The following is a 55897-nucleotide window of genomic DNA, read 5'->3' as shown; positions in this document are numbered from 1 at the left end:
TGCTGCTGTCCTACACCGACGTGCTGGTGCTGCAGCAGTTCCGCCCCTCCGACGAGGTCGGCGTCTATTTCGCCGTGGTGAAGACGCTGGCGCTGGTTTCCTTCATCCACTACGCGATGTCGGCGACGACGGCGCATCGCTTCGCCGAATACAACGCAAGCGGCGACAAGGCGCGGCTGTCGGCCTATGTGACACACGCCATCAGCTGGACGTTCTGGCCGTCGCTGGCGGCGACCATCGTGCTGCTTGCGTTCGGCAAGCCGCTGCTCTGGCTGTTCGGGCCGCAATTCACCGTTGGCTACGATATCATGTTCGTCGCCGCGATCGGGCTGGTGGTGCGCTCTGCAATCGGGCCGGTGGAGCGGCTGCTCAACATGCTTGGCCAGCAGAAGATCTGCGCGCTCGCTTATGCGCTGGCTTTCGTGATGAATGTCGTGCTCTGCATCGCGCTGGTACCGCGCTACGGCGGCCACGGCGCCGCGGCCGCGACCTCGATCTCGCTCACCTTCGAGACGGTGCTCCTGTTCTGGATCGTGCGGCAGCGCCTCGGCCTGCACGTGCTGGCGTTTGGCAAATAGGGACCCGCGACCCTGCCCCCGGGGAACGGCGCGTTCGCAGCATGCCTGGGAACGAAGCGAAATTCCTACCGATTTGCCGTCCGCAGCATGATTTTTCTTATTGGACCCAGGCAGTTGCATGCGGGAGGAATTTCATTCTACGTCGTGTTGCTCAACCGACGAGATCCACCTAAGATTCCCCGGACATGTTTGATCCACTCTACGTCGCCTCTGGATTCGGCGTCGGCTTGCTCGTCGGCATGACCGGCGTTGGCGGCGGTTCGTTGATGACGCCGCTGCTGATCCTGCTGTTCGGCATTCATCCCTCCACGGCGGTCGGGACCGACCTGCTCTATGCCGCCGCCACCAAGACCGGCGGCAGCGTGGTGCATGGCTGGTCGCGTAGCGTGCACTGGCCGGCGGTGCTGCGACTCGCCTGCGGCAGCATTCCTGCGAGCGCGGTGACGCTGCTGGTGCTGTGGAAGCTCGACCTCAGAAGCGATTCCGAGCGTAGCCTCGTCAATCTCGTGCTGTGCTTCGCGCTGATCCTGACTGCGACGTCGCTGATCTTCCGCAAGGCGATCATGGATCGCTACCGCAAACGCCTCGAGCAGGTCGACGAGCGCACCACCGCGATCGCGACCGTGATCACCGGAATCGTGCTCGGCGTGCTGGTCTCGATCTCGTCGGTCGGCGCCGGCGCGGTCGGCGTCACTGTGCTCCTGCTGCTCTATCCGCGCCTGCCGATGGCGAGCATCGTCGGCTCAGACATCGCCCATGCGGTGCCGCTGACGCTGGTTGCCGGCATCGGACACTGGGCGCTCGGTGACGTCGACTGGGCGCTGATGGGCGTGCTGCTGCTGGGCTCGCTGCCAGGCATCATCGTGGGCAGTTTTAGCGCAACGCGCGTGCCCGAGACGGTGCTGCGCCTGACGCTGGCGAGCGTGCTGTTCGTGGTCGCCGGCAAGATCATGTTCGCGGAATTGAATTTGTCATCGGCGATCGTGACGGCGCTAGCGTGGACGCATTAGCCAGAGACCGCGCCCCACTCTCACTGTCATCGCCCGGCTTGACCGGGCGATCCAGTATTCCGAGAAAGCTGTGATTGAATCGATAGGCCGCGGCGTACTGAATGCCCGGCCAAGCCGGGGCATGACAGCGAGCTAGCTGAACCGCGCGAACTACTCCGCGGTCCAGCCGCCGTCGATCGACAGATTGCTGCCGGTGATCTGCGCGGCATCGTCGCTGCACAGGAACAGGGCGAGCGCGGCAACCTGCTCGGAGGTGACGAACTCCTTGGTCGGCTGCGCGTCGAGCAGCACGTCGTTGATGACCTGCTCGCGCGTCAGATTGCGCGCCTTCATCGTGTCGGGGATCTGCTTCTCCACCAGCGGCGTCCAGACATAGCCCGGGCTGATGCAGTTGCAGGTGATCTTGTGGGTCGCGACCTCCAGCGCCACGGTTTTGGTGAGACCGGCGATGCCGTGCTTGGCCGACACGTAAGCCGATTTGAAGGGCGAGGCGACGAGTGAGTGTGCAGACGCCGTGTTGATGATGCGGCCCCAGCCCTTCTTCTTCATGCCGGGCACGGCGGCACGGATGGCATGGAAGGCCGACGACAGGTTGATGGCGATGATCTGGTCCCACTTCTCGAGCGGAAACTCCTCGATCGGCGAGACGAACTGGATGCCGGCATTGTTGACGAGAATGTCGACCGAGCCAAACGTCTTCTCGCCCAGCGCGATCATCCCGGTGATCTCGGCGGGCTTGGTCATGTCGGCGGGCGAGTAGATCACCTTGACCTTGAACTCGGATTCGATCTTGGTGCGCTCCTTCTCGATGTCCTCGGGCGAGCCGAAGCCGTTGATGACCACGTTGGCCCCGGCGGCGGCGAAGGCGCGTGCGTAAGCGAGCCCGATGCCGCTGGTCGACCCGGTCACGACGGCGTTCTTGCCTGACAGACTACCCATTCTATTCGCTCCTTTTTGCCGGGGGTGCGGTGACGTCCCCCGTGAGATCGTAGGTCACCATGGTCTCGCCGGACTGCGGCTTCTCGAGCCAATCCTTGTGGCGCATCGACAGATGCACGTCGCGCACCCCGGCTTCCCAATGCTCGACCATGGCGACATGCGAGAAGTCGTAATCCTTGGACGAGGATTCGTAGTTCTTGCTGCGATAGATCAGATGCACCACCGTGACGGTGCTTTCGCGCGAGGCTTTCGCGAGGAATTCGACGGACGGATCGTTCTTCAGGTAATCCGGCAACTTGCTGATGAGATCTCGCACGGCCCTGCGGGCATTGTGCAGCTGCTTGTTCTTGTCGGTGTTCATCCGCGTGCGGCTGGAATAGCGGATGTCTTTCTCGCGCTCGGCGGCCTCGAGCAGCGAGGTCGGCAGATCGCCGCGCGCGGAAAACAGGTCGACCTGGAAGATCAGCATGTCGCGGTCGACCTCGGCATCGAGCACGTAGTCGAGCGGTGTGTTGGAGGCGATGCCGCCGTCCCAGTAATGCTCGCCCTCGATCACGACGGACGGAAAGCCCGGCGGCAGCGCGCCGGAGGCCATGATGTGCTCGGGCCCGATGGTCTTGCCGAGCTTCTTGAACGCGTAATTGTCGAAATATTTGAAGTTGCCGGAGGTGACGCCGACCGCGCCGACGGACAAGCGCGTCTTCAGATCGTTGATGCGGTCGAAATCGACCAGACGCTCCAGCGTTTTCTTGAGCGGCGCGGTGTCGTAATAGCTTTCCGCCTCGGGGTGCCCCGGTGGCCAGAGCGGCGCCGGCGGAACGCGGGGTACGAAGAAGCCGGGCACACCGAAGGTCGCGATCAGCGCTGCGCTCGTCGAATTGAACAGCTCGCGGCTGCGATCGCTCTTGCCGATCGGCTTCCACGGCACCGGCGCCGACACCATCTCCCAGAATTCCTTCAACCGCTTGACGCGGGTGTGGCCCTCATTGCCGGCGATGATGGCTGCGTTGATAGCACCGATCGAGATGCCGGCGACCCATTCCGGCTCGAAGCCGTAGCCGCATAGCGCCTGGCAGGCGCCGGCCTGATACGAGCCGAGCGCGCCACCGCCCTGGAGGACCAGGACGCGTTGCGCATTCGCGGGGATGCTGGCGGTATCAGGACGATGATCTGTCATGAGGGAACAATAGCAAAAGGCAAGCCACCGTGGCGACACTCCGCCGCGGCGTCAATGCATCCGGGATCAAGTCTGGCTTATCGAGGGTCCGCCGAAGCCAAGATCATGGTCCAGAACACCTTGTATTTGGTGCCGGGAGCATAGCCCGCTGCGATGCCAAGTTTTGTGACACCGCTTTTGAGCATGTTAGCGCGGTGGGGTGGCGAGTCGCGCCAGCCGGAAAACGCTTCGGCCAGCGTATGATAGCCGGCCGAGACGTTCTCGACCGCCACGGTGGCGGGATAGCCGCCGGCGGCGAGCCGCTTGGCGAGCGGCGCGCGAACGTCGTGGTCCATCTTGTTGGCGGCCGCCATAGCCTGGGACTGGGATTCGGCGAGCCGCATCAGATCGGAGTCGATCACGACGGTGCCGAGCCCGTTGTTCTGGCGATATTGCGAGATCATCACGGCGGCGGCCTGCGCATCGAGCTTGGCGCCCGGGACCGCCATGTCGGTATACATGGACGGCTGCTGGACCGGCGCTTCGTTGCCGGCGCAGCCGGCTAGAAGCAAAGTGATGGATATTGCGGCCGCAGCGCGCATGAATCGGGTCCCCAAATGAGGGGCCGTTGTTGCATATCAACCGTGGCTGAAAGGTGAATTTTGGGGAAAATTTGACCCGACGAGGCGGCTCAAGCGCCCGCAAATATGCGGTAGCGGCGCGGCTCCAGCCCAATCGTGTCGCCGGCGCGCAGTTCCTTGTCGCGGGGGGCGTCGATCTCGATGGTCTCGCCACCTGATAGCGCGACCTCGGCGCGCTGCACGGGACCGAAATTGCGGACATGCCGAATCGCGCCCTCGAAGGCGCCGCTGCCGGGCGGGCCCACCAGCATGTCGTGTCGCCGCACGAACAGTTTTGACGCGCCAGGCGCAAGCCCGTCCGCGGCAAGCCGCAGCGGCCGGTCGCCGAGCCTGATCACGCCGCCCTCGACCTGGATCGGCAGCTCGATGGATTCGCCGATGAAGCCGTGGACGAAGGCGGTCGCCGGACTTTCGTAGACGTCGTCGGGCGAGCCGATCTGCTCGATTCTGCCCTTGTCCATCACAACGACGCGGTTGGCGACTTCCAGCGCCTCTTCCTGGTCATGGGTGACGAAGATCGAGGTGACGTTGATCTCATGATGCAGTGAGCGCAGCCATCGGCGCAGCTCTTTGCGCACCTTGGCATCGAGCGCGCCGAAGGGTTCGTCGAGCAGCAGGATGCGCGGCTCGATTGCGAGCGCGCGGGCGAGCGCGATGCGCTGGCGCTGACCGCCGGAGAGTTGGCTCGGATAGCGGTCGGCAAGCCAGTCGAGCTGCACGAGATCGAGCAGCTCCTTCACCCGCGTACGGATCGTGGCCTCGTCCTTGCGAACTGCGCGCGGCTGCACGCGCAGGCCGAAGGCGACGTTCTCGAACACCGTCATGTGGCGGAACAGCGCATAGTGCTGGAACACGAAGCCGACATGCCGTTCGCGCGCGCCCTGCGCCAGCGCGTCCTCGCCGTTGAAGGAGACGTCGCCAGCGTCGGGCCAGTCGAGGCCGGCGATGATCCGCAGCAGCGTGGTCTTGCCGGAGCCGGAGGGGCCGAGCAGCGCCAGCAGCTCGCCGTTGTCGACCTTAAGATCCACGCCGTCGAGGGCTTTAAAGCTGCCGAACTTCTTGACGAGATTCTTGACTTCAATGGTCACGGGGCTCGTGTCCTTCGTTCAGGTGACGTTCGAGAACAGCTTTTGCGATCAGCGTGATCAGCGCCAGCATCGCCAGCAGCGAGGCGATCGCAAACGCGGCGACGAACTGGTACTCGTTGTAGAGGATCTCGACCAAGAGCGGCATGGTGTTGGTCTCGCCGCGGATATGTCCGGAGACGACCGAGACAGCGCCGAACTCGCCCATCGCGCGGGCGTTGCAGAGCAGGACGCCGTAGAGCACGCCCCATTTGATGTTGGGCAGCGTGACCCGGAAGAAGGTTTGCAGACCCGAGGCGCCGAGCGAGATCGCGGCCTCCTCCTCCTGCGTGCCCTGCTCCTGCATCAGGGGGATCAGTGCGCGCGCCACGAATGGGAAGGTCACGAAGGTGGTGGCGAGCGCAATGCCGGGCACCGCGAACAGGATCTGGATGTCGTGCTCACGCAGCCAGCTGCCGAAATAGCCCTGCGCGCCGAACAGCAGCACGAAAACGAGGCCCGAGATCACCGGGCTGACGGAGAACGGCAGGTCAATCAGCGTAATCAGAAAGGTCTTGCCCTTGAAATCGAACTTGGCGATGGCCCAGGCGGCGACGAGGCCGAACACGAGATTGAGGCCCACTGAAATCGCGGCGACCAGCAGCGTCAGCCTGATCGCAGCCAGCGCTTCCGGTTCGGCGAGCGCAGTGAGATAGGCGATGCCCCCCTTCGAGAGCGCCTGTGCGAACACCACGACCAACGGCAGCACGACGAAGACGGTGAGGAAGGTCATCGCCAGCGCGATGATGGTGATGCGCACCGCCCTTGGCTCGGTGCGAAGGCTGTCGCGCGCGGCAGCCGCATGGGCACGTGCCTTGGCGTCGGGGGCCGGGAGAGAGACCGAATCTGCAATCTGCATCGTCATGGTCGGCCCTTAGCGCTCCGGAATCCGGCTCTGTGCCCAGCGCTGGAGCCGGTTCACAGCGAAGATGATGACGAAGGAGACGACGAGCATGACCACCGCGATCGCAGTCGCATCCGCGTAGCGGAATTCGGAGAGCCGGATCACGATCAAGAGCGGCGCGATCTCGGAGATGTTAGGCAGATTGCCGGCGATGAAGATCACCGAGCCGTATTCGCCCACCGCACGCGCGAAGGCGAGCGCAAGGCCCGTGAGCAGCGCCGGTGCGAGTGACGGCAGGATCACGCGGATGATGGTTTGCCAGCGGCTGGCGCCCAGACTGCCCGCGGCCTCCTCGATCTCGGGGTCGAGATCCTGGAGCACCGGCTGCACCGTGCGCACCACGAAGGGAATGCCGATGAAGATCATGGCGACGAAGATGCCGACCGGCGTGAATGCGACCTTGATGCCGAGCGCCGCGAGCGGGCCACCGAGCCAGCCCTTCTCGGCGAACAGCGCGGTCAACGCGACGCCGGCGACCGCAGTCGGCAGCGCGAAGGGCACGTCGACAATGGCATCGAACAGCCGCCGGCCGGGAAAGCGGTAGCGCACCAGCGCCCAGACGATGATGCTGCCCATCACGAGATTGACGCAGGCGGCCGCAAAGGCGAGGCCGAAGGAGACGCGGAGTGCGTTCAGCGTGCGGCGACTGGAAAGGATATTCCAGAACTGTTCCGGGCTCAGCTCGAGCGACCTCAGGAACAGACCGGCGAGCGGAATCAGGATGATGACGGACAGCCAGGAAAGCGTCAGCCCCATGGTGAGACCGAAGCCCGGCAATGTCCGGCGTCTTGCTGCGAGTGCGCTCACCAGGCCCCCTGCTAAAAGCCTCCTAAGACGGCGCTCGATCAGTTCTTGTAGATCTGATCAAAGACGCCGCCGTCGGCAAAATGTTCCCGCTGCGCCTTGGTCCAGCCGCCAAAGACGTCGTCGATCGTGAACAGCTCGACCTTGGCGAAGGCACTTTCGTACTTCTTGGCGACCTCGGCATCGCGCGGGCGGTAGAAATTGCGCGCGGCGATCTCCTGCCCCTCTTTGGTATACCAATACTGGAGATAGGCGTCGGCGGCGTTGCGCGTGCCTTTTTTATCGGCAACTTTGTCGACGATGGTGACCGGCGGCTCGGCGAGGATCGATTGCGGCGGCGCCACGATCTCGAACTTGTTCGCGCCGAACTCCTTCAGCGCGAGAAACGCCTCGTTCTCCCAGGCGAGCAGCACGTCGCCGACGCCACGCTCGACGAACGTCACGGTGGCGCCGCGTGCGCCGGTATCGAGCACCGGCACCTGCTGATAGAGCTTTCCGATGAAGTCCTTGGCCTTGTCGGCCGAGCCGAACTTTTTCTGCGCAAAGCCCCACGCTGCGAGGTAATTCCAGCGCGCGCCCCCTGATGTCTTCGGGTTCGGCGTGATCACGGCGACGCCCGGTTTGATCAAATCGTCCCAGTCCTTGATGCCCTTGGGATTGCCCTTACGCACCAGAAAAACGATGGTCGAGGTGTAGGGTGATGAATTTTGCGGCAGCCGCTTCTGCCAATCGGCTGTGGTGAGGCCTTTGGCGGCGATCGCGTCGATGTCATAGGCGAGCGCGAGCGTCACCACATCGGCCTGCAATCCGTCGATCACCGCGCGCGCCTGCGAACCGCTGCCGCCATGCGACTGCTTGATCTCGACGCTCTTGCCGGTTTCCTTCTGATAGGCGGTCGCGAACGCCTTGTTGAACTCGACATAGAGCTCACGCGTCGGATCGTATGACACGTTCAGCAGATTGATGTCAGCGGCGAGAGCCGAGCTTGCCCAGAGGAGTCCTGCAGCGAGCGGAACGATACGGCGCATCATGTCCATCTCCATTCACTTCGGCGACGTCGATGTCAGCGAAGGCGTGCAGGCATAACTCGGGTCGAAACGCTCTTAAGTCAACGGAACCGGATTTTCTTGTTCGTGGCGTGGCAGCGTAACCGTGCTACGAAGTCTTCATCGTGTGAATGCCGCATTCTGTCTTGGCTCGGCCGCGCCAGCGGCCGGCGCGTAAATCCTCGCCTTCGGCCGTTCTGCTGGTGCAAGGCATACACCCAACCGACAGGAAACCGGAGGCGACGAGAGGGTGACGCGGCAATTTGGCGCGGACGAACATCGCCTCGAGTTCCTCGCGCGAGACATTGGCAAAGGGATTGAACTTCAATCGGGCGCCATCGTTCTCGACGACCGGAATGTCGGCGCGGGCATTGCCCTGGAAACGCTTGCGGCCGTTGAGCCAGGCATCGAACGGCTTCAGCGCACGCGCCAGCGGCTCGACTTTACGGATGCGGCAGCACGCGTCGGGATCGGAGAACCAGAGGTCGCGGTCGGGATCCTCGCGCGACAGCGTCTCCTCGGCGGGCTGGACCGAACGGACGTCCTTCAGGCCCAGCGTCGCGATCAAGGTGTCGCGATAGGCGAGCGTCTCCTCGAACAACCAGCCGGTGTCGAGAAAGATCACCGGGATCGCCGAATCGACGTCCGCCATCACTTTCAGCAGCGTCGCCGATTCCGTACCGAAGGACGATACCAGGGCGAGCTTGTTGCGTCCGACCGCCTTCAGCGCCGCAGCGATGACCTCTGCGGGTGAGGCATCGCGCAAGCTCCGATCGAGCTCGTCCGCCGGGGGCAGCGCAGAGATGGATGAAACCTGGGGCGCGATCGCGTTCACGTGCCGACACCTTCGGAATGGCGCAACTGCATGCGCCGGTGCAGGGCCGTGATGCGGCCGTCGCCAGTCGGCTGGTAGAACACCGAATAGCGCTTGGCGGTCTGCATGAACGCTTCCGCGTCGGCCTGCTTCTTGACCTCGAAGGCATCGAAGCCGGCGCGCAGCATGAACACGAACTGATCGCGCAGCACCTGGCCGGTGGCGCGCAATTCGCCGCGGTAATTGTAGCGCTCGCGCAGCAACCGGGCCTGGCTGTAGGCGCGTCCGTCACGGAAAGTCGGAAACACCAGCGCGACCGTGGCGACCTTGCTGAGATAGGGCACGAGTTCGGCGATGTCGCGATTGTTCGGCCAGATCACGCCGACCTTGCCGGCGCGCTTGAGCAAGCCTTCCGCTTCACCGAGAAAACGTTCGGCCGGCACCAGGATGTCGCCGCTCTCGGGCAGCGGGGTATCGACGGCGAGCTTGGCGAAGCCGTCGTCGACGATCTTTCCGCCGTTAACGAGTGGCATAGACGCGCTCCTTGAAGGGTTCGACGCCGAGGCGTCTCACCGTGTCTATGAACAGCTCTTCAGGCCGTTCGCGCAGCGCCAGATAAGCTTCCACGATGTCCTCGACGACGTCGGCGACCTCGTCGAACTTCACGCCGGGGCCGATCAGGGTGCCGAGCGCTGCGTTCTCGTCGGCGCGGCCGCCGATGGTGATCTGGTAGACCTCCTCGCCATTCTTCTCGACGCCGAGAATGCCGATGTGGCCGACATGGTGATGGCCGCAGGCATTGATGCAGCCGGAGATGTTGATGTGGAGACGGCCGATCAGGTTGGCGAGCTCGTGATTGGCAAACCGGCGCGTCAGCTCCTGCGCGATCGGGATCGAGCGCGCATTCGCCAGCGAGCAATAGTCGAGGCCCGGGCAGGCGATGATGTCGGTGATCAGATTGACGTTGGGCGTCGCAAGCCCGAGCTTGTCGAGCGCCTTCCAGAGCGCCGGCAGGTCGCGCTTGGCAACGTGCGGCAGCGCAAGGTTCTGCTCGTGGCCGACACGGATCTCGCCGAAGGAATATTTGTCGGCGAGGTCGGCCAGCGCGTCCATCTGCTCGGCGGTGGCATCACCCGGAGGCCCACCGGTCGGCTTCAGCGAGATCGTGACGATGGAGTAACCCTGCACCTTGTGCGGGGCCACCGAGTTCTTGCGCCACGCCTCGAAATCTGGATCGGCCGCGGCCTGGCGCAGCTCGTCAGGCATGTGCGGCAGCTTCTCGTAAGCCGGGTAGGTGAAGCGCGAGCGGATGTCCTCGATCACCTCGTCATCGATCTGGAGGGAGGAATTGCGGATGTGCTGCCACTCGTCCTCGACCTCGCGAGAGAACTTTTCGATGCCGAGCTCGTGCACCAGGATCTTGATGCGCGCCTTGTAGATGTTGTCGCGGCGGCCGTACTGGTTGTAGACGCGTAGGATCGCCTCGATGTAGCTGAGGATGTCGCGGCCATGCACGAAGTGCTTGATGGTCTTGGCGATGAACGGCGTGCGGCCGAGGCCACCGCCGACCAGAACCTCGAAGCCGGTCTCGCCCTTCTCGTTCTTGATCAGCCTCAGGCCGATGTCGTGAATCTTGATCGCGGCGCGGTCGTGGTCGGACGCGGTGATCGCGATCTTGAACTTGCGTGGCAGGAACGAGAATTCCGGATGCAGCGTGGTGTGCTGGCGGATCAGCTCCGACCAGATACGAGGATCCTCGATCTCACCGGGCGCGACGCCGGCCCACTGGTCCGAGGTGACATTGCGCATGTTGTTGCCGGAAGTCTGCATCGCATGGATGCCGACCTTGGCGAGGTCGGCCAGCGCATCCGGCAGCTCGGCGAGCTTGATCCAGTTGAACTGGATGTTCTGCCGCGTGGTGAAATGGCCGTAGCCGCGATCGTATTTGCGCGCGACATGGGCGAGTGCCCGCAGCTGGTTCGTCGCCAGCGTGCCGTAGGGAATCGCGACCCGGAACATGTAGGCGTGCAGTTGCAGGTAGACGCCGTTCTGGAGCCGCAGGATCTTGAACTCGTCTTCGGTGAGCTCGCCGGACAGGCGCCGCTTCACCTGGTCGCGGAACTCCGAGACGCGCTCATTGACGAGCGTGCGATCGATTTCGTCGTAAGCATACATAAGAGAGCGCCTTAAACCTGGGCCGGCTGTCCGATGGTGACGCCGGTGCGGCGGATCTGTTCGCGCAGATTGCCGGGCTGGACCTTGCCGTCCGCACCGACCTGCACGGGCGCGATATAGGGACCGATCGCGCCGACGTCATCGGCAACGGACTCCGCAAGCAACGCCTTCGCCTCGTCGGAGTTGCGTACGATCGCGGCTTCCGAGAGGTCCGCGGACCAGCTCTTGGCGGCGGTGCGGTAAACCACGATGCCATCCCAGGTGCGGTTGGCGGTCACGACCGAGGGGCCAGCGATTTTGATCTTCTTCTGTTCAAGCGGGGAGGTCATTCGGCTGCATCCAGGAGGTCAGAGATGATTTGCTTTGGGGTTTTCTTGGGAGTTTGGCGGCCAAGCGAGCCGGCATGCCGGACCACCTCGCCGATGATGAGAATGGCAGGACCGCCATTGGTCCGCCGCACGAGCTCGGGCAGATCGCGCAGCGTGCCGATCACGCCTTGCGCATCGGGGCGCGTGACGCGGGCGAACACGCCGACCGGAGTTTCCGGCGAACGGCCGGCGGCGAAGAGGCCGGCGCGTATGGCGGGCGCGGCGGTCGCGCCCATGTAGACCACAACAGTCATCTTGGCGTCGGTCAGCGTCGACCAGTCCACGACTTCCGCGTCGCGCGCCTTGTGCGCGGTGAGAAAGGTGATGCGGGTTGCTTCATGACGGTAGGTGAGCGGCACCTCGAAATCGGCGGCACCGCCGAGACCTGCGGTGATACCGGGAATGATCGAATAGGCGACGCCGGCGGCGCGCAGGGCTTCGATCTCTTCGCCGCCACGGCCGAACACGAAGGGATCGCCGCCTTTCAGTCGCACCACGCGCTGACCGGATTGCGCGGCCTCGATCATGCGCTTGTTGATGGCGTCCTGGCCGATGCCGGGCTTGCCGACACGGCGGCCGACGGCAACACGCGTGGTATCGCGGCGGATGCGGTCGAGAATTTCAGGCGAGACCAGCTCGTCGTGGAAGACGATGTCGGCGTCCTGCAGCGCGCGCAGCGCCTTGATGGTGAGAAGATCGGGATCGCCGGGGCCTGCCCCGACCAGCGCGACTGAGCCTTCCGGCTTGTCGGCACGCGCGAAGGCGGAGGGATCAGCGATAGCCTTTAGCGCACCGTCGGCCTCGGCCTTGCGGCCGGCGAGCACGGCGGCGCCGATCGGCCCGTCAATGACACGCTCCCAGAAGCGGCGGCGCAGCGGAAATTCAGCGATGCGCTCGTTGATGGATTTGCGGAAGCCGCCGATGAATTCGGCGAGCTCGCCGATGCGGGCGGGCAGCAGCGCCTCGATCTTCTCGCGCAGGCGCCGCGCCACCACCGGCGAGGTACCGCCGGTGCCAACCGCGACCACGACATCCCCGCGATCGACGATCGCGGGGAAAATGAAGCTGGAATGTTCGAGATCGTCCATCACGTTGACAGGCAAACCCAGCGCCTTGGCGCGAACCGACATCGCCACGCCAACATCACCCGCGCCTGCGCAGACGACGGCGATGATGCCTGAGAGATCGGCAGTAAGCGGATCGCCGGACATGATTTCGACACGCGCTGCGTCATCGGAGCTGAGGCTCAGATCACGATCGCCGTCGATCGCATGCACGCGGATCCGCGCGCCGGCAGCGGCGAGCACGCGCAGCTTGGCGCGCAAAAGCTCGCCCGCGCCGATGAGGACCACCGGACCGGCCTTGAGATCGAGAAACACCGGCAAGAACCGCATGCGATACCCGCTTCCCCACAAACGGGGTTGACTGGAATTATTTTCTATATATGTCTCGTTTCGAGCGCGCAAAGAGAAAATTTTTTCTTCTCTTCCGCAGTGCGACTATAGAATTTTCGCCTCCAAACGCAAAGTGGCAGAGATGCATCTTCTCAAGGACGATTCCGCTGCTGATCGACTGAGCAATCCGGCGCTGGCCGAGCGCGTGCGCGCGCAAGAATTTTCTGCCGAGCTTGCCCCAAGCATGGATCATCTCGACCAACTCGAGGCGCAGAGCATCTACATCTTCCGCGAGGCCTTCGCCCGTCTGAAGAAGATTGCCCTGCTGTGGTCGCTCGGCAAGGATTCCAATGTCATGATCTGGCTGGCGCGGAAAGCGTTCTTCGGCAAGATGCCGTTCCCCGCCCTTCATGTCGACACCGGCAAGAAGTTTCCCGAGATGTATCGCTTCCGCGATCACTACGGGAAGGAGTGGGATCTCGATTTGCGCGTCGAGCCCTGCCCGCCGATCGACGCCGTCGACCCGACGCTGCCGCCGGCCGCACGCTCCGCCGCGCGCAAGACCGAAGGCCTCAAGATGGCGCTCGCAAAGTACGGCTTTGACGGCCTGATCGCCGGCATTCGCCGCGACGAGGAGGCGACGCGCGCCAAGGAGCGCGTGTTCTCGCCGCGCGGATTGGAAGGCAATTGGGACGTGCGCGACCAGCCACCGGAGTTCTGGGATCATTTCAATGCCTCGCCGCCGCAAGGCGCGCATTTGCGCATCCACCCGATCCTGCATTGGACCGAGGCCGACATCTGGGCCTACACCAAGCGCGAGAACATCCCGATCATCCCGCTGTATCTCGCCAAGGACGGCAAGCGCTATCGCTCGCTCGGCGATCAGGACATCACCAATCCGGTCGCTTCGACCGCCTCGAGCATCGACGAGATCCTGATCGAGCTCGAACAGACCAAGGTGCCGGAGCGCGCGGGACGCGCGCTCGACCACGAGACCGAGGACGCTTTCGAGCGCCTGCGCGTCGCCGGCTATCTCTGATCCAAGGACGCGAGCGTCGCATGAACATGATCGTCACCACGGCTTCGCCGGCCACTCCGAACGGCACCACGCGTCCGCAAGTGCGCATCGTCATCGTCGGCCATGTCGACCACGGCAAGTCGACGCTGGTCGGCCGCCTCCTGCACGAGACCGGCAGCCTGCCCGAGGGCAAGCTCGAAATGCTGAAAGCCGTCAGCGCGCGGCGCGGCATGCCGTTTGAATGGTCGTTCCTGCTCGATGCGCTCCAGACCGAGCGCGATCAGGGCATCACCATCGACACCACGCAGATCCGCTTCCGCACCAATTCGCGCGATATCGTGCTGATCGACGCGCCCGGCCACGCCGAATTCCTGCGCAACATGATTACCGGCGCCTCGCAGGCCGACGGCGCGGTGCTGATCATCGACGCGCTCGAAGGCGTGCGCGACCAGACCCGGCGCCACGGCTATCTGCTGCATCTCTTGGGCGTGAAGCAGGTCGCGATCGTCGTCAACAAGATGGACCGCGTCGACTTCTCCGCCGAGCGCTTCAAGGACATCAGCGACGAGATCTCGGCACATCTGAGCGGCCTCGGCGTGACGCCGACGGCGGTGATCCCGATTTCCGCCCGCGACGGCGACGGCGTTGCGATGCGCACCGACCGGATCGGCTGGTACAAGGGCCCGACCGTGGTCGAGGCGCTCGACGGGCTTGAACCGGCGCGGCCGCTGGAAGCGCTGGCGCTGCGCCTGCCGGTGCAGGCGATCTACAAGTTCGACGACCGCCGCATCGTCGCGGGCCGGATCGAATCCGGCAGCCTCATTGCGGGCGACGAGATCGTGATCATGCCGGCCGGCAAGATCGCAAAGATCAAGACGGTCGAGAGTTGGCCGGTGACGCCGGTCGCAGGCCGGCACGGCGCCGGCCGCTCGGTCGGCATCACGCTCGACCGCGAATTGTTCCTCGAGCGCGGCGACATCATCGCGCATGCAGGCAGCGCACCGCGCGAGACGCGGCGGCTGCGCGCGCGCATCTTCTGGCTGCACGACAAGCCGCTCGCCAAGGGCGACCAGCTCCTGGTCCGCTGCGGGCCGAAGGAAAGCCGCGCCACCGTGGTCGCGATCGAAAAGGCGGTCGATCCCGGCGAATTGTCGAGCGTCGAGAACAAGGCGATCGGCCGCAACCACGTCGGCGAGATCGACATTTCGCTTTCGAATCCGATCGCAACGGATCCCTATACCGAGAATCCGCGCACCGGCCGGCTCGTGATCGAGGTTTCCGGGCGCATCGCCGGCGGCGGCCTGGTGCTGTCGGTCGACGCCGGCCAGCGCGCCATGCCGGTCGACATCGTGCCGGTGGAATCGGCGCTGCGCTCGGACGAGCGCTCCGCGCGCTACCGCCACAACGGCGCGGTGGTCTGGCTCACCGGCCTGCCTGCCTCCGGCAAATCGACCCTGGCGAAAGCGCTGGAGCGGCGCCTGTTCAGCAATGGCGGCTCGCCGGTCCTGCTCGACGGCGACACGCTGCGCGCCGGGCTCAACAGCGATCTCGGCTTCTCCGCCGCTGATCGCAGCGAGAACATCCGCCGCCTTGCGGAAGTCGCCACCCACCTCGCCCGCAACGGCCATATCGCGATCGTCGCGGCGGTCTCACCGGCGCGCGAGGATCGCGCCACCGCGCGCCGGATCGCCGACACCGCGTTCCGCGAGATCCATGTCGCAACGCCGGCTGAAGTGTGCGAGGAGCGCGACCCCAAGGGTCACTACAAGAAGGCTCGCGCCGGCACGCTGGCCTCGTTCACCGGCATTGGCAACGACTACGAGGCGCCGCAGGGGGCCGAGCTTGTGATCGATACATCGACACGGACGGTCGCCGAAGCGGCAGATGCGATCGAAGAGATGCTGAAGACCACCGGCGTGCTGTTCGACGAAGTCGTGGACCTCGCCGCGAATATTTGAGTGCTGTCGTCGCCCGGCTCGACCGGGCGACCGAGCCTTCCAGAGACAGCGCTGGGATACGGAGAAGCCGCGGCGTACTGGATTCCCCGCTTTCGCGGGGAATGACAGCGGTGCGCTGAGCCCACCTCACCTTGACATTTTGACAAAGGCCCGGGGTCTTCTCACGGCCTTGATTTTGGGGCTAATAGGCCCCCGAGAGCTGCCCTATGGGCGCATTTTGCTGCTGACGGGTGAAAAGCAGCCAAAAACAGCCATTTCCAACAAGAAAGCCCATCATGAAACGCGTCGATGCCCACGGATTGAAGATCGCTCCCGTCCTGTTCGATTTCATCGCCAAGGAAGCGGCCCCGAAAACAGGGATCGCGCCGGATGCGTTCTGGGCCGGGCTTGCCGGCATCATCAAGGAGCTGGGGCCGAAAAACCGGTCGTTGCTCGCGTTCCGCGACACGTTGCAGGCCAAGATCGACGACTGGCACCGGGCCAACAAGGGCAAGGCGTTCGACCTCAACGCCTATACCGCCTTCCTGAAGGAGATCGGCTATCTCGTTCCGGAGCCGGCGACGCAGAAGGTCGAGACTGCCAATGTCGACGAGGAGATCGGCAAGATCTGCGGTCCGCAGCTCGTCGTGCCGCTCACCAATGCGCGCTATGCGCTGAACGCGGCGAATGCGCGCTGGGGCTCGCTCTATGATGCCTTCTATGGCACCGACGCGATTCCGCATGATCCGTCCGAGAGCGGCAAAGGCTACAACAAGGCGCGCGGCGACAAGGTGATCGCCAAGGCCAAGGCGTTCCTCGATACCGCCGTGCCGCTCGCGACCGGCAGCCACACCGACGTCACGGCCTATAGCGTCGTCGCGGGCCAGCTCGCGGTGAAACTGAAGAGCGGCAACGCCACCGCGCTGAAGAACGCGGCGCAGTTCGCAGGCTTCCAGGGTGATGCGGCCGCACCGTCCGCCGTGCTGCTCGTCAACAACGGCCTGCACGTCGAGGTCAAGATCGACCGCAGCAGCGCGATCGGGAAAGACGATCCGGCCGGCGTCGCCGACATGATCATGGAGGCCGCGGTCTCCACCATCCTCGACATGGAGGACTCCGTCGCCGCGGTCGACGCCGAGGACAAGGTGCTGGTCTACCGCAACACGCTCGGCCTGATGAACGGCACGCTGTCGGCCGATTTCGAGAAGGGCGGCAAGACGCTGACGCGCTCGCTCAACGCGGACCGCAGCTACAGGACGCCCGATGGCAAGGGCGAGCTCAAGCTGCACGGCCGCAGCCTGCTCCTGATGCGCAATTGCGGTCACCACATGTTCACCGACGCGGTGCTGGACGAGAAGGGCGAGGAGATTCCGGAGGGCCTGCTCGATGCCGCCGTATCGGGCCTGCTCGCCATTCACGACCTCAAGGGCAATTCCAAGGTCAGGAACAGCCGCACCGGCTCGGCCTATATCGTCAAGCCGAAGATGCACGGCCCCGACGAGGTGTCGCTGACCTGCGAGATTTTCGACCGTGTCGAGAAGATGCTGGGCCTGTCCGAGAACACGCTCAAGGTCGGCATCATGGACGAGGAGCGGCGCACCACCGTCAACCTCAAGGCCTGCATCCAGCGCGCGTCCAAGCGCATCATGTTCATCAACACCGGCTTCCTCGATCGTACCGGCGACGAGATCCACACCTCCATGGAAGCGGGCCCGATGATCCGCAAGAACGAGATGAAGGCGCAGGCCTGGATCAAGGCTTATGAGGACTGGAACGTCGACATGGGCCTGATCGACGGCCTGCCCGGACATGCCCAGATCGGCAAGGGCATGTGGGCCGCGCCCGACAAGATGGCGGACATGCTGGCGCAGAAGCTTAGCCACCCGCAGGCCGGCGCCACCACCGCCTGGGTGCCCTCGCCGACGGCGGCGACGCTGCACGCGCTGCACTATCACCAAGTCAACGTCATCGCGCGCCAAGAGGAACTGGCCAAGGGCGGCCCGCGCGCAAAACTGTCGGACATCCTCACCATCCCGGTGTCGAAGTCGAACTGGGCGCCTGACGACGTCAAGCAGGAGATCGACAACAATTGCCAAGGTATTTTGGGCTATGTGGTGCGCTGGATCGACCAGGGCGTCGGCTGCTCGAAGGTGCCCGACATCCACGATGTCGGCCTGATGGAAGACCGCGCCACTTTACGCATCTCCAGCCAGCATCTCGCCAATTGGCTGCACCAGGGCGTCATCACCGAAGCGCAGGTGATGGAATCCTTGAAGCGCATGGCCGTCGTCGTCGACAAGCAGAACGCAGGCGATTCGATCTACAAGCCGATGGCGCCCGCCTTCGACGGCGTCGCCTTCAAGGCAGCCTGCGACCTCATCTTCAAGGGCCGCGAGCAGCCGAACGGTTACACCGAGTACATCCTCACCGCGCGCCGCCGCGAGGCGAAGGCAGCGGGTTAAATAGCTCGGTTCGAAGGGCGAAACCGTCCCGGCGCGCAGCGGAACGGCTGCGCGCTGCTTGCGTTGTAGGGCCATCAACTCGATGGAGATGGTCATGGACTGGAATCGCATCGAAGGAAACTGGAAGCAGTTCAAGGGATCGGCCAAGGAGAAATGGGGCAAGCTCACTGACGACGACCTCAGCTCGATCGAGGGACGCCGCGAGCAGCTCGAGGGCCGGCTCCAGGAACGCTATGGCAAGGCCAAGGACCAAGTTCGTCAGGACGTCGACGACTGGCTCAAGTCGCTGCATTGAGGCAGCACGAAAAAAGCCCCGGCCCAAGCCGGGGCTTTTTTGTTGGAATATCCGGAGGCCCGCTAAAACACCGCAAGATATTTCAACAACGACACGATACCGATGATGATGACGATCACGCGCGCGATCTGTTTGGCGCGACCGTCCATCGGAAGCATGTTGATGAGATAAAGGACGAGAATAACGACGAGAAAAGTGACGAGTACGCCGACCAGCATCGTGAGGACCCCCCTTCAGGCAAATTTCCAATGAGGACTTAACGCCAGTCTCTCGCTCTGGTTCCATTGCCGCAACCCACTGCAAGTTCTAGGGATTACGTAGCTCTACAATCGGGTCGCGGCCCGAGGTTTCAGCTTTCGCTCTCAGATATCTGTGCGCTCGCGCCGAGCGACGTGCGATTGCCGATGCCACCGCTCGACGGCGGAGATTGAGGCGCCAGCGGCGCCGCTCACTCAACGGCTCCCCTACTCCTTCGCCACCACCGGCACCTGACGGAATCTGGCGCGCACCGATTCCGGCAGTGGCGAGAAATTCATCGCGACGCCGCGGCGGTCGTTGGCATTGCGGTTGGCAACCACGAGACCGTTGGCCCCGGCGACGATGTCGCCCTTGCGCAAGGTGGGATCGTCCTCGATCTTGACCTGGGCGAGGCCAGCCGGATCCTTGCCGTTGCAGGTGCAGCCCACGACGATCTCGTTGCGGTAACGGAAGGCGTTCGGCAGATCGGAATAGGACTTTCCGTTCTCCGTCGTAGCGTCGTCGATATTGCTGCCGTAGACCAGCGAGGTTTCGGACGCCGGGCAGAAGCTCTTGCAGGACTTCGCCTTGCTTTCGGCATCCGTTCCTTGCGCCGGAAAATAGCGGCCGTCGCATCCGCGCACGCAATAGGCGGTGCCGCCGCCATAGGCGGCTCGCTGGCGCGGCACGTCGTATCGCGGCATGTCATCGTTCGGGAACGGCGTCCGGATCTGCGGAGGCCGCGCGCCGAACGCACCGAACAACGCCGAGAAAAAGTCCTCCGCATGCGCCGGCGGCGTCAGTGCGAGGCGAGAGAGACGATTGTGAACACGGCCGCCGCACCGCCAGTCAGCTTGCCAATCGAGCGTTTACACATCTGACCTCGCTCAATCCTAATTCAGGGCCGACGTCGTGATGTTCAGCGCCTGTCGCCCCGAAGGCAACGCGGTCACCGCAGGACGCTTGCGCACGGAATCGCCGCCGCCTTTCGCCATCAGAGGCGCGTTCTTCGGCAGCACCACGACCTTGGCGCCGACACTGACGCGGTTAAAGAGATCGATGACGTCCTCGTTGGTCATGCGGATGCAGCCGGACGAGACGAACTTGCCGATGGTGCTGGGATCGTTGGTGCCGTGGATGCGGTATTCGCTCGAGCCGAGATACATCGCGCGGGCTCCGAGCGGGTTACCCGGACCGCCCGCGACGAAACGCGGGAGATAGGGCTGGCGCGCGATCATTTCGGCCGGCGGATGCCAGTCCGGCCACTCCGCCTTGCGGCTGACGCTCTGCACGCCCGACCAGGTAAAGCCTTCGCGGCCGACGCCAACACCATAACGAATGGCGCGGCCATTGCCGAGCACGTAGTAGAGATAGGTGCTGTTAGTATCGATGACGATGGTGCCGGCCGGCTCGCTCCTGTCGAAGCTGACGATCTGCCTGCGCAGCCGGTCGGGCAGCTGGGCATCTTCGTCGGCGGCTTGCGGCGCCTCGCTTCCATAGCCCTGTGAATAGCTCTGATCCTGCGGATACGACTGCGGCCGGATCGGCGCAAAGCCGAGGGTTTGCGCACTCGCGCTGCCAAAGGGCACGGTGAACAGAACGATCGCGAAGGCAAACGCAGTGACGGCACGCGGCGAGAAGCGGCGGACGAGAGAGAAGCTTGTCATGTGCTGCCCCATTGGATGTGTGCATCCGGGTGATGCGCCAGCAAGCAACGCCATCGGGCTGATCTAAGTTCCGGCGCAGAGCGCGGCCGCGACGTCACAGTCAAGCGAGCGTTTCTTCACGAAGGCGCGATGGAACTGCTACCGCGATCGCGCGTTCTCATCTCGTAAATGGGCGCGCGGATCGCGGTTTCCGTGCGGGAGAGATATTGTGCGCGTCCTTCCCAGCGAACGTCTGCCTCCCGGCAAAAGCGAAGGTGAACCGCTTCCCGACAGCCGTAGCGAGCTGCCGCCGGTCATCCGCCGCACCGAGTTCGTCGCTTTCGCACTCGCAGGCCTGCTGCTGATTGCGGTCGTCACCGTACTCTATGTCGGAAGAGCGTTCTTCCTGCCCGTGGTAATGGCCTTCGTGATCGGCACCATGCTGTCGCCGGCGGCGAGCTTCCTGGAGCGATGCAAGGTGCCACGCGCGCTCGCCGCCGTCCTGATCGTGGTCGCTGGGACCGCGGTGGTTGCCTTCGCCCTGGCGCTGATCGCCTCACCGATTATGGAGTGGAGCACGCGCCTGCCGGAGCTCGGCGCGCAATTGAGGGACAAGCTGCACGTGTTCGACCGGCCGCTGGCGCTGTGGCGCGAGCTGCAAGGCATGGTCGGCGGCTCGGAGGCGTTCCCGAGCTTCCAGATGCCGAAGGTCGAGTGGGTGCAACCGACGCTGGAATTCCTGTCACCGACCTTTACTGAATTTCTGCTGTTCTTCGTCACCCTCATTCTGTTCATCGCAAGCTGGCGCGACCTGCGCCGGGCCATGATCATGACCTTCAGCGATCACGACGCGCGGCTGCGCACGTTGCGTATTCTCAACGAGATCGAGGTCCATCTCGGCAACTACCTGCTGACCGTCACTCTTATCAATGTCGGCGTCGGCGTCGCCACCGGCCTGATCTGCGCGCTCACCGGCATGCCCAATCCAGCCGGGCTCGGCGCGCTGGCGGCAACGCTCAATTTCATCCCGATCATCGGGCCAGTCGCGATGTTCGCCGTGCTGGTCGTGGTTGGGCTGGTCGCCTTCCCGACGATCAGCGGTGCCCTCATGGCGGCGCTCGCCTTCGGCGGCCTCACCTTCCTGGAAGGGCACTTCATCACGCCGACCATCATCGGCCGGCGGCTGGCCCTGAACGCGCTTGCGGTCCTGCTCGCGCTCGCGTTCTGGACCTGGATGTGGGGCCCGATGGGCGCGTTCCTGTCGTCGCCGCTCCTGATCGTCGGCCTGATCCTCAAGGAGCATCTGTTGCCGGCGGATTCGCCGCAGCTGCCGCAGGCCTGAGGCGGTTTCCGCAAACGGAACTTCCCCGACGACGAAACGTTCTCCGGCTATCTCAGCCGTCAACAGTTTGGAGCTCCCGATGTCCACGACCAATGCCGAAGCCGGGATGAAAGACTGGACCGACAACGCCACCAGAGAACGCCTCGAGAAGGATGTAGCAGCCGTGAAAAGCGATATCGCCGCCCTCACTGAACAAATCACCGACGCGCTCAATACCTTCGCCAATTCCAGCAGCAAGCAGGCTCGCCGCGGCTATCGCCAGGCGCGCGAGAACGTGGATTCCGCGATGGACGACATGTCCGAGCGCGGCAGCGCGATGATGGAGGCTGCGCAAGACGCCTACGGCTCGATCGAGGAGACGCTGGAAGAGGCCATCACGCAGCGGCCGCTCGCGACCGTCGGGCTCGCCCTCGGCATCGGCTTCCTGATCGGCGTCGCCTCGCGCCGGTAGGTTTGCGGAATGGATCTTGAGACGGCGACGCTGCCGCGCCGCCGATGCCGGCGTGTGGCGGCTCGGCTTGTGGGGATTTGAGGAGCAAGGCCATGTTTCAGCGCATCATCGACGGGATCAGTGCATCCACCGGGACCACTGTGCGACTGACCTCCCTTGCCGCAGGCGCGGCATTCGCGCTCTTCATCACCACGTGCTTCCTCTGCGCCGCGGCCTTCATCTTGGTGCTGGAGAAATATGGTCCGGTGCAAGCCTGCCTCGCGGGTGCCGGCGTTTTCTTTCTGCTTACCTTGGCCGCAGCAGTGAGCTATTGGGCCTATAAGCGGCAGTTGCGCAAGCAAGCCCAGATCGCGGCCGAGCGTGCCGCGAAGTCGGCGGCGCAGAGCATGCTCGCGGACCCCATGCTGCTCGCCACGGGACTCCAGATCGTCCGCGCCATCGGAATCAAGCGGCTGTTGCCGATCTTGGCGATCGGTGGCGTCGCACTCGGAATCATGGCGAGCCGCGCTGGCGTTCCCGACGAGGCATCGGCCGAACCCGCCGAGTGACGACGAGCGTGGGTTAGAAAATTTCGCCGCAACTGCTGCCAGCTGATCTGGCGGAGTTCGGCAGGAAGGCGCAGCGCAATTTTGCGCCATCCGGCACGGATGTCCCCCGCCATCACGCAAACGCTACTCGGATGGGCAGGCGGTTGCCGCTAAAAGCGGCGCCCCTGATTCCAAAAGTCTTTTCGCAATGAAACCGTCCGTCAAGGCGAACCTCGCCGCATTCCAACCCGACGCCAGGCTGTATTTGACACTCGGCATCGCCAATTGGTCGGTTTTCGTCGACCACATCCCGAACAACGTCGTCAACCTGCTGACGCTGCGAAATTTCGGCTTCAGCGGCGCCGCGGATTTGTTCGTGTTCGTGGTGGGCTACGGCGTCGCCATCATCCACGGCCGGATGGCGCTGGAGCGCGGCTACGTCGTCGCGGCGACGCGCATCTTTCGACGTGTCTGGCGGCTCTACGCCGCCTACGTCGTCCTGTTCGTCATCTATATCGACACCATCGCCTATGTCGCCTCGCAATCGATGGCACCGGAAATCATCCACGAATACAACATCTCGGGGATTCTCGAGCACCCGCTGCGCATCCTGATCCGCGGCCTCGTGCTCCAGGAGGAGCCGCTGAACCTCGACCTCCTGCAATTGATGATCCCGCTGATGGCCTTCTTTCCGCTTGTGCTGTGGGGCCTGTTGCGGCGCCCGAATGTGACGCTCGCGGCATCGGTTGCGCTGTACCTTGCCGCACGCTGGTTCGATTGGAATTTCCGGGTGTACCCGGATCAGGAGTGGACCTTCAATCCGCTCTGCTGGCAGATGCTGATGGTGCTGGGCGGCTGGTTCGCCGTTACAGGCGCACCCGGACGGACGTTGCGCAGCATGCCCTGGCTGCGGATCCTCGCCGGGACCTATCTCGTTTTGGCGATGGCCATCACCTTGATGCGCCACTCACCGGCGCTCTCCGCTTATCTGCCGAACTTGCTCCTCGACGGCATCGCACCGACGGAAAAGGAAAACCTTGCGCCTTATCGCGTGCTTCACTTCCTCGCGTTCGCCTTCGTCGCGACCCATCTCATTCCGGCCGGTCATCCCGGCCTGCAATTGAAGCCGCTTCAGGCGGTCATCAGATGCGGCGAGGAATGGCTCGCCGTGTTCTGCGTCGGCGTCTTCCTGTCCTTTGCCGGTCATCTCGTCCTGATCACGGGGCCCAATCTGGTGGTGATGCAGGTCGTGGTGAGCCTCGCCGGCTTCGCCGCGATGACCGCGGTCGCCTATTACATCGCCTGGTCGAAGTGGCAGGACCTGCCCGCCGCCCTGCGGCAGCAGGCCTAGTGGGGGCCCATTTCGATTCTCCTAGGTTCGCCGCCGCGGCTGCGCTATGCGAATCGAGCGCAGGTTGCGCGAGGAGACCGGGCCAGATCATGGCGAGAAACGAGGGTGAAGGATCTGACGGCGCGCCGCCCCGGCGCGGCCGGCCGCGGTCGATCGAGACCGCCAACGCCATTCTCGAAAGCGCGTATGCGCTGATGGCTGCGACCGGCCTTGCCGCCACCACCATCGACGCAGTCGCGCGCAACTCCGACGTGTCCAAGATGACGATCTACAAATGGTGGCCATCCCGGGAGGCGCTTTTGATCGACGCCTTTCTCCACCACGCCGCACAGATGCTGCCGCTGCCCCCGGAAAGCTCCGGCACGCCTGCGGCGCGTGCACGCCGCCACGCCGCGGCCTATGCCGAGGCACTCCAGGGCGAGTTCGGCAAGGTGCAGCTTGCCGTGATCTCCGAATGCATTTCGAAGACCGGCTCCGCCGAGCTGTTCTACGCCCGCTATCTGCAATTCCGCCGCGACGCGCTGCTGGAGATGATCGCAGCAGGCCAGAAGGACGGCAGCATCCTGGCCCAGGGGCTGCCCGAGGATCTCTACGACGCGATCTACGGCGGCCTGTTCTACCGCTACGCCTTTGGCATCGCGCCGGTCACGCCGGCCTACGCGCGCAATCTGGTCGACCTGGTGTTGCGGCCGAAGGACTGAAGTGCCGCTCTACCGCACCGGCTGCGAAAACTTCTCGGTACGATCGCGCTCGGACATGTCGACCACCGTCTCCATCGGCGCCGTCAGCTCGTAGACGTAGGAGACGTCGGTGAAGTAGCGCTTGGCGGTGCCGCCGAGCGCCTCGGGCGCCACGCGGTCGAGCAGGATCAGGCCGAAATCGGAATCGGGGCGGCGCGTCGCCTCGCTGGTGTTGAACTCCTCCCAGCGGAAATTGAAAATCTCGTCGGGCTCCTCGCCGGTCACCGTCCAATTGGCGGTGATGTGCGGGTGCTTTCCGACCAGCGACAGGCCTTCGTCGGAATGCGAGGCGAGCTCGAAGAACAGCAGAGATAGGCTCTGCGCCGCGCGCGCGCTGACCGCGATATCGGGACCGGTAACGGCGATGCGTTCGGCATGCGGGATGGCGCGCGCTTCGAACAGGCCCTTCAGCTTGACACCCTGCCATTGGCTCTCGCTGAGCAGCGAGACCACGTTCGACATGGCGTGGATGCGGCCGATCAGGAGCTCGCGCGCGACGTCGATGTCCGAGCCGTGGCGCAGCGTGCGCGTCACGATCGACTGGATCACCGCCAGGATGTTCTTGACCCGGTGATTGAGCTCGTCGATGACAGCGGTCAGCCGGCGCTCGAAGCCAATCCGCACCTGGATTTCCCGGCTGAGCCGCAGGTTGTTGTAGGCGACATAGCCGAACAGGCCACATACCATCGCGGTGATCGCAAAGCCGATCGCCGCCACGATGATGGCAGTCTGCTCGGCGCGACGCGCCGAATTGGTCTTCGCGTAGTAGGCGAGCTGCCAGTCACGGCCACCGAAGCTCACCGTGCGCATGGCCGACGGCGCCAGCCCGTCCGCCGCCGTCGCGCGCGTGGAGACCACGCCTTGGTCGTTGGCGACGAGCTCGCCGCCGTCCTTGCGCGGATCCCTGAGCGCGACCGAGAACAACGACATATCGTCATTGGTCAGCATCAACGAGGCAAGCTCGTAGGAGAATGTGACGAACCCAGCCGGCTCCGTTGCTCCCTCGGGAATGACGGGCGCGGCCACGATGACGCCGATCGGCCCGTCGCCGCTGAGCAGCGGAATCGGATCCGAGGCAACCGACCGCTTCTCGGCGCGCGCACGCGTCAGCATGGCGCTGGAAACCGGATCCTGATCGTAGCTGCGGCCGGGCAGCGTCTTGGTCTCGTTGCTGCGCGGCTCGAGATCCATCAACACGTCGATCGGCTGAGTAACGTCGGCGGGATTGATCGGCTTGTCCTCAAACGTGCGGATCCGCGAATTGGGGAAGCCGGCGCCGGCAATGGCAGCCTGCGCTGCCGTAAGCTCGTTCGGCTTCAGGCGGGCGATCCAGCCGGCCACCACGAAATCGGTCTTGAAGGCGTAGATGGCCGAGCGCAGCGGCTCCAGCATGTTCGGCTTGATCACAGATGGCGCACGGAACAAGCCGGAGGCGACACGCGCGAGCAGCTCTCGCTCGGTGAGGCGGTCCTGGACCAGGCTTGCGTGAACGTCGATCGCACGCGCGAGCGCGATCCGGTCCAGCGCCAGCTCCTGATCGTGAACGCGATAGGCCGCAAGCCCGGAGAGCAGGGCTCCGAGCAGAGCGATGAAGCCAATGATGAAACCCAGCCGGACCACTTCGACTACTCAGGCGAAAGCAAGAGGTCGGCAATAATTGTGGACCATATGAACGCCGCTCGAACGGCCATCTGCCGAAACAGGGTGAACCCCAGTGGCGGAGATAATGGAGGAGGAGGCATCAGTACGCAACGTAGGTCGGCTGACAAGCTTAATCCGCCCGGCCGATGGTCAGGCCGGAATGGCTGCCCCGAGGCGGAGGTAGTTAATCTCCATGTCTGAAATTTGTTCCGCCGCTCTGGGCCTGCTTCACCCGTCAACGGCGAAAATCACCTGCGCCAAGTCGTCGCGTCGGTCAGCCTGCCCGCCTCAGGCCACCTTTGGCTTCGATGAACGCGACAATGCGGTCGAGCCCCTGGCTCTTCTTCAGGTTGGTCATGACGAAGGGACGCTGGCCGCGCATGCGCTTGGCGTCCATCTCCATCTTTTCCAGGGAAGCCCCGACATGGGGCGCCAGGTCGATCTTGTTGATGACAAGAAGGTCTGACCGGGTGATGCCCGGGCCGCCCTTGGACGGAATCTTGTCGCCGGCGGCAACGTCGATGACGTAGATGGTGAGGTCGGCCAGCTCTGGGGAAAAAGTGGCAGCGAGATTGTCGCCGCCGGACTCGATCAGCACGAGATCGAGGCCCGGAAATTTCGCGCGCATGTCCGCCACTGCCGCGAGATTCATCGAGGCGTCCTCGCGAATCGCGGTGTGCGGGCAGCCGCCGGTCTCGACCCCGGCGATCCGATCCGGCGTCAGCGAACCCGAACGCACGAGGTATTCGGCATCCCATTTGGTGTAGATGTCGTTGGTGATCGCGGCGATGTCATAGCGCTCGCGCATGGTCTTGCAGAGCAGGTCCATCAGTGCGGTCTTGCCCGATCCGACCGGGCCGCCGACGCCGACACGCAAGGGGCCGTGAGACGTAGCCATTGATTCTTTCCTATCATCGTGCTGGCGGAGTGTGACGCAACGTGCTCACGATCTGAACAGCCGCGTATATTGTGTCTCGTGCCGGAGGCTGGCGAGATCGGCGCGGAAAGTCGCGCTGCCGAGACCGTCCAATGTCGCCTTCAGCGCACGATTGGCGGTCGCGGCGACGGCGGCTTCCAGCCTCACCAGCACACGCTGGCTGTCGGTCTGGCCGAGCGGAATGAGACGGCTGGCCGCGGAAATCCAGTTCGAGACCAGCGCATGCACGAAAGCGTGCAGCGTCGGCGCCAGCGGGACACCATGCATCGCGGCGACCACGCCGACGGCGACGGGATAGACCAATGGCGTGCGGCATGCCGCGACCATCGCATCCAGCCCATCGGCATCCCACGCCGCGCGCGCGATGTCGATGAAGGCGCGGCCTTGGGAGATCGTTTCCAGCTGTCGTTCGCGCGACGGCACGAAGGCGGCCGCGAGCTCGGCGATATCGCTCAAAGTGGTGGTCTCGTCGGCTTCCGCGGCGCGATAGGCATGGACCAGGAACGTTGCATCGCAAAGGCCGGAGCCGTCGCCGAGCATAGCGTCGAGCCAGTCGGCCAGCGTCGCGGTATCCGTGATGTCGCCGGCCTCGACGGCCCATTCGATGCCGCTGGAATAGGAGAAACCACCGACAGGAAACGCCGGCGACAACCAGGTCATCAACCGGTACAGCGCCGCCGCCTCGCGCTCGGCGAGGTCAGCGGCGCCGAGCGGCTCATTTGTGGTCATGAGCATGCTTGTGGCCGTGGTGATGGTCGCGGTGGTCGCAATGCTCGTCGTGGTGATGGTGATCATCGTGACCATGATCATCATGGCCATGTTCGTGATGATGGTGGCCGTGATCGTGATGCGCATGGGCGTCGTGACCATGCGCGTGACCGGCGTCGGCATAGGCGCCGCCTTCGGGATCGAACGGCGCCTCGATCTCGATCACGCGGGCGCCGAGACCCTTCACCATGGCTTCGATGACGTGGTCGCGGCGGATACGCAAGGCCTTGGCCATGATCTGCGTCGGCAGGTGGCGGTTGCCGAGGTGCCAGCCGACGCGGATGAGATGGTGCGGATCGTGGCCGCGGATCTCCAGCAGCGGTTCGGGCGCCGCCACCACCTCCACCAGCCGGCCGTCCTCCAGCACCAGCGCATCGCCGCCGCGCAGCGCGACGGCATGCTCCAGGTCGAGCAGGAATTCGAGCCCCCGCGTCCCCGTCATGGCCATGCGGCGACGGTGCCGATCGTCGAAATCGAGCACCACCGTATCCACGGGTGCTTCCGTGAAGCGGTGCTGCCCCCTGACCTGCGTCGCCCGGATCATGCGTTTGCCCCGTTTACCGTGTCTCGACCTTCTCGGGCGTGATCACCTCGATCTTCGGCGGCGCCGTGAAGCACTTCACCGCGACGCGGCCGAACGTTTTCATATGCTCCATGGCACGATGCGGCACCAGCGCCTCGGCGTTCTCCCACTGCTCGACGAACACCATTTTGGCAGGGTCGGTGACGCTCTCGTGCAAATCATAAGCGATATTGCCGGGCTCCTTCCGCGTCTCCTTGATGCAGGCGGTGGCGGCTGCAATGAATTCGGCGCGCGTTTCGGGCTTGATGGTCAAGGTGGCAACGACATAGATCACGAGAAATCCTCCCGGCTTTTCTTCTGGGTTCAAGATACCGGCGGGACATTAGACCAGGCAGGGTCGAACTCAAGACCGGAAAACAACCCCGAGGCATGCAGCACAGGCTATTTCAGTACATGAAATATCGCTGCGCCATCGGCAGCACCTCGGCGGGGGCGCAGGTGAGCAGCTCGCCGTCGGCGCGCACCTCATAGGTCTCCGGATCGACCTCGATCTTGGGCATGGCGTCGTTGTGGATCATGCTCTTCTTGGAGATCTTGCCGCGGGTATTCTCGACGGCATAGAGCGTCTTGTCGATGCCGAGTTTTCGCGCAAGACCTCCGGTGACGGCGGCCTTCGAGGTAAAGACAACGGAGGACGCCGTGCGCGCCTTGCCGAAGGCACCGAACATCGGTTGGTAGTGCACCGGTTGCGGCGTCGGGATCGAGGCGTTGGGATCGCCCATGGGCGCTGCGACGATCATGCCGCCCTTGACGATGCAATCCGGCTTGACGCCGAAGAAGGCCGGCGACCACAGCACGAGATCGGCGAGCTTGCCCTTCTCGACCGAGCCGATCAGTTTCGACACGCCGTGCGCGATCGCGGGATTAATGGTGTATTTGGCGACGTAGCGCTTGACGCGGAAATTGTCGTTGCCCTTGCCCTTGTCCTGCGGCAGCGATCCGCGCTGTTTCTTCATCTTGTCGGCGGTCTGCCAGGTCCGGATGATGACCTCGCCGAGGCGGCCCATCGCCTGGGAGTCCGAGGACATCATCGAGAGCGCGCCGAGATCATGCAGGATGTCCTCGGCGGCGATGGTCTCCTTGCGGATGCGGCTCTCGGCGAAAGCCAGATCTTCCGCGATCGAGGGGTCGAGGTGGTGGCACACCATCAGCATATCGAGATGCTCGTCGATGGTGTTGCGCGTGAAGGGCCGCGTCGGATTGGTCGAGGACGGCAGCACGTTTTTCAGGCCCGCGACCTTGATGATGTCGGGGGCGTGACCACCGCCCGCCCCTTCGGTGTGGAAGGCATGGATGGTGCGGCCCTTGAACGCCTTGATCGTATCCTCGACGAAACCGGATTCGTTGAGCGTGTCGGTGTGGATCATGACCTGGATGTCGTGATCGTCGGCGACCGACAGGCAGTTGTCGATCGCTGCTGGCGTCGTGCCCCAATCCTCGTGCAGCTTCAGCGCACAGGCGCCGGCTCTGATCATCTCGACCAGCGCGGCGGGCCGCGAGGCGTTCCCTTTGCCGGAAATGCCGAGATTAACCGGAAAGGCGTCGAACGACTGGATCATCCGGGCGATATGCCAGGGCCCCGGCGTGCAGGTCGTGGCGAAGGTGCCGTGCGAGGGGCCGGTGCCGCCGCCCAGCATCGAGGTGACGCCGCTCATCAGCGCGTGCTCGATCTGTTGCGGGCAGATGAAATGGATGTGGCTGTCGAAACCGCCGGCCGTGAGAATCTTGCCTTCGCCCGCGATCACATCGGTGCCGGGACCGATGATGATGGTCACGCCCGGCTGGATGTCTGGGTTGCCGGCCTTGCCGATTGCGGAGATCATGCCATCCTTGATGGCGACGTCGGCTTTCACGATGCCCCAATGGTCGACGATCAGCGCATTGGTGATGACCGTGTCGGCGGCGCCCTGCTTGTTGGTGACCTGCGACTGGCCCATGCCGTCGCGGATCACCTTGCCGCCGCCGAACTTCACCTCTTCGCCGTAGGTTGTGAAATCCTTCTCGACTTCGATGATGAGGTCGGTATCAGCTAGACGCACCTTGTCGCCGGTGGTCGGGCCGAACATGTCGGAATAGACGGAACGCTTTATTTTGACGGACATCACAAGCCCCGTATGCGTTTGAATAACTGGTCGGTCACAGCACGGCCCTCGCTGCTTTCACGGCATCGTCGAACTTCTCGTCGAGCCACGCGTTGCCGCCGCGGCAGCCCGCAACGACTTGCGTGGCCCACTCAACGTAATCGACGAGTTCGTCGCGCTCCTCGACACTCAAATCGGTTTGAATGCGCGCCCCTGTATTGCTGATCTTGTCGGCAATCTTGATCAGCTTCGCGCCGACGGATTTTTTTGGCGCGTCCATCACCTGCCGACGCCGTCGCTCGGCTTTCGGCAGACTCCTGTCGTCGGTGCATTCCGCGACGAGGGCGGCGACACGCTCGGAGAATCTCTGCGCGAGCTCCTCGCGCGTGGTGTCGGTGTCCTCGATGGAATCATGCAACCATCCGGCCGCCACCAGCTCGGCATCGGCTCCATCGGTCGCGGTCGCAAGCAGGTTCGCGACCTCGGCAAGATGATTGATATAGGGCTCGTTGCCGCGCCCCTTGCGCGCCATGCCGTTGTGGCGGCGCGCGGCGAATTCGGCAGCTTCGGAGACGAGGCGGACGGGTGAGAGCATGGCTTAGGCCTCCTCGGCGCCATCAGATACACCGCTGTCTCCGTTCCCTCCCCCCTTGCGGGGGAGGGCTAGGGAGGGGGGTGCTCCGGGCTCCGCTGCCTGAAGGATGGCGAGAACCACTCCCTCCAGGTTCTTCATTACGTCGTTATTGGTGAAGCGCAACACGCGATATCCGCGCGACGCGAACCACTCGTCGCGCACCTCATCGTGACGTATGCGCGCCGCGAATTCGTGGCTTTCACCGTCGACCTCGACGACGAGCTTGCAGGAATGCGCAACGAAATCGGCAATGTAATCACCCATTGGAGCTTGACGGCGAAACCCGAGGCGAGCCAAACGGTGAGCTTTAAGATGGCGCCAGAGAAGCGTCTCCGCGCGCGTCATCGCCCGCCGCAATTGCTTGGCACGGGTTCTTTGCGACCGGGAGACCTCGTCGTGTGGCATACCCCCCTCCCCGACCCTCCCCCGCAAGGGGGGAGGGAGCGCGACAGTTGCGCTCACCTCACCGTGGATCACTGCACTCGCCTCAATCGCGTCGCGCTGCGCTCGCCGTTATTGCACTCACAGCTTCCCCATCACCTCGCCACGAAAACCGTAGATCGTCTTCTTGCCGGCCATGGCGACGAGCTGGACGTCGCGAGTCTGGCCCGGCTCGAAGCGGACGGCGGTGCCGGCCGCGATGTCGAGGCGCATGCCGCGGGCGCGTCTGCGGTCGAACTTCAACGCCGGGTTGGTTTCAAAAAAATGGTAGTGCGAGCCGACCTGGATCGGACGGTCGCCGGTGTTGGCGACTGTCAGCGTCACGGTCTTGCGGCCAGCATTAAGCTCGATCTCGCCGTCCTGGATGAAGAGTTCGCCGGGGATCATGTCTGCTCCTACCTGATCGGCTCGTGGACGGTGACGAGCTTGGTGCCGTCCGGAAAGGTCGCCTCGACCTGGATATCGTGGATCATCTCCGGAATTCCCGGCATCACCTGATCGCGGGTCAGCACCTGCGCGCCGGATTGCATCAGTTCGGCGACGGTGCGGCCGTCACGGGCGCCTTCGAGGATAAAATCGGAGATGATCGCGACCGCCTCGGGATGGTTGAGCTTGACGCCGCGGTCCAGCCGGCGGCGCGCCACGATGGCGGCCATCGAGATCAGAAGCTTGTCCTTTTCGCGGGGAGACAGGTTCATGCGAAATCTCTTCCGTTCAACACGTCAATTCAACCACAGCCGCGGCAGCACGGCGCCGGTGCGCGCCAGCACCGCCATCATGTCAGCGCGCAAACGCGCCGCATCTTGGGCACAGAACCGCGCCGTTGCAAAGCCATTCCAGGCGGATATCCCGACCTCGCCCGCGAACGAGTCCGATGCTTCGCGCAGGCGCTCAACCAGGGCCTCGTCTCCAGGCAGGATCAGGGCCGTGCCGATCGCGGCGCCATCTTTGGCAACGGCAGATCGGCCGAGTTTTGCGCCGATATTGCCGTCGAGCCTGATGGTTTCGGCGAACACCAGCTTGCCGCCGCGAGAGAGCCGCCAGCGATCGACAAACTCGCCCTGCTCCATCCGCTCGCCCATGGCGGTGCGACCGAACACCACGATCTCGCAGAGCAGAAGCGAAGCCGTCTCATCGAGCGCGATGTCGAAGCGGCGATGGACACGGGCGCGATCGAACAGGATGGTCTCCTGAGGCAGCCAGGACAGATGCGCGCCTGCGCCGACCTTCAGCGCGATATTGAGCTCGGCCGCCTGTCCCGGCGCACGATAGACCTTTTCTGCGGCCGCAGTAGTCAGCGTCAGCCGCGCAGCATCAGCGGCCGTGATCTCAATGTCGAAGCGATCGCCGCCAGCGACCCCGCCGGCCGTGTTGACGAACACGCCAGACAGCCCCTCGCCTTCTGGCGACGGAAAGCGCACGCGCAGCGAGCCGCTTTCATGCAACGTGCCACGCCGCGTCACGCCGTCGCGCGCCTGAACATCGAAGCGCACCGCGCCGCGGGCACGGTTCGCCTCGAAAACGGTTGATGTGACTGAAACGTCGCTGCGCATCCGCCTCCCCAGCCGGTCGCGGCAGAATGGCCTACAGCGCCATCTGGCGGCTGATTTCGCTCGCGTCGAGATTGGAGCGGTCGCAGGTGAACTTCACCGCGCCGCGATCCATCACCGCGAAACTGTCGCCGAGTTCGCAAGCAAAGTCGAGATATTGTTCGACCAGCACGATCGCAATGTTGCCGAGGTTGCGCAGGTAGGAGATGGCGCGGCCGATGTCCTTGATGATCGACGGCTGGATGCCCTCGGTCGGCTCGTCGAGCAGCAGCAGCTTTGGCCGCATCACCAGCGCGCGCCCGATCGCGAGCTGCTGCTGCTGACCGCCGGAGAGGTCGCCACCGCGCCGTCCGAGCATGGATTGCAGCACCGGGAATAGCGAGAACACGTCGTCCGGAATGTGCTTGTCCTCGCGCTTGAGCGGGCCGAAGCCGGTCTTGAGGTTCTCCTCGACGGTGAGCAACGGAAAGATCTCGCGGCCCTGCGGCACGAAGCCGATGCCCCTGCGCGCGCGCTCGTAGGGCTTCAGGCCAGTGATGTCTGTGCCGTCGAGCACGATCGCGCCCGAGGAGATCGGATATTGCCCGATCATGGCGCGCAAGAGTGAGGTCTTGCCGACGCCGTTGCGGCCGAGCACGCAAGTCACCTTGCCCGGCTCCGCCGAGATCGAGACGCCGCGCAGCGCCTGCGCCGCACCGTAGAACAGGTTGATGTCCTTGACCTCAAGCATCGCTCAGCGTCCCAGATAGACTTCGATGACCCGCTCGTTGGACGAGACCTGGTCGATGGTGCCTTCCGCCAGCACGGTGCCTTCATGCAGGCAGGTGACCTTGACCCCGAGCTCGCGCACGAAGGTCATGTCGTGCTCGACCACCATCACGGTGTGGGTCTTGTTGATCTCTTTCAGCAGCTCGGCGGTGAGATGCGTCTCGACGTCTGTCATCCCGGCGACCGGTTCGTCGACGAGGAGCAGCTTTGGGTCCTGCGCGAGCAGCATGCCGATCTCGAGCCACTGCTTCTGGCCATGGCTGAGGCTGCCGGCGAGACGGTTGCGGGCGTCGGTGAGCCGGATCGTCTCCAGCACCTTGTCGATGCGCTCGGACTCCGCTTTGCTGCCGCGCCAGAACAGCGTGCCGCGGACCGAGTGATCGACATTGAGCGCGAGCAGGAGATTGTCCTGCACGCTCTGGCTCTCGAACACGGTCGGCTTCTGGAATTTGCGGCCGATGCCGAGCTCGGCGATATGGGTCTCATCCAGCCGCGTCAGATCGGTGATCCCGTCGAACAGCACAGTGCCCTCGTCCGGCTTGGTCTTGCCCGTGATGATGTCCATCATCGTGGTCTTGCCGGCGCCGTTCGGGCCGATGATGGCGCGCATCTCGCCGGGCTCGAGCGTCAGCGACAGGTTGTTGATGGCGCGGAAGCCGTCGAACGAGACGTGCACGCCGTCGAGATAGAGCATCGCGGAGGTGGCGCGGGTATCCATGACGTTCATCGCGCTACTCCGCCATCTTGGGTTCGGTGACGCCGTCTTCGGCCGCAGCGCTCGCAATGGCCGCGGCGGTGCGCTTTTCCTTCGATGAGTCCCACCAGGCGTTGAAGGTGCCGACGATGCCCTTCGGCAGCAGCAGCGTCACCAGGATGAACAACGCACCCAGCATGAACAGCCAGTACGGCGCGAGCACGCCGGAGGTGAAGAAGGTCTTGGCGTAATTGACGACGACGGCGCCGAGCGCCGCGCCGACCAGTGTGCCGCGGCCGCCGACCGCAACCCAGATCACCGCCTCGATCGAATTGCCCGGCGCAAATTCGGATGGATTGATGATGCCGACCTGCGGCACGTAGAGCGCGCCGGCGACGCCGGCCATGCAGGCCGACACCGTGAACACGAACAGTTTGTAGGATTCGACGCGGTAGCCGAGGAAGCGCGTCCGCGATTCCGCGTCACGCACCGCAATCAGCACCTTGCCTAGCTTGGAGGAGACGATGGCCCGGCAGATCAGGAAGCCGACGATCAGCGCCAGGCAGCTCAGCGCGAACAATGCGGCGCGCGTGCCCTCCGCCTGCACGTTGAAGCCGAGGATGTCCTTGAAGTCGGTCAGGCCGTTGTTGCCGCCGAAGCCGAAATCGTTGCGGAAGAAGGCGAGCAGCAGCGCATAGGTCATCGCCTGCGTGATGATCGACAGATATACGCCTGTGACGCGGGAGCGGAAGGCGAGCCAGCCGAAGCAAAAGGCGAGAAGGCCCGGCACGACCAGCACCATCAGCGCCGCAAACCAGAACATGTCGAAGCCGTACCAGTACCAGGGCAGCTTCTGCCAGTTCAGGAACACCATGAAGTCGGGCAGGATCGGATTGCCGTAGACGCCGCGGGTGCCGATCTGTCGCATCAGATACATGCCCATGGCGTAGCCGCCGAGTGCGAAGAAGGCGCCGTGGCCGAGCGAGAGGATGCCGCAATAGCCCCAGATCAAGTCGATCGCGAGCGCGAGGATGGCGTAGCAGACATATTTGCCCCAGAGCGCGACGAGATAGGTCGGCACCTGAAGGAACGACCCCGCAGGCAGCAGCAGGTTGGAGAGCGGGATGAGGATGCCGCAGGCCGCGACGACGGCGAGGAAAATCGTCGCGCTGCGGTCCAGCGATCGCGTCAGCATGTGAGGGGTCATGCTTCCACCGCACGGCCCTTGAGCGCGAACAAGCCGCGCGGCCGTTTTTGGATGAACAGGATGATCAGAACCAGGATGGCGATTTTGCCGAGCACGGCGCCTGCGACCGGCTCCAGGAATTTGTTGGCGATGCCGAGCGTGAAGGCGCCGACCAGGGTGCCCCAGAGATTGCCCACGCCGCCGAACACCACGACCATGAAACTATCGATGATGTAGCTCTGGCCGAGATTGGGGCTGACATTGTCGATCTGCGACAATGCCACGCCTGCAATGCCGGCGATGCCCGAGCCGAGCCCGAAGGTGAGCGCATCGACGCGCGAGGTGGCGATGCCCATCGAGGCCGCCATGCGGCGGTTCTGCGTCACCGCGCGCATCTCCAGGCCAAGCGCGGTGTAGCGCAGCATCGCGAGCAGGATCGCGAACACGGCCAGCGTGAAGCAGAGGATCCAGAGCCGGTTATACGTGATAGTGATCTGGCCGAGTTCGAACGCGCCGCTCATCCAGGAGGGATTGCCGACCTCGCGGTTGGTCGGGCCGAACATGGTGCGCACCGCCTGCTGCAACACCAGCGACAGGCCCCAGGTCGCCAGCAGCGTCTCCAGCGGACGGCCGTAGAGAAAGCGGATGATGCTGCGCTCGATCAGGACGCCGATGGCGCCGGCGACGAGAAAGGCGAGCGGCACGGCAATCAGCAGCGAATAGTCGAACAGGGCGGGATAGCGGGTACGGATCACCTCCTGCACCACGAAGGTGGTGTAGGCCCCGATCATCACCATCTCGCCATGCGCCATGTTGATGACGCCCATCACGCCGAAGGTGATGGCGAGCCCGATCGCAGCGAGCAGCAGCACCGAGCCGAGTGAGAGGCCGTACCAGGCGTTCTGCACCATCGACCAGACCGCAAGCGAGCTTTGGATCGAGCCGATCGCGCTCGCGGCAGCCTTGGTCACCGAGGCCGGCTGGTCGCCCATGCCGGTGAGCAGCGCCAGCGCCTCCTGATCGCCGCGCGCCTTGAGCGTGGCGACGGCCTCCAGCTTCTCGACCTCGGTGGCGTCCGACTTGAACAGCAGGATGGCCGCCCGGGCTTCGCCTAGCGCAGCCTTGACGGATCGGTTGGTTTCCTTAGCGAGGGCGCCATCGACGGCTTCGAGTGCGGTCTCCTCATGCGACTTGAACACGGATTGCGCGGCCTGGAGGCGCGTTCCGACATCCGGCGACTGCAGCGTGAGGCCGCCGACCGCGGCATCGACGCTGCGGCGCAGACGGTTGTTGAGGCGAACCGCGCTCGCGCTGTCGGGAATGCTGGTCACCGCTTGGCCGGTCGCGGCATCGATCGACTTGCCGTCGGCGCCGGTAACATAGACCTTCTTGCTATCTGGATCGGCCATGAGGCGGCCGTCTTGAAGCGCGCTGATGATCGGCAATGCCAGCGGGTTGCCGCTGCTTGCGACCGCGCCGATCGCCTCTTCCGTATCGGAAAAATCGTCGTTGGCGAATTTTGCGACCGCATCCTCGAACGGACCGGCGAAGGCCGGCAGCGCGAACGAGATCAGGAACAACGAGAGCAGGAGCGAACGGAGACGGGCGGACAAATGGGCTGGCACTGTGAATGACCCCGGCGGAAATGGGTGGAGAAGGCGGCGGGATCGCCGCCCTCTCCAATCTTGCAATGGAGCGTCAGATCGGGATCAGGAGCCCGAACCGAGGCACTTGTTGGTCTTGGTATTGAAGTTGCCGCACTTCTTGCCGACCCAGTCGCCGATCAGGTCCTTGGAGCCGTCGAGCTCCTTCGACCAGGCATCGCCAGCAACGAGACCCGGGGTCTTCCAGACCACGTCGAACTGGCCGTTGCCCTTGATCTCGCCAATGAACACCGGCTTGGTGATGTGGTGGTTCGGCAGCATCTTCGACACGCCGCCGGTCAAGTTCGGCGCCTCGATGCCGGGAAGCGCATCGATCACCTTGTCCGGATCAGTCGACTTCACCTTCTCGACCGCCTTCACCCACATGTTGAAGCCGATCACGTGCGCTTCCATCGGGTCGTTGGTCACGCGCTTCGGGTTCTTGGTGTAGGCCTGCCAATCCTTGATGAACTTCTCGTTCGACCCGTCCTTGGTCTTGATCGACTGGAAGTAGTTCCAAGCGGCGAGATGGCCGACCAGCGGCTTGGTGTCGATGCCGGCAAGCTCTTCCTCACCCACCGAGAACGCGACCACCGGGATGTCCTTGGCCTTGATGCCCTGGTTGCCGAGTTCCTTGTAGAAGGGAACGTTGGCGTCGCCGTTGATGGTCGAGACCACCGCGGTCTTCTTGCCAGCCGAGCCGAACTTCTTGATGTCGGCAACGATCGTCTGCCAGTCGGAGTGACCGAACGGCGTGTAGTTGATCATGATGTCTTCCTGAGCCACACCCTTCGACTTCAGATAGGCTTCCAGGATCTTGTTGGTGGTGCGCGGATAGACGTAGTCGGTGCCCGCGAGCACCCAGCGCTTCACCTTCTCTTCCTTCATCAGATAGTCGACGGCGGGAATCGCCTGCTGGTTCGGCGCAGCGCCGGTGTAGAATACGTTGCGCTCGCTCTCCTCGCCCTCGTACTGCACGGGGTAGAACAGGATGTTGTTCAGCTCCTTGAAGACCGGCAGCACGGACTTGCGCGACACCGAGGTCCAGCAGCCGAACACGACCGCGACCTTGTCCTTCGTGATCAGCTCGCGCGCCTTCTCGGCGAACAGCGGCCAATTGGAAGCGGGGTCGACGACGACGGCCTCGAGCTTTTTGCCGAGCACGCCGCCCTTCTTGTTCTGCTCGTCGATCAGGAAGAGGATGGTGTCCTTCAGCGTGGTCTCGCTGATGGCCATGGTGCCGGAAAGGGAGTGAAGCACGCCAACCTTGATCGTGTCGTCCGCGGCCTTGGCGCCAGTCAATGAAGCCAGACCGAGCATCAGCCCGGCGGTCGCGGCGAGGACGCCGCGGCGGCTAAATGACGCCGCTATATCGTGAGTGGATTTGCTAAGCATGAGTGTATCATCTCCCTGACGCAGACGTGAAAAACGCTGCGAAACGGCCCCACGGCCGCCTGCGATTAACGGATTCGCAAGAACCATGCCATGGGCTAGACAGCCCTCAAGCCGTTGGTTTTACTCTGAAAACGGTTGGTTTTCTAAGTCTCGCCGCGATCTGTTCGCCCAAACCCTAGGCAGTGGGAATGTATGCGAAAGCGGCAGACGGCCTATTTTATATGCAAATTGTCTATCCTGGCTAAATTTCCGGCACAACTATTTCTGCGCCGCAACCATCGTTTGGGGCGAACCTGCCTTGAAAGCGCCCCCACGATGTTCCATATGAACGGTCGAGACTGCTTGCGAATCAAGCCGTCGTTGCGAGCTGCGTGTTCTTAAGCCCCTCCGGGCCTCTGGCTTGCCCCATATCTCCCAAGCCCATCCGACACCCCAAACACGCAGGTGTCTTCTCGACACCCTATGCGCGCGCCGCGCCGAATGCGCCGGGCGCCCGCCTTTGACATGGAAAGAACCCCTCTTTTGACTTCGTTTCAGGATTTCGGCCTCGCCGAACCCATCGCACGCGCTCTTCGTGAAGAGAACTACGTCACCCCCACCCCGATCCAGGCCCAGACCGTCCCGCTGGCACTGACCGGCCGCGACGTCGTCGGCATTGCCCAGACCGGCACCGGCAAGACCGCGTCCTTCGCGCTGCCGATCCTGCATCGCCTGCTTGATAACCGCATCAAGCCGCAGCCCAAGACCGCCCGCGTCCTGGTGCTGTCGCCCACCCGCGAGCTGTCCGGCCAGATCCTCGACAGCTTCAATGCCTATGGCCGCCACATCCGGCTGTCCTCAACACTCGCCATCGGCGGCGTGCCGATGGGCCGCCAGGTCCGCTCGCTGATGCAGGGCGTCGAGGTTCTGGTCGCCACTCCCGGCCGCCTGCTCGATCTTGTCCAGAGCAACGGGCTGAAGCTTTCAAGCGTCGAATTCCTCGTGCTCGACGAGGCCGACCGCATGCTCGACATGGGCTTCATCAACGACATCCGCAAAATCGTTGCCAAGCTGCCGATCAAGCGGCAGACGCTGTTCTTCTCGGCCACCATGCCGAAGGACATCGCCGAGCTCGCCGACGCTATGCTGCGTGATCCCGCCCGCGTCGCGGTGACCCCGGTCTCCTCGACCGCCGAACGGATCAACCAGCGCATCCTCCAGGTCGACTTCTCGGCCAAGCCGGCCTTCCTCGCCAAGCTGCTGAAGGAAGAACCGGTCAACCGGGCGCTGGTCTTCACCCGCACCAAGCACGGCGCCGACAAGGTCGTAAAGACACTGGAGAAGGCGGGCATCCCCGCCAGCGCCATTCATGGGAACAAGTCACAGAACCATCGCGAACGAACGCTGGGCCAGTTCCGCTCGGGCGAAATCCGTACCCTGGTCGCCACCGACATCGCCGCCCGCGGCATCGACGTCGACGGCATCACCCACGTCATCAATTTCGATCTGCCCAATGTGCCCGAGACTTACGTTCACCGCATCGGCCGCACTGCGCGCGCCGGCGCCGACGGCACCGCGATCTCGCTGGTTGCCGGCGGTGACGAGCTCGGCTATCTCCGCGACATCGAGCGCCTGATCCGCGTTGCGTTGACGCGTGAGGACCACCGCACCGATGCCGGTCGCCGGGATGCCGGTCCTCCCCCGCCGCAGCAACGACAAGGTCGGCCAGGCCGCCAGCGTCCGCAGGGCGCACGGCACGGGCAGGGTGACGGGCGGCGTGCCGACGAAAGGCATGGCGACGGGCGCCACCACAGCGCCGGCAAGCAGGGCGACGGACGCCCCGGCGAGGGACGGCATATTGACGGGCGGCCCGGCACTGGCCCGAAAGCTTCGAAGGCATCTCGTCGCCGCCGTTCCGGTGCTAAGATGCATTCGTCGCTAACCGACCGTCCGGAACAGCGTTCCGCGCATAGCGCCGGGACGCCCGATGGGATACAAGGCGTTGCCTTTTTGCGCCGCGAGAGTCGGCCGAACGGTCAACCGAATCGCAAACCCTTTTCGCACTAGCCGTCCACGACCTGGAGAAATTCATGGCTAAGGAAGAGCTGATCCAGTTCGAAGGACTGGTCACCGAAATCCTCCCCGACGCACGCTACCGCGTGCAGCTCGATGCCGGACACGAGATCGTTGCTTACACCGCCGGCAAGATGAAGAAGAACCGGATCAAGACGCTCGCGGGTGACCGCGTGACGGTGGAGATGTCGCCCTATGACCTCGAGAAGGGCCGACTGATTTTCCGCCACAAGGACGAGCGTCCCGCCACATCCGGCGGCCCGCCGCGGGGTGGAGCGCAGCGCGGCGGCCAGTTCCGCCGCCGTTAGTCCTTCGGGCGCGTCAGCGCGGAAGTAAAATTCTGGTCTGTATGCTGATCCGCCGCGCACCTCGCGGCGGATCAAAAAATCGTGCGCGTCCGGATTGTTTTGAAGCCCGAATTCCGATAAAATGAATTAATCGATTTTCGGCCGGACGACATTAGCATCCACCGGTACAGCCGGTTCAGACACGCTGACGACCCTTCCAAAAATTCGATCTAACCTGCCTGCGCGAGCGGGCTCTTACATGGTGCTATCTAGAAGGGACTACCCCAGTGAGCATGGGAACCGTGAAGTGGTTTAACGCGACCAAGGGTTATGGCTTCATTCAGCCCGATGACGGTGGCAAGGACGTGTTCGTTCACATCAGCGCCGTCGAGCGCGCCGGCCTCGGCTCGCTGCACGAAGGCCAGAAGGTCTCCTACGAGATCGTGGCCGACCGCCGCTCCGGAAAGTCGGCAGCGGACAACCTCCGCGCCGCAGGCTGAGCCCGCCAGGCCCATAGCCCGGATATTGCCCCGGACCAGCTCAGGCGAGCCAAGGAATCAAAAGGCCGTGCGCAACGCACGGCCTTTTTCATGTCAGAAGGAGGCGCTGCGATCAGTAGACCGTGCAGGCCGTAGCCGGGCTGTAATAGACGCAGGTGGACTGGCGCGGGCGGGTATAGGCAACATCGCTCAGCGTGACCGCGTTCTTGAGCACGTAACCGATCGTCGGCGTGTAGGTGTAGCTGACCTCACTGAAGATCAGGTAGGTGCCGCCGACCGCAAGCGTCGTGGGAATCGTGACCGGGGACTTCTCCGTGCGCGGCGCGGATCCCTTGCTCCACTGCACATGCGCCTGCAGGGTCGATGGGTCGACATAGAGTTCGCTGATCGTCGCCGACACCGTCGTGGTGGGATACGGCGTCATGACGCCGGTCGAGGCCGCGAAGAAATTGGTCATGTCGGTATCGCCGACCGAAATCGATTGCGAGGTGAGGTCGGACAGCGTCCGCGCCATCAGCGTCACCTTGCGATCGATCGCCACCGCCGACGAGAACTCGACCGTGCCGAAGAACATCACCAGCATCAGCGGCACGATCACCGCGAATTCGGTCGCCGCGAGCGCCCTGCTGTCCGCGACGAACTCGCCCACGGCGCAGCGGGCCGCCCACCAGATTCTCGACATCGTCTGCATCGTTCCGTCCAGATCCATTGGTCTTAGTAAGGCTCGTTCTTGAACGCGGCCGTGGCCACCAGCAGCCGCTTGCTGCCCGCAAGATTGGAGGTGTTGTAGCCGAGCCCGGTGACGAACAGCGGCCATTGATAGAACAGCCGCACCACCACGATGTCGCCCGCACCGCCCGGGCTGTAGCTCGTGTTCGTGTCGAAATTTCCGGAGCCGTCGATATGGGTCGGCAGCGTCACCGCAGCGAAGGACGAGAAGCTCGTGACTTCGACATAGAGCTTGCTGCAATCGAACAGCGCCGGAATCTGGCTACAGACATAGGACTTGAACGTTGCTTGCGTGCAGGGCTTGCTCACGCCGGAGACGGTGCAGGCCGTCACTGAACCGGATTGTGCCTGCCCGGTCAGAACCACGCGCGCGGAATTCTGCGTGATGGTCTCGAGCACCTGGCCCGCGAAGAACATCAGCGCCGTCTCGATGATGGCGAACAGCAACGCGAAGAACACCGGAGCGACCAGCGCAAACTCGACGACCGCGGAGCCGCGGCGGTTACCGCGAAACCGGCGCAGCGCGGCGAGCAGCGTGAACCTCGTTGGTGCAGGCGATGGCATCGCGTCAAAATCCCCGGCAACGGCAATCATCTGCCCGTTTCAATAGCGAAAACTGATTGTTTAAGTGTTTCAGGCGATCCGCTCCGGTCAGACCGCCTCATTAAGCATGCGTTAACCGCGAACGCCCAAGCACAGGGAGGCAGACAGGAAGGCCACGCGGAAACAAGGCGCGGAGAGAAGAACTCCTCGTGAGAGGCGCCAGTGTCCGGGCCGGTCAGGCGATCCTGCCCGAGCAACTTCGCCGGTTCTGCTAGTTGGTCTTGGCGCCGGCTCCGGCCGTGCCGCTGGCATTGCCGCTCAGTGTGCCCGCCTGGTTCATCGTGTTGTTGAAGTAGGCATCGCTGTCGCCGAGCGTGACGCGGCGCTGGCAAAGCGGCAGGCAGCTATATGACTCGCGCTCGATCCCGCGATAGACGGTGACGAGCCGGTCGCTCGGACCTTCGACCTGGATCTGGCGGTCGACCAGGATCTCGCCGCCCCGATCGAGCGCGATGAAATTGGTGGCACCATAGCCTTTCCCGGTCACGACGATCATGCCGCCAGGCTGGAGCGTGACGTCCGCGATCAGGGGATTGCCGACCACGATGGTCGCGACCTTGCCGGGGAGCCGTACCAGCTTGGCCTGGTCGACATTGACGGCGATGGTATCGGCGGTGGGCTCGGCAAGGCCGGCACCAGGCGACGCCAGCACCGCGGCCGCAACCAGAAGGCAGACGCGCGCCTGACGGCGCAGCAACTCTTTACGCATACTCTTACCCCCGGGACGTCACAAACCGGCAGAAACGATCAGACAGCGGAGCCGGTGCCCGACCCGACTAACCTGCCCTTAATTCGTGAACGTTCCGCAAACTCGCCGACTATTGTTTGAAGGGAGCTTCCGAATCGTCGGCGCCGCGCTAACGGCGGAACGGATAGGCGAGTTGCCCGCCGATTTCCTTCGGCATGGTCGCTTCGTCCTTGCCGTAATCCTGCGGCAGCCTGCCCTCCGGCATCCGGAAGGTGCCGAACAGCACGTCCCAGATCGGGAACGTCCCGGCAAAGTTGGTGTCGCCGCCCTCTTCGAGCGAGGTGTGGTGCCAGCGGTGGAATACCGGCGTCGCCAGCACGTATCTGAACGGTCCGAAGGTCCAGTTCAAATTGGCGTGCACGAAGGCCGAATGAAAGGTGGTGAACGGACCGACCCAGATCATCACGTTGGGGGAGATACCGGCCATCAGCAGCACGACGTCGACACTGATCGTCCCGAGCATGAGGTTGACGGGATGGAAGCGGGCCGCGGAAATCCAGCCGATCTCCTCCGACGAATGATGAATTGCATGGTACTTCCAGAAACCGCCGTCGTGGAAAAGCCGGTGCAGCCAGTACAGCATGAAATCGGACAGCACCAGGAACAGCACGGCCTGTAGCCATAGCGGCAGCTGTGAGAGCGGGCCATGGCCGTTGTCGTAGAAAGCGATGAGGTCGTCGGCATCGTGGATGCTGAAGACGACGCCGGCGCCCACGATCAGCAGTCCGATCCGCATGGTGCGGGCGAACACCGGCACGAAGAACCAGTAGCAGATGTCGGTGAGGATCTCCCGCTTGCGCCACCACGGCGCGCCGGGATTGCAGGCCCAGAAATGCTCGAGCACGGTGAAGATTGCTGCGAGCACCAGGGTGACGGGGACCATCTTCTGGATCGTCTCGCCGAGCATCAGGGCGACTTGCATGGGCAGGCTCGACATCGTCGCCTCACTTCCGAATTGCTGGTCCCGCCTAGGCCTACTCCGCTAGATTTAAGGGAGGGTGAAGCCGGCGGTGCATGCGCTGCATTTGGAACAGACCGAATTCAACTGCCGCGTTAAGACGAAATTCACTCTGGCCAAAAGCACCGCGCCACAAGCGGGTTTGCTCGAATGAATTAACGCTACCGAAAGAGCTCGACTCTCATGTTCGTCGCGTCAAAGACAGCGCCGAACGAGGCGATCCCATCCAGACGGAGTTTTGTTCATGAAGAACCTGATTGCGCGTTTCGCGAAGGACGAATCCGGTGCCACCGCCATCGAATACGGTCTGATCGCCGCCGGCATCGCGCTGGCCATCATCACCGTCGTCAACAATCTCGGCAGCACGCTGAACACCAAGTTCGGCTCGATCAGCACGTCGCTGAAGTAAGCGGCTTGACGAGCGACCGCAAAAGCCCCGGACCTCCGGGGCCTTTGTTTTTCTGAAGACGGCGAGTTCCAGTGGCGTTGCGCGAGTACAGAACCGATGCCGCCGTCGCGGCGAACGAGGCGGTGTCGCAGACCAGCTCGCCGGCCTATTGGGTCTGCCTTGCGCTGCTGCTGGCGACGCTCGTCCTCGCCGTGCGCATTGCCAGCCTCTGGTGAGCACGCTTGCGGCGGTGCCACCCCCGCCGCCTGGCTGCCGTTGTCGGTTTGTTTAGCACTGCCGGCTAGCATCCGCGCCGCCAGCTTCCGCGACACAACCAGGCCTCAAGACGCAGCCCATGATCCTCGACCTTGCGCGCCTTCTGCTCTTCCCGGCCCTCATGGCGTTCGCCGCCGCGAGCGATCTCTTCACGATGACGATCTCGAACCGCGTCTCGCTGGCGTTGGTCGCAGGCTTCTTCGCCCTCGCCCTCGCCGGCGGCATGGCACCTTACGAGGTGCTGAGCCATGTCGGTGCCGGCGCACTTCTCCTGGTCGTGGCCTTCACCTGCTTTGCGATGGGCTGGGTCGGCGGCGGCGATGCCAAAGTCGCGGCCTCAGTCGCACTCTGGTTCGGCTTTGCACATCTGATGAACTTCCTGCTCTACGCGTCGCTGTTCGGCGGGGCGCTGACGCTGCTCCTGCTCCAGTTCCGGCAATGGCCGCTGCCCTACGGACTGGCGGGCCAGGCCTGGCTCGCACGGCTGCACGCCAAGGAGAGCGGCATTCCCTACGGAATTGCGCTCGCACTGAGCGCGCTGATGGTCTACCCGGAGACCGAATGGGTGAAGGCGATCGACCTCGCTCACCTCGTACTGCGCTGAACGCACCGGGTAAACCGAGCGTTAAGCCGATTTAGATACGCCTCATTAACCATGCTTTGACGAATAGCTGGTCAACTGCCGATTACGGCGGCGGCAGCGTCGCGGCGTTTTGTTGGAAAGTGAAGCGTATGAATAGGGCACGCATAGTCGTCCTGACGGTCGCCATCGGGGCCGGCGGCGTCGCCGCGTACCTGGCGAGCGGCACGGACAGTTCTGCGCCGCCTCCGGCTCCGGTCGCGCAGCTTCCGACCGTCGACGTTCTGGTCGCCAAGAACGATATCGGTCTCGGCCAGACCGTGAAGCCGGACGACGTGCAATGGCAGACTTGGCCGGCCGCGACCGCCAGCGCCACCTTCATCCGCCGCAACGAGCGTCCCGAAGGCGCGACCCAGGTGACCGGCTCGATCGCGCGCGCTCCCTTCATCCAGGGTGAGCCGATCCGAGACCAGAAGCTGGTCAAGGCCGACGGCTCCGGCTTCATGGCGGCAATCCTGCCTTCCGGTATGCGGGCGATCTCGACCGAGATCTCGCCGGAGACCGGCGCAGGCGGCTTCATCCTGCCCAACGACCGCGTCGATGTGATCCTCACGCGCCGCCTCAAGAACCCGGACCAGAGCAGTGGCGCCCCGGACATTGTCACCTCCGAGATCATCCTCGCCAACATCCGCGTCCTGGCCATCGACCAAGCGCCGAAGGAGAAGGACGGCCAGAACACGGTGGTCGGCAAAACCGTGACCTTGGAGCTCAATGCGGCCCAGACCCAGGCGCTTTCGTCGGCCCGCCAGGCCGGAACGCTGTCGCTGGCATTGCGCAGCATAGCCGACGTCAAGCTCAGCGAGATCACGCTCGACGAATCCGCGCAGAAGCGCGACGGCGTTTCGATCATTCGCTACGGCATTCCAAGTCAGACGGCGAAAGCACGATGAAGACAGTCGATATGAAATGCAGGGCAAATCTGGCGACGATGCGAACCTCACTGGTTCGCGCCCTGTCGTTTTCGGCCGTCCTCGCGCTGACGCTGAACCCGGCCCTCAGCCCGGTGGTCGCCGCCGACTACCGTGCCGTGGTGCCGGCGGCGGCCGACGGCCAGATGAACGCGCGTTTCCTCTCGCTCGGCATCGGCAAATCTGTCGTCATCGATCTGCCGCGGGACATCAAGGATGTGCTGGTCGCCGACCCCAAGATCGCCAATGCGGTGGTCCGCTCGGCGCAGCGCGCCTACATCATCGGCGCCTCGGTCGGCCAGACCAATATCGTGTTCTTTGATTCCGCCGGCCAGCAGATTGCGGCCTATGACATCGCGGTCAAGCGCGACCTCAACGGCGTGCGGGCCGCACTGAAGCAGATCCTGCCCAACTCCGACATCCAGATCGACGGTCTCGGCGACGGCATCGTCCTGACCGGCACGGCGGCGAACCCGCTGGAAGCGCAGCAGGCCAATGATCTCGCCGCGCGACTCGCCGGCGGCGCCGACAAGGTGGTGAACTCGATCGTGGTCCGCGGCCGCGATCAGGTCATGCTGAAGGTGACGGTGGCCGAAGTTCAGCGCAACATCGTCAAGCAGCTCGGCATCGACCTCTCCGCGAACCTGAACTACGGCACCTCCGTGGTGAGCTTCTCCAACTCCAACCCGTTCACGGCCCTTGGCCGCAATCTCGTGGACGGCAACAACCTGACCACGAAATTCGGCGCAACGCCGTCCGTGCAGGCCACCCTGCGCGCGATGGAGACCGCGGGCGTGATCCGTACGCTGGCCGAGCCGAATCTCACCGCGATCTCCGGCGAGTCGGCGACCTTCATTGCCGGCGGTGAATTCCCGGTGCCGGCAGGCTATGCGTGCGATCCGACCACGCATGTCTGTACCACCCAGATCAGCTTCAAGAAGTTCGGCATCTCGCTCAACTTCACTCCTGTGGTTCTGAGCGAGGGCAAGATCAGCCTGCGCGTGATGACCGAAGTCTCGGAACTGTCGAACGAGAATGCGATCACGCTCTCCCAGGCGGTGACCTCGACGTCGGTGAACTCGCTGACGGTGCCCTCGATCAGGACCCGTCGCGCCGAGACTTCGCTGGAAATTCCCTCGGGCGGCGCGATGGCGATGGCTGGCCTGATCCAGCAGCAGACTAAGCAGGCGGTCAGCGGACTGCCGGGGCTGATGCAGCTCCCGATCCTCGGCACGCTGTTCCGCAGCCGCGACTTCGTCAACAACGCGACCGAACTGGTCGTGATCGTGACGCCTTATGTCGTTCGCGCGGTTGCGCAAAAGGATCTGTCGCGGCCGGATGACGGCTTCGCCGCGCCTTCCGATCCGCAGGCCGAGCTGATCGGCAACATCAACCGCATCTACGGCGTGCCCGGTCGGACCGAACCGGCCAGAAATTACCGCGGCACCTACGGCTTCATCACCGACTGAGGCGGAACGGGGACTTCAAGATGATCACAAGACCACCCCAGCTTCGCAAACGCGCCATCCGCCTCGGTGGCGCGCTCGTCGGCATGGCGCTCGCCCTCGGCGGCTGCCAGCACGACGAAGCGGTCACCGCCTCCATTCCCGACGATTACAAGCAGCGCCATCCGATCGCGATCGAAGAGCAGAACCGCTCGATCGTCGTCTTCGTCGGCCACGCCCGCGGCGGCTTGACCGCCGCCCAGCGCGCCGACGTGATGGGCGTCGCCTCGGCCTGGCTGCACGAGGGCACCGGCGCGATCCGGATCGACGTGCCATCCGGCACGCCCAACGCGCGTCCGGTCGCGGATACCATGCGTGAGATCCAGGCGATGCTGGCGGCGGCCGGCGTTCCGCCGCGCGGCGTCAACGTTCGCCCCTATCAGCCGGAAGACAAGCGCTTCCTGCCGCCGATCCGGCTCACTTACTCCAAGATCGCCGCGGTCGCGGGTCCCTGCGGCCTGTGGCCGGAGGACATCGGCCCCTCGATGAAGAACAAGAGCTGGTTCGAGAACAAGGACTATTACAATTACGGCTGCGCCTATCAGCGCAACCTCGCTGCGATGGTCAGCAATCCGTCGGACCTCGAGCAGCCGAGGGCTGAAACGCCGTCCTACATGGCGCGTCGCACCACGCTCCTCGAGAAGTATCGCAAAGGAACGTCGACGGCGGTCTCCTATCCTGAAGCCGACAAGGCCAAACTCAGCGACACCGGCAAATGATCAGCTACGCTCGCCAGCCTCAAGAAGAGCAGCCGGAGGCGCCGCCCCCGCCGGTTGATGAGCATATTGCGCCCTCGCCGCGTGTCTCGGTCCAGGCCTTCTGCGAGACCGTAGAAACCGCTGCCGCGGTGCAGTCGGCCGGTGAGGATCGCCGTCTCGGCAAAGCCCATCTGAAGATCCAGATGGGCGGCATGGCGGCGGCGATCGAAGCCTATCGCTCCGCCCCGACACCAAACGTGATCGTGCTCGAAAGCGACGGCCGCAACGATCTCCTGGGCGGGCTCGACCAGCTTGCCACCGTCTGCGACGCCGGCACCCGCGTGGTCGTGATCGGCCGCATCAACGACGTGATGCTCTACCGCGAGCTGGTGCGCCGCGGTGTCAGCGACTACGTGCTCGCGCCGGTCGGCGCGATCGACGTCGTGCGCTCGATCTGCAACCTGTTCTCGGCGCCCGAAGCCAAGGCAGTCGGCCGCATCATCGCCGTGGTCGGCGCCAAGGGCGGCGTCGGCGCTTCCACCATCTCCCACAACGTTGCCTGGGCGATCGCGCGCGATCTCGCGATGGATGCGGTGGTCGCCGATCTCGACCTCGCCTTCGGCACGGCCGGGCTGGACTACAACCAGGACCCGCCACAGGGCATCGCCGACGCCGTGTTCTCACCCGATCGCGTCGATACAGCCTTCATCGACCGTCTGCTGTCGAAATGCACCGACCATCTCAGCCTGCTGGCGGCGCCCGCGACGCTCGACCGCGTCTATGACTTCGGCTCCGACGCTTTCGATGCCGTATTCGACACGCTGCGCTCCACCATGCCCTGCATCGTGCTCGACGTGCCGCACCAATGGTCGGGCTGGACCAAGCGCGCCTTGATCGGAGCGGACGATATCCTGATCGTGGCCGCGCCAGATCTGGCGAATTTGCGCAACACGAAGAACCTGTTCGACCTTTTGAAGGCCTCGCGCCCCAACGACCGGCCGCCGCTCTACTGCCTGAACCAGGTCGGTGTTCCGAAACGTCCCGAAATCGCCGCCACGGAATTCGCCAAGGCGATCGAGAGCCAGCCGATCGCCTCGATTCCGTTCGAGCCGCAGATCTTCGGCTCGGCGGCCAATAACGGGCAGATGATTGCGGAGATCTCGGCCAATCACAAGTCGATCGAGATGTTCCTTCAGATCGCCCAGCGCCTGACCGGCCGGAGCGAGACCAAGAAACAAAAGTCGTCCTTGTTTTCACCCCTGATTGAGAAGTTGCGGGGAAAATAGCCGCCGCATGGAGTTGTTAAGTGTTCGGTAAGCGTAGCGGAACAGACACCGACCTTCGGGCTCCCAAGCCCGGCGCCGTGTTGCCCGAGCCTTCCCAGGCTCCGGCGGCAACGGTGTCGCGCGGCCCGCTCCCGCCGGCCGTCGCCTCGCCACCGCTTGCCCCTGCCAAGGCCCCGCCGCCTCCCGCCATGGAGAGCCGGCGCTCGGACAATTATTACGAGGTCAAGGCGACCATCTTCGGCGCGCTGATCGAGGCCATCGACCTCGCCCAGCTCGCCAAGCTCGATTCCGAGTCCGCCCGCGAGGAAATCCGCGACATCGTCAACGAGATCATCGCGATCAAGAACATCGTGATGTCGATCGCCGAGCAGGAGGAACTGCTCGACGATATCTGCAACGACGTGCTCGGCTATGGCCCCCTCGAGCCCCTCCTCGCGCGCGACGACATCGCCGATATCATGGTGAACGGCGCCGGCACCGTCTTCATCGAAGTCGGCGGCAAGATCCAGCGCACCGGAATCCGGTTTCGCGACAACCAGCAGCTCCTCAATATCTGTCAGCGCATCGTCAGCCAGGTCGGCCGGCGCGTCGACGAATCCTCACCGATCTGCGACGCGCGCCTCGCCGACGGCTCCCGCGTCAACGCTATCGTGCCGCCGCTCGCGATCGACGGCCCCGCCCTCACCATCCGCAAATTCAAGAAGGACAAGCTGACGCTCGATCAGCTCGTCAAGTTCGGCGCGATCTCGCCGGAAGGCGCAGAGATCCTCCAGATCATCGGACGGGTCCGCTGCAACGTGCTGATCTCCGGCGGTACCGGCTCGGGCAAGACGACGCTGCTCAATTGTCTGACCAACTACATCGAGCACGACGAGCGGGTCATCACCTGCGAGGACGCGGCCGAGCTCCAGCTCCAGCAACCTCACGTGGTCCGGCTCGAAACCCGCCCGCCCAACATCGAAGGCGAAGGCCAGGTCACCATGCGCGAGCTGGTGCGCAACTGCCTCCGTATGCGCCCCGAACGCATCATCGTCGGCGAAGTCCGCGGCCCCGAGGCGTTCGACCTGCTTCAGGCCATGAACACCGGCCATGACGGCTCGATGGGAACGCTGCACGCCAACAATCCGCGCGAGGCGCTGTCGCGCTGCGAATCCATGATCACTATGGGCGGCTTCTCTCTGCCCTCGCGCACCATTCGCGAGATGATCTGCGCATCCATCGATGTCATCATTCAGGCCGCACGCCTGCGTGACGGCTCGCGGCGGATCACCCACATCACCGAAGTGATGGGCATGGAAGGTGACACCATCATCACCCAGGATATCTTCCTCTACGACCTGATCGGCGAAGACGCCAACGGCAAGATCATCGGCCGGCACCGCTCGACCGGCATCGGCCGCCCGAAATTCTGGCAACGCGCCCGCTATTACGGCGAAGAGAAGCGCCTTGCCGCCGCGCTCGACGCCGCGGAAGTGGCGCCGACAACGTGAGGAGGTCAGCGTCGTGAACATGCAGGTCCTCGCGCTCGCGTTTCTCGCCACGGCCGCCGTAGGAGGCATTGCCTGGGTCTTCCTCTATCCACTCCTGTCAGGAGAGCGGAAAGCCGAAAACCGCCGCGCGGCGATCGCGCGTGCCGACGCGCCCGCGGCCAAGCAGACCGACAAGAGCCAACGATCGCGCCGTGAGCAGGTCGAGACTTCGCTCAAGGATCTCGAGGCGAGGCGCCAGCAGGAGAAGAGGGTTCCGCTCAGTGTCCGCCTCTCGCAGGCAGGGCTCGACTGGACGGCGCAGAAATTCTGGGTCGTGTCCGCCGTCGTGGCGGGCGTGCTGTTCGCGGCCGCTCTGTTCGTCGGGGGCGGCCTGCTCGGTGCCGCCGGCCTGGCTTTTGCTGGCGGCTTCGGCCTGCCGCGCTGGGCACTGGGTTTCCTCAAGAAGCGCCGCGAGTCCAAGTTCCTGGCGGCGCTGCCTGATGCGGTCGACGTGATCGTGCGCGGCATCAAGGCGGGTCTGCCGCTGTTCGAATCGATCAAGGTCGTCGCTGCCGATTCACCGGAGCCGCTGCGCACCGAGTTCCTCCAGATCATCGAGACGCAGGCGATCGGCATGCCGCTCGGTGAGGCCTGCTTGCGTCTCTATGAGCGCATGCCGCTCCCAGAGGCGAACTTCTTCGGCATCGTGATCTCGATCCAGCAGAAATCGGGCGGCAACCTCTCCGAAGCGCTCGGCAACCTTTCCAAGGTGCTGCGCGACCGCAAGAAGATGAAGGAAAAGATTCAGGCGATGTCGATGGAGGCGAAGGCCTCGGCCGGCATCATCGGCTCGCTGCCGCCGATCGTGATGTTCCTCGTCTATCTCACGACGCCACACTACATCTCGCTGCTTTGGACCCACCCGACCGGCCAGCTGATGCTGGTCGGCTGCGTCGTCTGGATGTCGATCGGCATCATGGTGATGAAGAAGATGATCAACTTCGATTTCTGACGGTGCCGTATGGTCGAGTTTCTCGTTTCGAAGCTACATGACGTCCGCTTCATGACCATGCTGCTGGCGGCCATTGCCGCCAGCGCCACCGTCTATACGCTGGTGATGCCGCTGTTTGCGGGCGAGGGACTCTCCAAGCGCATGAAGGCGGTGGCGAGCGAGCGTGAGCGCCTCCGGCAGCGCGAGCGCGAGCGCCTCAACAAGAACGAGAAGGTCTCGCTGCGCCAGTCGCCGAAGCAACTCGTCTCCAAGGTGGTCGAGGACTTCAACCTCACCAAATGGCTGGCGCAGGAGGCCGCCCGCGACAAGCTCATCATGGCGGGCTACCGCGGCCAGGCGCCCTACATCACCTTCCTGTTTGCCCGCATGGTCGCTCCGATCGCGCTCTTCATCGGTACCGCCATCTACGTCTTCTTGATCGCGCACTTGGAGCAGGCGCTGCCGGTCAAGATCGGCATCTGCGTCGGCGCGGCCTATCTCGGCCTTCAGGCGCCGATGCTGTTCCTCAAGAACGCGATCTCCAAGCGCCAGCTCTCGATCAAGCGCGCCTTTCCCGACGCGCTCGACCTGCTGCTGATCTGCATCGAATCCGGCATGTCGGTCGAAATGGCGTTCCGCAAAGTCGCCACCGAGATCGTCGGCCAGTCGATCGCGCTGTCGGAGGAGTTCGCGCTGACCACGGCCGAGCTGTCCTACTTGCAGGACCGGAAGATGGCCTATGAGAACCTGGCGCGGCGCACCGGGCTCGAAGGCGTCAAGTCGGTCTGTCTGGCGCTTCAGCAGGCGGAGCGCTACGGTACGCCGCTCGGGCATTCCCTGCGTGTCATGGCGCAGGAAAACCGCGACATGCGCATGAATGAGGCCGAGAAGAAGGCCGCTGCGCTACCGCCGAAACTGACGGTGCCGATGATCCTGTTCTTCCTTCCGGTCCTGTTCGTCGTCATTCTCGGACCGACGGGCATCAAGATCACCGAGCTGCACTGACGCGAGAGGCCCCCGCGCGCGGTCCAAGATCAGGCCGATCAATCGGGCTGGCCGAGGGAGGCGACCGGCGTCCGCTTCGGTCCCCCGCGCGGAGCGTCGTTGCGGTTCAGCATTTCCTTGAGATAGGCGACATTGGCCGCGGCCTGGTCTGGCGGCAGGTCCGCCTTCACGATGGCCTCGGCTTCGGCGAAATGCCCTTGCAGGCCGACGACTAGACCGAGATTCTGCCGCACCCGGGCGCTCGCGCGCGGCGAAGCGTAAGCCTGTCGCAGCGCCTCTTCGGCCTTGGGCAGGTTCCTCGTCAACATGTAGGACAGGCCGAGATTGGAGAGGACGCCGGGATCACCTGGTGCGATCTTCAGGGCGCTCGCATAATAGGAGCGCGCCTCGTCGTGCCGGCCCATCTGGTCGAGCGCAGTACCTTGCACCGAGAGCAGGCGCCAGTCCGGATTGTCGGGCGAATGCGCCTTCGACAGCACGTCGAAGGCCTGCTGGAAATTGCCGTTGTCGGCGAGCGCGCGGCCGTACTGGGCGAGCAGCGCCTTGTTGCCGGGATTGGCGATGGTCGCCTGCTCGAGTACGGCGGCGGCCTGGGCGCGCTGGCCATTGGCGCGCAAGGCCTGGCCATAGGCGAGCGCGGCGTCAGCATCCTTGGGATTGGCGCGATAGCGCTCGCCATAGACTTCGGCAGCGCGCGCGGGATCGGCCGGAGCGGCTTCCGCCCGCGGCCCGACCGAGCCCGTGACCTCGGAGAGCTTCGACATGCCCGTGCAGCCGCCGAGGCCCATGGCCAACGCCGCGGCCAGCGAGGTGGACGCAAGAAGCCGGGCAAGACTGAACCGTTGACGCATGACGCTTTGACTCTCGAGCCGATTGATCGAGCCGAACGCGCCAGCAATAGACTGTTAACCCTAACGGCCAGTTAACACCGACGAGTGGGAGATACGAGAGCTTCCCGACGGCGGTTTCGTCCCGCCGGTCAATATTCGATGGCAAGTCGCTTGCGGATTTCATCGACGCGCTTGTCCAGCGCATCGAACCGCGCATGGACGGAGCGGTCGTGCAGATAGAAGACGTAGCCGCCGGCAAGGAACGCGAAGATCCAATGATGATGCTCGACATAGCCGAAAATCGCCTCAACGGCCTGGCCGATGAATGTGACTACGCTCCACACAAATTCCATTGCATCCTCCCGGCAGGCGTCCTCGGCCGCCGGCGATTCCATATCTGGCGGCCGTGCTCGGAACCTAGCATGGCCCCCTCGCTGCGAGTAGCGGCTCGCTGAACGGTGACAGCAAAGCCGATTGCGGCGGCGCCGAAACTCTGCGAAGTCTCGTCCGTTCGCACGACCCCGCTTGATCTGACGATCCGGACCCGCCAATGCCTTCTGTCTTCGAGACGTCGCCCACTGCCATCCCGATCACCTTCGTCACCAAATCGAGCTGGGATCAGGTCGCCGAAGCGTTGCCCGCGGCGCAGCGCCAGTTCGCGACCGCCAGCGCCTTTGCCGCCAAGCCTAGCGGCTATCTCGCGCTGCCCGCGCCGGACGGCGCAATTGCACGGGTGCTGTTCGG

Annotated in this window: 61 protein-coding genes and 1 pseudogene (2 of these 62 only partly in view); 25 read left to right on the top strand and 37 right to left on the bottom strand. The window is 64.0% G+C overall.

Features of this window, described 5'->3' with window-relative positions:
- Both IVA78_RS22450 and IVA78_RS22445 read left to right on the top strand, forming a co-directional pair.
- Positions 1-578 carry the 3' portion of a flippase gene (locus tag IVA78_RS22450; RefSeq protein WP_247467978.1) on the top strand. 790 nt of this gene lie to the left of the window's left edge, so the window shows 578 of its 1368 coding nt (coding positions 791-1368); the start codon falls outside the window, past its left edge; the stop codon is at positions 576-578.
- A 185-nt stretch (positions 579-763) separates the two neighbouring features.
- Positions 764-1588, top strand: a complete 825-nt coding sequence (locus IVA78_RS22445) for a sulfite exporter TauE/SafE family protein (protein ID WP_247277794.1) — start codon at positions 764-766, stop codon at positions 1586-1588.
- A 150-nt stretch (positions 1589-1738) separates the two neighbouring features.
- On the opposite strand, the gene IVA78_RS22440 is transcribed toward IVA78_RS22445, so the two are convergent.
- From IVA78_RS22440 to cysG, 12 genes are all read right to left on the bottom strand, one after another.
- The gene (locus IVA78_RS22440; RefSeq protein ID WP_247467975.1) at positions 1739-2527 is read right to left on the bottom strand and encodes a 3-hydroxybutyrate dehydrogenase; all 789 of its coding nucleotides are present in this window, start codon (positions 2525-2527) and stop codon (positions 1739-1741) included.
- 1 nt (position 2528) lies between these two features.
- Positions 2529-3704, bottom strand: a complete 1176-nt coding sequence (locus tag IVA78_RS22435) for a DUF3734 domain-containing protein (protein ID WP_247467972.1) — start codon at positions 3702-3704, stop codon at positions 2529-2531.
- A 77-nt stretch (positions 3705-3781) separates the two neighbouring features.
- On the bottom strand, positions 3782-4285 hold the full coding sequence (locus tag IVA78_RS22430) for a CAP domain-containing protein (protein WP_247467969.1): 504 nt from the start codon (positions 4283-4285) through the stop codon (positions 3782-3784).
- An 89-nt stretch (positions 4286-4374) separates the two neighbouring features.
- Complete coding sequence (locus IVA78_RS22425; RefSeq protein ID WP_247277798.1) at positions 4375-5412, bottom strand: sulfate ABC transporter ATP-binding protein; 1038 nt, start codon at positions 5410-5412, stop codon at positions 4375-4377.
- Entirely contained in the window at positions 5402-6313 is a 912-nt protein-coding gene (gene cysW, locus IVA78_RS22420; RefSeq protein WP_247467965.1) for a sulfate ABC transporter permease subunit CysW, read from the bottom strand. Before cysW ends, IVA78_RS22425 begins: the two co-directional genes overlap by 11 nt.
- A 9-nt stretch (positions 6314-6322) precedes the next feature.
- On the bottom strand, positions 6323-7159 hold the full coding sequence (gene cysT / locus IVA78_RS22415; protein WP_346015508.1) for a sulfate ABC transporter permease subunit CysT: 837 nt from the start codon (positions 7157-7159) through the stop codon (positions 6323-6325).
- Positions 7160-7197: 38 nt separating this feature from the next.
- Entirely contained in the window at positions 7198-8187 is a 990-nt protein-coding gene (locus IVA78_RS22410) for a sulfate ABC transporter substrate-binding protein (RefSeq protein WP_247467962.1), read from the bottom strand.
- 124 nt (positions 8188-8311) lie between these two features.
- The gene (locus IVA78_RS22405) at positions 8312-9037 is read right to left on the bottom strand and encodes a phosphoadenylyl-sulfate reductase (RefSeq protein WP_247467959.1); all 726 of its coding nucleotides are present in this window, start codon (positions 9035-9037) and stop codon (positions 8312-8314) included.
- Complete coding sequence (locus IVA78_RS22400; protein ID WP_247304764.1) at positions 9034-9549, bottom strand: DUF934 domain-containing protein; 516 nt, start codon at positions 9547-9549, stop codon at positions 9034-9036. Before IVA78_RS22400 ends, IVA78_RS22405 begins: the two co-directional genes overlap by 4 nt.
- Positions 9536-11191 carry a nitrite/sulfite reductase gene (locus IVA78_RS22395; protein ID WP_247467956.1) on the bottom strand — a complete coding sequence of 552 codons (1656 nt, stop codon included), beginning with the start codon at positions 11189-11191 and terminating at the stop codon, positions 9536-9538. Before IVA78_RS22395 ends, IVA78_RS22400 begins: the two co-directional genes overlap by 14 nt.
- An 11-nt stretch (positions 11192-11202) precedes the next feature.
- Complete coding sequence (locus IVA78_RS22390) at positions 11203-11520, bottom strand: DUF2849 domain-containing protein (protein WP_247304770.1); 318 nt, start codon at positions 11518-11520, stop codon at positions 11203-11205.
- Complete coding sequence (gene cysG / locus IVA78_RS22385; RefSeq protein ID WP_247467952.1) at positions 11517-12953, bottom strand: siroheme synthase CysG; 1437 nt, start codon at positions 12951-12953, stop codon at positions 11517-11519. The genes IVA78_RS22390 and cysG overlap by 4 nt, the downstream gene beginning before the upstream one ends.
- A 244-nt stretch (positions 12954-13197) precedes the next feature.
- Between cysG and cysD the strand changes: the two genes are divergently transcribed.
- From cysD to IVA78_RS22365, 4 genes are all read left to right on the top strand, one after another.
- Positions 13198-13992 (top strand): sulfate adenylyltransferase subunit CysD, encoded by a 795-nt coding sequence (cysD, locus tag IVA78_RS22380; protein WP_131872081.1) that lies wholly within the window; start codon positions 13198-13200, stop codon positions 13990-13992.
- 20 nt (positions 13993-14012) lie between these two features.
- Positions 14013-15929: an adenylyl-sulfate kinase gene (gene cysC, locus IVA78_RS22375; protein ID WP_247467949.1), complete on the top strand. Its 1917-nt coding sequence runs from the start codon at positions 14013-14015 to the stop codon at positions 15927-15929.
- Between the two features lie 275 nt (positions 15930-16204).
- Positions 16205-18370, top strand: a complete 2166-nt coding sequence (locus tag IVA78_RS22370; RefSeq protein WP_247467947.1) for a malate synthase G — start codon at positions 16205-16207, stop codon at positions 18368-18370.
- Between the two features lie 94 nt (positions 18371-18464).
- Positions 18465-18665, top strand: a complete 201-nt coding sequence (locus IVA78_RS22365) for a CsbD family protein (protein ID WP_247277808.1) — start codon at positions 18465-18467, stop codon at positions 18663-18665.
- Between the two features lie 62 nt (positions 18666-18727).
- Here the strand turns inward: IVA78_RS22365 and IVA78_RS22360 are convergent, their stop codons facing one another.
- The 3 genes and pseudogenes from IVA78_RS22360 to IVA78_RS22350 all read right to left on the bottom strand — a co-directional run bounded on the left by IVA78_RS22360 (position 18728) and on the right by IVA78_RS22350 (position 20569).
- Positions 18728-18883 (bottom strand): Thivi_2564 family membrane protein, encoded by a 156-nt coding sequence (locus IVA78_RS22360; RefSeq protein WP_008546817.1) that lies wholly within the window; start codon positions 18881-18883, stop codon positions 18728-18730.
- 246 nt (positions 18884-19129) lie between these two features.
- Positions 19130-19779, bottom strand: a pseudogene (locus IVA78_RS22355) (DUF2865 domain-containing protein).
- A 16-nt stretch (positions 19780-19795) separates the two neighbouring features.
- Positions 19796-20569, bottom strand: coding sequence for a L,D-transpeptidase (locus IVA78_RS22350; protein WP_247467944.1), 774 nt, complete (start codon positions 20567-20569; stop codon positions 19796-19798).
- Between the two features lie 208 nt (positions 20570-20777).
- On the opposite strand from IVA78_RS22350, the gene IVA78_RS22345 reads away from it, so the two are divergent.
- From IVA78_RS22345 to IVA78_RS22325, 5 genes are all read left to right on the top strand, one after another.
- The gene (locus IVA78_RS22345) at positions 20778-21890 is read left to right on the top strand and encodes an AI-2E family transporter (protein WP_247467941.1); all 1113 of its coding nucleotides are present in this window, start codon (positions 20778-20780) and stop codon (positions 21888-21890) included.
- Positions 21891-21969: 79 nt separating this feature from the next.
- The gene (locus tag IVA78_RS22340) at positions 21970-22341 is read left to right on the top strand and encodes a DUF883 family protein (RefSeq protein ID WP_247467938.1); all 372 of its coding nucleotides are present in this window, start codon (positions 21970-21972) and stop codon (positions 22339-22341) included.
- A gap of 92 nt (positions 22342-22433) precedes the next feature.
- Positions 22434-22889 (top strand): hypothetical protein, encoded by a 456-nt coding sequence (locus IVA78_RS22335; RefSeq protein ID WP_247277813.1) that lies wholly within the window; start codon positions 22434-22436, stop codon positions 22887-22889.
- Between the two features lie 187 nt (positions 22890-23076).
- Positions 23077-24219, top strand: coding sequence for an OpgC domain-containing protein (locus tag IVA78_RS22330; RefSeq protein WP_247467935.1), 1143 nt, complete (start codon positions 23077-23079; stop codon positions 24217-24219).
- An 89-nt stretch (positions 24220-24308) separates the two neighbouring features.
- Positions 24309-24920: a TetR/AcrR family transcriptional regulator gene (locus IVA78_RS22325; RefSeq protein ID WP_247467933.1), complete on the top strand. Its 612-nt coding sequence runs from the start codon at positions 24309-24311 to the stop codon at positions 24918-24920.
- Positions 24921-24929: 9 nt separating this feature from the next.
- Here the strand turns inward: IVA78_RS22325 and IVA78_RS22320 are convergent, their stop codons facing one another.
- From IVA78_RS22320 to urtA, 16 genes are all read right to left on the bottom strand, one after another.
- Entirely contained in the window at positions 24930-26579 is a 1650-nt protein-coding gene (locus tag IVA78_RS22320; RefSeq protein WP_247467930.1) for an HWE histidine kinase domain-containing protein, read from the bottom strand.
- Between the two features lie 295 nt (positions 26580-26874).
- On the bottom strand, positions 26875-27498 hold the full coding sequence (gene ureG / locus IVA78_RS22315; RefSeq protein ID WP_247467927.1) for an urease accessory protein UreG: 624 nt from the start codon (positions 27496-27498) through the stop codon (positions 26875-26877).
- Between the two features lie 45 nt (positions 27499-27543).
- Positions 27544-28272 carry an urease accessory protein UreF gene (locus IVA78_RS22310; protein WP_247468070.1) on the bottom strand — a complete coding sequence of 243 codons (729 nt, stop codon included), beginning with the start codon at positions 28270-28272 and terminating at the stop codon, positions 27544-27546.
- On the bottom strand, positions 28253-28849 hold the full coding sequence (locus tag IVA78_RS22305) for an urease accessory protein UreE (RefSeq protein ID WP_247467925.1): 597 nt from the start codon (positions 28847-28849) through the stop codon (positions 28253-28255). The genes IVA78_RS22310 and IVA78_RS22305 overlap by 20 nt, the downstream gene beginning before the upstream one ends.
- Before the next feature lie 13 nt (positions 28850-28862).
- Positions 28863-29162 (bottom strand): putative quinol monooxygenase, encoded by a 300-nt coding sequence (locus IVA78_RS22300; RefSeq protein WP_007599815.1) that lies wholly within the window; start codon positions 29160-29162, stop codon positions 28863-28865.
- Positions 29163-29274: 112 nt separating this feature from the next.
- Positions 29275-30990 (bottom strand): urease subunit alpha, encoded by a 1716-nt coding sequence (gene ureC / locus IVA78_RS22295; protein ID WP_247467922.1) that lies wholly within the window; start codon positions 30988-30990, stop codon positions 29275-29277.
- 34 nt (positions 30991-31024) lie between these two features.
- Entirely contained in the window at positions 31025-31564 is a 540-nt protein-coding gene (locus IVA78_RS22290) for an HD domain-containing protein (RefSeq protein ID WP_247467919.1), read from the bottom strand.
- Between the two features lie 3 nt (positions 31565-31567).
- On the bottom strand, positions 31568-32008 hold the full coding sequence (locus IVA78_RS22285; protein WP_247467916.1) for an endonuclease domain-containing protein: 441 nt from the start codon (positions 32006-32008) through the stop codon (positions 31568-31570).
- Between the two features lie 117 nt (positions 32009-32125).
- Positions 32126-32431, bottom strand: a complete 306-nt coding sequence (locus IVA78_RS22280) for an urease subunit beta (protein WP_247467913.1) — start codon at positions 32429-32431, stop codon at positions 32126-32128.
- An 8-nt stretch (positions 32432-32439) separates the two neighbouring features.
- A complete protein-coding gene (locus IVA78_RS22275) occupies positions 32440-32742 on the bottom strand; it encodes an urease subunit gamma (protein ID WP_027553946.1) in 303 nt (100 codons plus the stop codon).
- A 24-nt stretch (positions 32743-32766) separates the two neighbouring features.
- A complete protein-coding gene (locus tag IVA78_RS22270) occupies positions 32767-33597 on the bottom strand; it encodes an urease accessory protein UreD (protein WP_247467911.1) in 831 nt (276 codons plus the stop codon).
- A gap of 31 nt (positions 33598-33628) precedes the next feature.
- Positions 33629-34324 carry an urea ABC transporter ATP-binding subunit UrtE gene (gene urtE / locus IVA78_RS22265; protein ID WP_247467907.1) on the bottom strand — a complete coding sequence of 232 codons (696 nt, stop codon included), beginning with the start codon at positions 34322-34324 and terminating at the stop codon, positions 33629-33631.
- A 3-nt stretch (positions 34325-34327) separates the two neighbouring features.
- Positions 34328-35089, bottom strand: coding sequence for an urea ABC transporter ATP-binding protein UrtD (gene urtD, locus IVA78_RS22260; RefSeq protein ID WP_247467904.1), 762 nt, complete (start codon positions 35087-35089; stop codon positions 34328-34330).
- Between the two features lie 4 nt (positions 35090-35093).
- Positions 35094-36263 (bottom strand): urea ABC transporter permease subunit UrtC, encoded by a 1170-nt coding sequence (urtC, locus tag IVA78_RS22255; protein WP_247467901.1) that lies wholly within the window; start codon positions 36261-36263, stop codon positions 35094-35096.
- A complete protein-coding gene (gene urtB, locus IVA78_RS22250) occupies positions 36260-37867 on the bottom strand; it encodes an urea ABC transporter permease subunit UrtB (RefSeq protein WP_247467898.1) in 1608 nt (535 codons plus the stop codon). The genes urtC and urtB overlap by 4 nt, the downstream gene beginning before the upstream one ends.
- A gap of 84 nt (positions 37868-37951) precedes the next feature.
- Positions 37952-39280, bottom strand: a complete 1329-nt coding sequence (gene urtA / locus IVA78_RS22245; protein WP_247277828.1) for an urea ABC transporter substrate-binding protein — start codon at positions 39278-39280, stop codon at positions 37952-37954.
- A gap of 480 nt (positions 39281-39760) precedes the next feature.
- Between urtA and IVA78_RS22240 the strand changes: the two genes are divergently transcribed.
- The 3 genes from IVA78_RS22240 (at position 39761) to IVA78_RS22230 (ending at position 42119) form a co-directional block, all read left to right on the top strand.
- On the top strand, positions 39761-41326 hold the full coding sequence (locus IVA78_RS22240; RefSeq protein WP_247467893.1) for a DEAD/DEAH box helicase: 1566 nt from the start codon (positions 39761-39763) through the stop codon (positions 41324-41326).
- Positions 41327-41349: 23 nt separating this feature from the next.
- Positions 41350-41640: a translation initiation factor IF-1 gene (gene infA / locus IVA78_RS22235; protein ID WP_011084263.1), complete on the top strand. Its 291-nt coding sequence runs from the start codon at positions 41350-41352 to the stop codon at positions 41638-41640.
- A gap of 266 nt (positions 41641-41906) precedes the next feature.
- Positions 41907-42119, top strand: coding sequence for a cold-shock protein (locus IVA78_RS22230; protein ID WP_247277830.1), 213 nt, complete (start codon positions 41907-41909; stop codon positions 42117-42119).
- A gap of 112 nt (positions 42120-42231) precedes the next feature.
- Here the strand turns inward: IVA78_RS22230 and IVA78_RS22225 are convergent, their stop codons facing one another.
- The 4 genes from IVA78_RS22225 to IVA78_RS22210 all read right to left on the bottom strand — a co-directional run bounded on the left by IVA78_RS22225 (position 42232) and on the right by IVA78_RS22210 (position 45136).
- Positions 42232-42810 (bottom strand): TadE/TadG family type IV pilus assembly protein, encoded by a 579-nt coding sequence (locus tag IVA78_RS22225; protein ID WP_247277831.1) that lies wholly within the window; start codon positions 42808-42810, stop codon positions 42232-42234.
- A gap of 23 nt (positions 42811-42833) precedes the next feature.
- Positions 42834-43412, bottom strand: a complete 579-nt coding sequence (locus tag IVA78_RS22220) for a TadE/TadG family type IV pilus assembly protein (protein WP_247467890.1) — start codon at positions 43410-43412, stop codon at positions 42834-42836.
- 250 nt (positions 43413-43662) lie between these two features.
- Complete coding sequence (locus IVA78_RS22215) at positions 43663-44160, bottom strand: pilus assembly protein N-terminal domain-containing protein (RefSeq protein WP_247304836.1); 498 nt, start codon at positions 44158-44160, stop codon at positions 43663-43665.
- Positions 44161-44308: 148 nt separating this feature from the next.
- On the bottom strand, positions 44309-45136 hold the full coding sequence (locus IVA78_RS22210; protein ID WP_247304839.1) for a sterol desaturase family protein: 828 nt from the start codon (positions 45134-45136) through the stop codon (positions 44309-44311).
- 265 nt (positions 45137-45401) lie between these two features.
- On the opposite strand from IVA78_RS22210, the gene IVA78_RS22205 reads away from it, so the two are divergent.
- From IVA78_RS22205 to IVA78_RS22160, 10 genes are all read left to right on the top strand, one after another.
- Positions 45402-45566: a Flp family type IVb pilin gene (locus IVA78_RS22205; RefSeq protein WP_129274995.1), complete on the top strand. Its 165-nt coding sequence runs from the start codon at positions 45402-45404 to the stop codon at positions 45564-45566.
- Between the two features lie 77 nt (positions 45567-45643).
- Positions 45644-45781, top strand: a complete 138-nt coding sequence (locus tag IVA78_RS22200) for a hypothetical protein (RefSeq protein ID WP_247277941.1) — start codon at positions 45644-45646, stop codon at positions 45779-45781.
- A 119-nt stretch (positions 45782-45900) separates the two neighbouring features.
- Complete coding sequence (locus tag IVA78_RS22195; protein ID WP_247467887.1) at positions 45901-46425, top strand: prepilin peptidase; 525 nt, start codon at positions 45901-45903, stop codon at positions 46423-46425.
- Between the two features lie 128 nt (positions 46426-46553).
- Positions 46554-47351, top strand: coding sequence for a Flp pilus assembly protein CpaB (cpaB, locus tag IVA78_RS22190; RefSeq protein WP_247467883.1), 798 nt, complete (start codon positions 46554-46556; stop codon positions 47349-47351).
- Positions 47352-47362: 11 nt separating this feature from the next.
- Complete coding sequence (locus IVA78_RS22185) at positions 47363-48838, top strand: type II and III secretion system protein family protein (protein ID WP_247468068.1); 1476 nt, start codon at positions 47363-47365, stop codon at positions 48836-48838.
- A 20-nt stretch (positions 48839-48858) separates the two neighbouring features.
- Entirely contained in the window at positions 48859-49593 is a 735-nt protein-coding gene (locus tag IVA78_RS22180) for a CpaD family pilus assembly protein (RefSeq protein ID WP_247467880.1), read from the top strand.
- Complete coding sequence (locus IVA78_RS22175) at positions 49590-50858, top strand: AAA family ATPase (protein WP_247277838.1); 1269 nt, start codon at positions 49590-49592, stop codon at positions 50856-50858. Before IVA78_RS22180 ends, IVA78_RS22175 begins: the two co-directional genes overlap by 4 nt.
- 20 nt (positions 50859-50878) lie before the next feature.
- Complete coding sequence (locus tag IVA78_RS22170) at positions 50879-52348, top strand: CpaF family protein (RefSeq protein WP_247467877.1); 1470 nt, start codon at positions 50879-50881, stop codon at positions 52346-52348.
- Positions 52349-52361: 13 nt separating this feature from the next.
- On the top strand, positions 52362-53339 hold the full coding sequence (locus IVA78_RS22165) for a type II secretion system F family protein (protein WP_247467874.1): 978 nt from the start codon (positions 52362-52364) through the stop codon (positions 53337-53339).
- Positions 53340-53348: 9 nt separating this feature from the next.
- On the top strand, positions 53349-54323 hold the full coding sequence (locus IVA78_RS22160; RefSeq protein ID WP_247277841.1) for a type II secretion system F family protein: 975 nt from the start codon (positions 53349-53351) through the stop codon (positions 54321-54323).
- 38 nt (positions 54324-54361) lie between these two features.
- On the opposite strand, the gene IVA78_RS22155 is transcribed toward IVA78_RS22160, so the two are convergent.
- Together IVA78_RS22155 and IVA78_RS22150 are read right to left on the bottom strand one after the other, a co-directional pair.
- Positions 54362-55174, bottom strand: a complete 813-nt coding sequence (locus IVA78_RS22155; protein ID WP_247467871.1) for a tetratricopeptide repeat protein — start codon at positions 55172-55174, stop codon at positions 54362-54364.
- Positions 55175-55302: 128 nt separating this feature from the next.
- A complete protein-coding gene (locus IVA78_RS22150) occupies positions 55303-55506 on the bottom strand; it encodes a hypothetical protein (protein WP_183247077.1) in 204 nt (67 codons plus the stop codon).
- Positions 55507-55703: 197 nt separating this feature from the next.
- Between IVA78_RS22150 and IVA78_RS22145 the strand changes: the two genes are divergently transcribed.
- Positions 55704-55897, top strand: the 5' portion of a protein-coding gene (locus tag IVA78_RS22145; RefSeq protein ID WP_247467868.1) for a leucyl aminopeptidase family protein. The gene runs 1180 nt beyond the window's last position; only the first 194 of its 1374 coding nucleotides appear in the window; it begins with the start codon at positions 55704-55706; its stop codon lies off the right edge, out of view.

The organism is Bradyrhizobium sp. 137, from assembly GCF_023074095.1.
Classification (GTDB): domain Bacteria; phylum Pseudomonadota; class Alphaproteobacteria; order Rhizobiales; family Xanthobacteraceae; genus Bradyrhizobium.
The sequence above is the reverse complement of the archived record's forward strand: the minus strand, read 5'-3'. Positions and strand labels throughout refer to the sequence as shown.

Coding starts and splice junctions, on each gene's coding strand:
- IVA78_RS22215 (WP_247304836.1), bottom strand. CDS start 44,160: ATGCGTAAAGAGTTGCTGCGCCGTCAGGCGCGCGTCTGCCTTCTGGTT.
- IVA78_RS22430 (WP_247467969.1), bottom strand. CDS start 4,285: ATGCGCGCTGCGGCCGCAATATCCATCACTTTGCTTCTAGCCGGCTGC.
- IVA78_RS22445 (WP_247277794.1), top strand. CDS start 764: ATGTTTGATCCACTCTACGTCGCCTCTGGATTCGGCGTCGGCTTGCTC.
- IVA78_RS22330 (WP_247467935.1), top strand. CDS start 23,077: ATGAAACCGTCCGTCAAGGCGAACCTCGCCGCATTCCAACCCGACGCC.
- cysW (WP_247467965.1), bottom strand. CDS start 6,313: ATGACGATGCAGATTGCAGATTCGGTCTCTCTCCCGGCCCCCGACGCC.
- IVA78_RS22285 (WP_247467916.1), bottom strand. CDS start 32,008: ATGCCACACGACGAGGTCTCCCGGTCGCAAAGAACCCGTGCCAAGCAA.
- IVA78_RS22150 (WP_183247077.1), bottom strand. CDS start 55,506: ATGGAATTTGTGTGGAGCGTAGTCACATTCATCGGCCAGGCCGTTGAG.
- IVA78_RS22335 (WP_247277813.1), top strand. CDS start 22,434: ATGTTTCAGCGCATCATCGACGGGATCAGTGCATCCACCGGGACCACT.
- IVA78_RS22210 (WP_247304839.1), bottom strand. CDS start 45,136: ATGTCGAGCCTGCCCATGCAAGTCGCCCTGATGCTCGGCGAGACGATC.
- IVA78_RS22275 (WP_027553946.1), bottom strand. CDS start 32,742: ATGAACCTGTCTCCCCGCGAAAAGGACAAGCTTCTGATCTCGATGGCC.
- IVA78_RS22325 (WP_247467933.1), top strand. CDS start 24,309: ATGGCGAGAAACGAGGGTGAAGGATCTGACGGCGCGCCGCCCCGGCGC.
- IVA78_RS22160 (WP_247277841.1), top strand. CDS start 53,349: ATGGTCGAGTTTCTCGTTTCGAAGCTACATGACGTCCGCTTCATGACC.
- ureC (WP_247467922.1), bottom strand. CDS start 30,990: ATGTCCGTCAAAATAAAGCGTTCCGTCTATTCCGACATGTTCGGCCCG.
- IVA78_RS22310 (WP_247468070.1), bottom strand. CDS start 28,272: ATGCTCATGACCACAAATGAGCCGCTCGGCGCCGCTGACCTCGCCGAG.
- ureG (WP_247467927.1), bottom strand. CDS start 27,498: ATGGCTACGTCTCACGGCCCCTTGCGTGTCGGCGTCGGCGGCCCGGTC.
- urtD (WP_247467904.1), bottom strand. CDS start 35,089: ATGAACGTCATGGATACCCGCGCCACCTCCGCGATGCTCTATCTCGAC.
- cysG (WP_247467952.1), bottom strand. CDS start 12,953: ATGCGGTTCTTGCCGGTGTTTCTCGATCTCAAGGCCGGTCCGGTGGTC.
- IVA78_RS22175 (WP_247277838.1), top strand. CDS start 49,590: ATGATCAGCTACGCTCGCCAGCCTCAAGAAGAGCAGCCGGAGGCGCCG.
- IVA78_RS22400 (WP_247304764.1), bottom strand. CDS start 9,549: ATGCCACTCGTTAACGGCGGAAAGATCGTCGACGACGGCTTCGCCAAG.
- IVA78_RS22225 (WP_247277831.1), bottom strand. CDS start 42,810: ATGCAGACGATGTCGAGAATCTGGTGGGCGGCCCGCTGCGCCGTGGGC.
- IVA78_RS22360 (WP_008546817.1), bottom strand. CDS start 18,883: ATGCTGGTCGGCGTACTCGTCACTTTTCTCGTCGTTATTCTCGTCCTT.
- IVA78_RS22290 (WP_247467919.1), bottom strand. CDS start 31,564: ATGCTCTCACCCGTCCGCCTCGTCTCCGAAGCTGCCGAATTCGCCGCG.
- IVA78_RS22440 (WP_247467975.1), bottom strand. CDS start 2,527: ATGGGTAGTCTGTCAGGCAAGAACGCCGTCGTGACCGGGTCGACCAGC.
- IVA78_RS22435 (WP_247467972.1), bottom strand. CDS start 3,704: ATGACAGATCATCGTCCTGATACCGCCAGCATCCCCGCGAATGCGCAA.
- IVA78_RS22270 (WP_247467911.1), bottom strand. CDS start 33,597: ATGCGCAGCGACGTTTCAGTCACATCAACCGTTTTCGAGGCGAACCGT.
- IVA78_RS22185 (WP_247468068.1), top strand. CDS start 47,363: ATGAAATGCAGGGCAAATCTGGCGACGATGCGAACCTCACTGGTTCGC.
- IVA78_RS22340 (WP_247467938.1), top strand. CDS start 21,970: ATGTCCACGACCAATGCCGAAGCCGGGATGAAAGACTGGACCGACAAC.
- IVA78_RS22180 (WP_247467880.1), top strand. CDS start 48,859: ATGATCACAAGACCACCCCAGCTTCGCAAACGCGCCATCCGCCTCGGT.
- cysC (WP_247467949.1), top strand. CDS start 14,013: ATGAACATGATCGTCACCACGGCTTCGCCGGCCACTCCGAACGGCACC.
- IVA78_RS22365 (WP_247277808.1), top strand. CDS start 18,465: ATGGACTGGAATCGCATCGAAGGAAACTGGAAGCAGTTCAAGGGATCG.
- IVA78_RS22390 (WP_247304770.1), bottom strand. CDS start 11,520: ATGACCTCCCCGCTTGAACAGAAGAAGATCAAAATCGCTGGCCCCTCG.
- IVA78_RS22205 (WP_129274995.1), top strand. CDS start 45,402: ATGAAGAACCTGATTGCGCGTTTCGCGAAGGACGAATCCGGTGCCACC.
- IVA78_RS22395 (WP_247467956.1), bottom strand. CDS start 11,191: ATGTATGCTTACGACGAAATCGATCGCACGCTCGTCAATGAGCGCGTC.
- IVA78_RS22240 (WP_247467893.1), top strand. CDS start 39,761: ATGCGCCGGGCGCCCGCCTTTGACATGGAAAGAACCCCTCTTTTGACT.
- IVA78_RS22155 (WP_247467871.1), bottom strand. CDS start 55,174: ATGCGTCAACGGTTCAGTCTTGCCCGGCTTCTTGCGTCCACCTCGCTG.
- cysD (WP_131872081.1), top strand. CDS start 13,198: ATGGATCATCTCGACCAACTCGAGGCGCAGAGCATCTACATCTTCCGC.
- infA (WP_011084263.1), top strand. CDS start 41,350: ATGGCTAAGGAAGAGCTGATCCAGTTCGAAGGACTGGTCACCGAAATC.
- IVA78_RS22220 (WP_247467890.1), bottom strand. CDS start 43,412: ATGCCATCGCCTGCACCAACGAGGTTCACGCTGCTCGCCGCGCTGCGC.
- urtA (WP_247277828.1), bottom strand. CDS start 39,280: ATGCTTAGCAAATCCACTCACGATATAGCGGCGTCATTTAGCCGCCGC.
- IVA78_RS22370 (WP_247467947.1), top strand. CDS start 16,205: ATGAAACGCGTCGATGCCCACGGATTGAAGATCGCTCCCGTCCTGTTC.
- cpaB (WP_247467883.1), top strand. CDS start 46,554: ATGAATAGGGCACGCATAGTCGTCCTGACGGTCGCCATCGGGGCCGGC.
- urtC (WP_247467901.1), bottom strand. CDS start 36,263: ATGACCCCTCACATGCTGACGCGATCGCTGGACCGCAGCGCGACGATT.
- IVA78_RS22305 (WP_247467925.1), bottom strand. CDS start 28,849: ATGATCCGGGCGACGCAGGTCAGGGGGCAGCACCGCTTCACGGAAGCA.
- IVA78_RS22410 (WP_247467962.1), bottom strand. CDS start 8,187: ATGATGCGCCGTATCGTTCCGCTCGCTGCAGGACTCCTCTGGGCAAGC.
- IVA78_RS22280 (WP_247467913.1), bottom strand. CDS start 32,431: ATGATCCCCGGCGAACTCTTCATCCAGGACGGCGAGATCGAGCTTAAT.
- IVA78_RS22195 (WP_247467887.1), top strand. CDS start 45,901: ATGATCCTCGACCTTGCGCGCCTTCTGCTCTTCCCGGCCCTCATGGCG.
- IVA78_RS22350 (WP_247467944.1), bottom strand. CDS start 20,569: ATGACAAGCTTCTCTCTCGTCCGCCGCTTCTCGCCGCGTGCCGTCACT.
- urtE (WP_247467907.1), bottom strand. CDS start 34,324: ATGCTTGAGGTCAAGGACATCAACCTGTTCTACGGTGCGGCGCAGGCG.